The 55900-nt window shown below is 71.3% G+C and carries 54 protein-coding genes and 1 tRNA gene (1 of these 55 cut by a window edge); 23 read left to right on the plus strand and 32 right to left on the minus strand.

Translation table 11 applies throughout. The annotated features are described in order from the left end of the window. The 6 genes from IEZ01_RS10800 to IEZ01_RS10825 form a co-directional block, all read right to left on the minus strand. Positions 1-640: bifunctional DNA primase/polymerase (locus IEZ01_RS10800; RefSeq protein WP_189201337.1), on the minus strand; the 640-nt coding region annotated here is incomplete at its 3' end. A gap of 358 nt (positions 641-998) precedes the next feature. Further along, positions 999-1352, minus strand: a complete 354-nt coding sequence (locus IEZ01_RS10805; RefSeq protein WP_189201339.1) for a DUF8844 domain-containing protein — start codon at positions 1350-1352, stop codon at positions 999-1001. Between the two features lie 78 nt (positions 1353-1430). Further along, positions 1431-2759: an AAA domain-containing protein gene (locus IEZ01_RS10810; protein WP_189201341.1), complete on the minus strand. Its 1329-nt coding sequence runs from the start codon at positions 2757-2759 to the stop codon at positions 1431-1433. Next, positions 2756-4345 carry a hypothetical protein gene (locus tag IEZ01_RS10815; protein WP_189201343.1) on the minus strand — a complete coding sequence of 530 codons (1590 nt, stop codon included), beginning with the start codon at positions 4343-4345 and terminating at the stop codon, positions 2756-2758. Before IEZ01_RS10815 ends, IEZ01_RS10810 begins: the two co-directional genes overlap by 4 nt. Further along, the gene (locus IEZ01_RS10820) at positions 4336-5502 is read right to left on the minus strand and encodes a hypothetical protein (protein WP_040875135.1); all 1167 of its coding nucleotides are present in this window, start codon (positions 5500-5502) and stop codon (positions 4336-4338) included. The genes IEZ01_RS10815 and IEZ01_RS10820 overlap by 10 nt, the downstream gene beginning before the upstream one ends. Beyond that, positions 5396-6328, minus strand: a complete 933-nt coding sequence (locus IEZ01_RS10825) for a phosphatase PAP2 family protein (protein ID WP_028797568.1) — start codon at positions 6326-6328, stop codon at positions 5396-5398. Before IEZ01_RS10825 ends, IEZ01_RS10820 begins: the two co-directional genes overlap by 107 nt. Positions 6329-6474: 146 nt before the next feature. Here IEZ01_RS10825 and IEZ01_RS10830 point away from each other — a divergent pair, with 146 nt between their 5' ends. Continuing rightward, positions 6475-7068 carry a histidine phosphatase family protein gene (locus tag IEZ01_RS10830; protein ID WP_019886612.1) on the plus strand — a complete coding sequence of 198 codons (594 nt, stop codon included), beginning with the start codon at positions 6475-6477 and terminating at the stop codon, positions 7066-7068. Positions 7069-7122: 54 nt separating this feature from the next. Here IEZ01_RS10830 and IEZ01_RS10835 read toward each other — a convergent pair whose 3' ends face one another. Further along, on the minus strand, positions 7123-8460 hold the full coding sequence (locus IEZ01_RS10835) for an NsdA family TPR-like regulatory protein (protein WP_028797567.1): 1338 nt from the start codon (positions 8458-8460) through the stop codon (positions 7123-7125). A 236-nt stretch (positions 8461-8696) separates the two neighbouring features. On the opposite strand from IEZ01_RS10835, the gene IEZ01_RS10840 reads away from it, so the two are divergent. Both IEZ01_RS10840 and IEZ01_RS10845 read left to right on the plus strand, forming a co-directional pair. After that, positions 8697-9155 (plus strand): hypothetical protein, encoded by a 459-nt coding sequence (locus IEZ01_RS10840; protein WP_028797566.1) that lies wholly within the window; start codon positions 8697-8699, stop codon positions 9153-9155. 92 nt (positions 9156-9247) lie between these two features. Further along, positions 9248-10114 (plus strand): spermidine synthase, encoded by an 867-nt coding sequence (locus tag IEZ01_RS10845; protein WP_028797565.1) that lies wholly within the window; start codon positions 9248-9250, stop codon positions 10112-10114. A gap of 19 nt (positions 10115-10133) precedes the next feature. On the opposite strand, the gene IEZ01_RS10850 is transcribed toward IEZ01_RS10845, so the two are convergent. Beyond that, positions 10134-10691, minus strand: coding sequence for a hypothetical protein (locus tag IEZ01_RS10850; protein WP_189201345.1), 558 nt, complete (start codon positions 10689-10691; stop codon positions 10134-10136). A gap of 79 nt (positions 10692-10770) precedes the next feature. Between IEZ01_RS10850 and IEZ01_RS10855 the strand changes: the two genes are divergently transcribed. The 3 genes from IEZ01_RS10855 to IEZ01_RS10865 all read left to right on the plus strand — a co-directional run bounded on the left by IEZ01_RS10855 (position 10771) and on the right by IEZ01_RS10865 (position 14611). Then, on the plus strand, positions 10771-11460 hold the full coding sequence (locus tag IEZ01_RS10855; protein ID WP_189201347.1) for a response regulator transcription factor: 690 nt from the start codon (positions 10771-10773) through the stop codon (positions 11458-11460). 85 nt (positions 11461-11545) lie between these two features. Beyond that, the gene (locus IEZ01_RS10860) at positions 11546-12928 is read left to right on the plus strand and encodes a sensor histidine kinase (protein WP_189201349.1); all 1383 of its coding nucleotides are present in this window, start codon (positions 11546-11548) and stop codon (positions 12926-12928) included. A 198-nt stretch (positions 12929-13126) separates the two neighbouring features. Continuing rightward, complete coding sequence (locus tag IEZ01_RS10865; RefSeq protein ID WP_189201351.1) at positions 13127-14611, plus strand: cellulose binding domain-containing protein; 1485 nt, start codon at positions 13127-13129, stop codon at positions 14609-14611. A gap of 89 nt (positions 14612-14700) precedes the next feature. Here IEZ01_RS10865 and IEZ01_RS10870 read toward each other — a convergent pair whose 3' ends face one another. Both IEZ01_RS10870 and IEZ01_RS10875 read right to left on the minus strand, forming a co-directional pair. Then, complete coding sequence (locus IEZ01_RS10870) at positions 14701-15450, minus strand: alpha/beta fold hydrolase (protein ID WP_019886602.1); 750 nt, start codon at positions 15448-15450, stop codon at positions 14701-14703. Between the two features lie 932 nt (positions 15451-16382). Beyond that, positions 16383-16841: an ATP-binding protein gene (locus IEZ01_RS10875; protein ID WP_308427163.1), complete on the minus strand. Its 459-nt coding sequence runs from the start codon at positions 16839-16841 to the stop codon at positions 16383-16385. A gap of 485 nt (positions 16842-17326) precedes the next feature. On the opposite strand from IEZ01_RS10875, the gene IEZ01_RS10880 reads away from it, so the two are divergent. Together IEZ01_RS10880 and IEZ01_RS10885 are read left to right on the plus strand one after the other, a co-directional pair. Beyond that, a complete protein-coding gene (locus IEZ01_RS10880; protein WP_506417159.1) occupies positions 17327-18328 on the plus strand; it encodes an NsdA family TPR-like regulatory protein in 1002 nt (333 codons plus the stop codon). After that, a complete protein-coding gene (locus IEZ01_RS10885) occupies positions 18313-18852 on the plus strand; it encodes a GNAT family N-acetyltransferase (RefSeq protein WP_040875134.1) in 540 nt (179 codons plus the stop codon). The genes IEZ01_RS10880 and IEZ01_RS10885 overlap by 16 nt, the downstream gene beginning before the upstream one ends. A 136-nt stretch (positions 18853-18988) precedes the next feature. Here the strand turns inward: IEZ01_RS10885 and IEZ01_RS10890 are convergent. The 4 genes from IEZ01_RS10890 to IEZ01_RS10905 all read right to left on the minus strand — a co-directional run bounded on the left by IEZ01_RS10890 (position 18989) and on the right by IEZ01_RS10905 (position 21710). Beyond that, positions 18989-19061: transfer RNA gene (locus IEZ01_RS10890), tRNA-His, on the minus strand. 126 nt (positions 19062-19187) lie between these two features. After that, the gene (gene orn / locus IEZ01_RS10895) at positions 19188-19790 is read right to left on the minus strand and encodes an oligoribonuclease (RefSeq protein ID WP_028797561.1); all 603 of its coding nucleotides are present in this window, start codon (positions 19788-19790) and stop codon (positions 19188-19190) included. Positions 19791-19866: 76 nt separating this feature from the next. After that, positions 19867-21051, minus strand: a complete 1185-nt coding sequence (locus IEZ01_RS10900; protein ID WP_028797560.1) for a helix-turn-helix domain-containing protein — start codon at positions 21049-21051, stop codon at positions 19867-19869. A gap of 377 nt (positions 21052-21428) precedes the next feature. Further along, positions 21429-21710, minus strand: coding sequence for a hypothetical protein (locus IEZ01_RS10905; protein ID WP_189201355.1), 282 nt, complete (start codon positions 21708-21710; stop codon positions 21429-21431). 394 nt (positions 21711-22104) lie between these two features. Between IEZ01_RS10905 and IEZ01_RS10910 the strand changes: the two genes are divergently transcribed. Beyond that, entirely contained in the window at positions 22105-22626 is a 522-nt protein-coding gene (locus tag IEZ01_RS10910; RefSeq protein ID WP_019886594.1) for a universal stress protein, read from the plus strand. 260 nt (positions 22627-22886) lie between these two features. After that, positions 22887-23450, plus strand: a complete 564-nt coding sequence (locus tag IEZ01_RS10915; protein WP_019886593.1) for a GPR1/FUN34/YaaH family transporter — start codon at positions 22887-22889, stop codon at positions 23448-23450. 230 nt (positions 23451-23680) lie between these two features. Here IEZ01_RS10915 and glmS read toward each other — a convergent pair whose 3' ends face one another. The 3 genes from glmS to IEZ01_RS10930 form a co-directional block, all read right to left on the minus strand. Next, positions 23681-25498: a glutamine--fructose-6-phosphate transaminase (isomerizing) gene (gene glmS, locus IEZ01_RS10920; protein WP_019886592.1), complete on the minus strand. Its 1818-nt coding sequence runs from the start codon at positions 25496-25498 to the stop codon at positions 23681-23683. A gap of 50 nt (positions 25499-25548) precedes the next feature. Further along, positions 25549-25824, minus strand: a complete 276-nt coding sequence (locus IEZ01_RS10925; RefSeq protein ID WP_019886591.1) for a hypothetical protein — start codon at positions 25822-25824, stop codon at positions 25549-25551. Between the two features lie 99 nt (positions 25825-25923). Then, on the minus strand, positions 25924-26799 hold the full coding sequence (locus tag IEZ01_RS10930) for a DUF4429 domain-containing protein (RefSeq protein ID WP_189201357.1): 876 nt from the start codon (positions 26797-26799) through the stop codon (positions 25924-25926). A gap of 155 nt (positions 26800-26954) precedes the next feature. Here IEZ01_RS10930 and IEZ01_RS10935 point away from each other — a divergent pair, with 155 nt between their 5' ends. Both IEZ01_RS10935 and IEZ01_RS10940 read left to right on the plus strand, forming a co-directional pair. Further along, positions 26955-28568, plus strand: coding sequence for a beta-N-acetylhexosaminidase (locus IEZ01_RS10935; RefSeq protein ID WP_189201359.1), 1614 nt, complete (start codon positions 26955-26957; stop codon positions 28566-28568). A 64-nt stretch (positions 28569-28632) separates the two neighbouring features. After that, positions 28633-29601: a hypothetical protein gene (locus IEZ01_RS10940; RefSeq protein ID WP_189201361.1), complete on the plus strand. Its 969-nt coding sequence runs from the start codon at positions 28633-28635 to the stop codon at positions 29599-29601. Here IEZ01_RS10940 and IEZ01_RS10945 read toward each other — a convergent pair. The 7 genes from IEZ01_RS10945 to IEZ01_RS10975 form a co-directional block, all read right to left on the minus strand. Beyond that, entirely contained in the window at positions 29594-30211 is a 618-nt protein-coding gene (locus tag IEZ01_RS10945) for a hypothetical protein (RefSeq protein ID WP_189201363.1), read from the minus strand. The genes IEZ01_RS10940 and IEZ01_RS10945 overlap by 8 nt on opposite strands. Positions 30212-30444: 233 nt before the next feature. After that, complete coding sequence (locus IEZ01_RS10950; RefSeq protein ID WP_189201365.1) at positions 30445-32220, minus strand: IucA/IucC family protein; 1776 nt, start codon at positions 32218-32220, stop codon at positions 30445-30447. Continuing rightward, positions 32217-32747, minus strand: coding sequence for a GNAT family N-acetyltransferase (locus IEZ01_RS10955; RefSeq protein WP_189201367.1), 531 nt, complete (start codon positions 32745-32747; stop codon positions 32217-32219). Before IEZ01_RS10955 ends, IEZ01_RS10950 begins: the two co-directional genes overlap by 4 nt. After that, positions 32744-34006 (minus strand): lysine N(6)-hydroxylase/L-ornithine N(5)-oxygenase family protein, encoded by a 1263-nt coding sequence (locus IEZ01_RS10960; RefSeq protein WP_189201453.1) that lies wholly within the window; start codon positions 34004-34006, stop codon positions 32744-32746. The genes IEZ01_RS10955 and IEZ01_RS10960 overlap by 4 nt, the downstream gene beginning before the upstream one ends. Position 34007: 1 nt before the next feature. Continuing rightward, positions 34008-35447, minus strand: a complete 1440-nt coding sequence (locus tag IEZ01_RS10965) for a pyridoxal phosphate-dependent decarboxylase family protein (RefSeq protein WP_189201369.1) — start codon at positions 35445-35447, stop codon at positions 34008-34010. Positions 35448-35595: 148 nt separating this feature from the next. After that, a complete protein-coding gene (locus tag IEZ01_RS10970) occupies positions 35596-36435 on the minus strand; it encodes a siderophore-interacting protein (protein WP_189201372.1) in 840 nt (279 codons plus the stop codon). Positions 36436-36439: 4 nt separating this feature from the next. Continuing rightward, complete coding sequence (locus tag IEZ01_RS10975) at positions 36440-37480, minus strand: ABC transporter substrate-binding protein (RefSeq protein WP_019886580.1); 1041 nt, start codon at positions 37478-37480, stop codon at positions 36440-36442. A gap of 453 nt (positions 37481-37933) precedes the next feature. Between IEZ01_RS10975 and IEZ01_RS10980 the strand changes: the two genes are divergently transcribed. From IEZ01_RS10980 to IEZ01_RS11015, 8 genes are all read left to right on the plus strand, one after another. Further along, positions 37934-38659, plus strand: coding sequence for a hypothetical protein (locus IEZ01_RS10980; RefSeq protein ID WP_189201374.1), 726 nt, complete (start codon positions 37934-37936; stop codon positions 38657-38659). A gap of 116 nt (positions 38660-38775) precedes the next feature. Beyond that, positions 38776-39267, plus strand: a complete 492-nt coding sequence (locus tag IEZ01_RS10985; RefSeq protein WP_040875133.1) for a hypothetical protein — start codon at positions 38776-38778, stop codon at positions 39265-39267. A gap of 115 nt (positions 39268-39382) precedes the next feature. Continuing rightward, positions 39383-39610 (plus strand): hypothetical protein, encoded by a 228-nt coding sequence (locus tag IEZ01_RS10990; protein WP_229832854.1) that lies wholly within the window; start codon positions 39383-39385, stop codon positions 39608-39610. 23 nt (positions 39611-39633) lie between these two features. Further along, the gene (locus IEZ01_RS10995) at positions 39634-40305 is read left to right on the plus strand and encodes an ABC transporter ATP-binding protein (RefSeq protein WP_019886574.1); all 672 of its coding nucleotides are present in this window, start codon (positions 39634-39636) and stop codon (positions 40303-40305) included. Beyond that, positions 40302-41564, plus strand: coding sequence for an ABC transporter permease (locus tag IEZ01_RS11000; protein WP_229832856.1), 1263 nt, complete (start codon positions 40302-40304; stop codon positions 41562-41564). Before IEZ01_RS10995 ends, IEZ01_RS11000 begins: the two co-directional genes overlap by 4 nt. Continuing rightward, entirely contained in the window at positions 41464-42231 is a 768-nt protein-coding gene (locus tag IEZ01_RS11005; protein WP_189201376.1) for a hypothetical protein, read from the plus strand. Before IEZ01_RS11000 ends, IEZ01_RS11005 begins: the two co-directional genes overlap by 101 nt. Positions 42232-42262: 31 nt before the next feature. Continuing rightward, complete coding sequence (locus IEZ01_RS11010; protein ID WP_189201378.1) at positions 42263-42754, plus strand: hypothetical protein; 492 nt, start codon at positions 42263-42265, stop codon at positions 42752-42754. Then, positions 42751-43446 carry a M15 family metallopeptidase domain-containing protein gene (locus tag IEZ01_RS11015; RefSeq protein WP_019886566.1) on the plus strand — a complete coding sequence of 232 codons (696 nt, stop codon included), beginning with the start codon at positions 42751-42753 and terminating at the stop codon, positions 43444-43446. The genes IEZ01_RS11010 and IEZ01_RS11015 overlap by 4 nt, the downstream gene beginning before the upstream one ends. A gap of 64 nt (positions 43447-43510) precedes the next feature. Here the strand turns inward: IEZ01_RS11015 and IEZ01_RS11020 are convergent, their stop codons facing one another. Genes IEZ01_RS11020 through IEZ01_RS11035 form a run of 4 tightly spaced genes read right to left on the minus strand, consistent with a single transcriptional unit; the run spans position 43511 to position 49261 of the window. After that, entirely contained in the window at positions 43511-44671 is a 1161-nt protein-coding gene (locus IEZ01_RS11020) for an acyl-CoA dehydrogenase family protein (RefSeq protein ID WP_189201380.1), read from the minus strand. Positions 44672-44676: 5 nt separating this feature from the next. Continuing rightward, positions 44677-45606, minus strand: coding sequence for a hydroxymethylglutaryl-CoA lyase (locus IEZ01_RS11025; protein ID WP_229832859.1), 930 nt, complete (start codon positions 45604-45606; stop codon positions 44677-44679). Continuing rightward, on the minus strand, positions 45603-47636 hold the full coding sequence (locus IEZ01_RS11030; protein WP_189201382.1) for an ATP-binding protein: 2034 nt from the start codon (positions 47634-47636) through the stop codon (positions 45603-45605). Before IEZ01_RS11030 ends, IEZ01_RS11025 begins: the two co-directional genes overlap by 4 nt. An 8-nt stretch (positions 47637-47644) precedes the next feature. Beyond that, on the minus strand, positions 47645-49261 hold the full coding sequence (locus IEZ01_RS11035; protein ID WP_019886560.1) for a carboxyl transferase domain-containing protein: 1617 nt from the start codon (positions 49259-49261) through the stop codon (positions 47645-47647). 86 nt (positions 49262-49347) lie between these two features. Between IEZ01_RS11035 and IEZ01_RS11040 the strand changes: the two genes are divergently transcribed. Continuing rightward, positions 49348-49926, plus strand: a complete 579-nt coding sequence (locus IEZ01_RS11040; RefSeq protein ID WP_019886559.1) for an SACE_7040 family transcriptional regulator — start codon at positions 49348-49350, stop codon at positions 49924-49926. A 203-nt stretch (positions 49927-50129) separates the two neighbouring features. Beyond that, entirely contained in the window at positions 50130-50909 is a 780-nt protein-coding gene (locus tag IEZ01_RS11045; RefSeq protein WP_028797555.1) for a phosphatase, read from the plus strand. On the opposite strand, the gene IEZ01_RS11050 is transcribed toward IEZ01_RS11045, so the two are convergent. From IEZ01_RS11050 to IEZ01_RS11065, 4 genes are all read right to left on the minus strand, one after another. After that, a complete protein-coding gene (locus tag IEZ01_RS11050) occupies positions 50879-51835 on the minus strand; it encodes a cation diffusion facilitator family transporter (protein ID WP_229832861.1) in 957 nt (318 codons plus the stop codon). The genes IEZ01_RS11045 and IEZ01_RS11050 overlap by 31 nt on opposite strands. Before the next feature lie 35 nt (positions 51836-51870). Beyond that, entirely contained in the window at positions 51871-52731 is an 861-nt protein-coding gene (locus tag IEZ01_RS11055; RefSeq protein ID WP_019886556.1) for an acyl-CoA thioesterase, read from the minus strand. 5 nt (positions 52732-52736) lie between these two features. After that, on the minus strand, positions 52737-53894 hold the full coding sequence (locus IEZ01_RS11060) for an acyl-CoA dehydrogenase family protein (RefSeq protein WP_019886555.1): 1158 nt from the start codon (positions 53892-53894) through the stop codon (positions 52737-52739). Between the two features lie 95 nt (positions 53895-53989). Then, positions 53990-55528: a PucR family transcriptional regulator gene (locus IEZ01_RS11065; protein ID WP_189201384.1), complete on the minus strand. Its 1539-nt coding sequence runs from the start codon at positions 55526-55528 to the stop codon at positions 53990-53992. A 167-nt stretch (positions 55529-55695) separates the two neighbouring features. Here IEZ01_RS11065 and speB point away from each other — a divergent pair, with 167 nt between their 5' ends. Continuing rightward, positions 55696-55900, plus strand: partial view of an agmatinase gene (speB, locus tag IEZ01_RS11070; RefSeq protein ID WP_019886553.1) — the beginning only. The gene runs 785 nt beyond the window's last position; only the first 205 of its 990 coding nucleotides appear in the window; it begins with the start codon at positions 55696-55698; the stop codon falls past the right edge of the window.

Genomic DNA, 55900 nt, shown 5'->3' on the forward strand with positions numbered 1-55900 from the left:
CGTAGACATTAGCATCCTGATCCGGCGGAGGAAAAATCGATATCCGCACGTCGGCGGCGGAGGCCGAGCGGGCGGCCCGGACGCAGGCCCAGAGCATCACCTCGGGGCCGGGCAGCCAGGGGTGCCGGGTGTCGGGCGCGACCAGCCAGCGCGGCCCGGTCGGCGTCGCGGGGGGCGTCAGCGGCGGGATGGTCACCGCGTCCCCGGTCCCATGGCAGAGCAGGGGCGGTACGGCGTCGTGCGCCTCCTCCCAGTCGAGCAGGGACGGTAACCGGTGGGCCGTGCCGGGGGCGGCGAACAGCAGCGTCCTTCCGCGGTGGACGGCGACCGGCCCGGAGCCGGGGCCCTGGGACCAGAGCCGGTCCAGCATCCGCCGCCCGAAGATCGACGGCACGTTCACCACGTCGAAGGCGGTCCCGCAGGGCAGCACGGCGGGCGCGGTGGGCCGGGCCTCCCAGAGGGCGAGCATGGAGCGCGGATAGGCCGCGGCGGAGGCGAGCCAGTCGGCCCCCGCGGCGGTCACATGCGCGGTGTGGTGCTCGTCCGCGTCGCGCAGGAGGGCGAAGATGTCCCGCCGTCGCTCGTCGGTGTCGCCGTGGGCGGGGCTCAGGGGGGATTCGTCTCGCAGCCATGCGGTCATGGCGCCTACATCTACTCGGAGTGTCCGTTCCGTTTCCGAGGGTTGCCGGAAATCCGGACACGGCGGGGCGGGAAGGGGTATCTTGCGCCTCGGCATATGCCAGGGACGCTCGCGGTGACGCGGGGGTCGCGTGGGACGGGTGGGGTAGTACGGCTCGGTCGTACGGTCGTACCGGACCGGGCTGTACGCGCGGCGGGCCGACGGGCGGACGGTGCGGGCCGGACGTACCCGACTGTGCTGTACGGGCGGTACACGGTCGGGCCGGCGTGCGGGCGGGGCGTGCGGGTGGGGCGTGCGGAGGGTGCGGGCGGCGGGCCGGGCCCGCTCGGGGCGCCGGCCCGGTTTGGACGTGGCCGGCTCAGACGTCGTAGACGCGGCCGTTGTTCCGCAGCAGGTCCTCGCCGAACTCGATCATCTTCCGGGCGTAGTCCTCGGTCCACTCCGCCCGCTCGGCGATGTCCGCCGGGGTCAGCCGGTCGAACCGGCGCGGATCGCCCAGCTGGGCCGCCGCGATCGCCTGGAACTCGATCGCCCGGTCGGTCGCCGACCGGAAGGCGAGCGTGAGCTCGGTGGCCCTGGCCAGCAGCTCCCGGGGATCTTCGATGGACTCCAGGTCGAAGAAGTGCTCGGGGTCGGCGGCGGCCTCGGCAGGCTCGAAGATCAGCGGCGCGGGCTTGAGCCGTCGCCGCTCGCTCCGCTCGGGTTCCGCCATGTCCAGCCCCTCCTCGCGCGTGGTGGCCCGCGTTTTCGGACCACCTTCCATTCTCCCTTGCCCCGCAAGGGCGTCTCCTCAGGGCGCCCAGGCCACGCGGTGTTCCGCCAGGTGCGAGAGCACCGCGTGGTTCGCCTCCCACCCATCGGGGAACTTCACGGTCACGCCCAGCTGGACCGGCTCCGTCGAGGGGTGCTCGTCCAGGAGGTCCGCGACGCCCGCGCGGCAGACCACGATGCAGGCGTGCCGGTGCCGGGAGGCCAGGACGCACAGGCGGCCCGTCTCCAGGTGGAACGCGGTCGCGTCCGGGCGGCCCGACAGGGGGTGCAGGACCACCGTCACGTCGTACTCCCGGCCCTGGAGGCGGTTCGCCGTGTCCACCGTCACGCCCGTCACGGCGAGCTCCGCCAGCGCCGCCCGGACCGCCGCGGCCTGGTCGCGGTGCGCGGTGCCGACCGCGATCCGGTCCGGGGTGAGCGGGACCGGCGCGTCCGACCGCTCGCTCACCGCGGCCCCGCCGCGGTCCAAGAGCCGCCGGACCACCAGCGCGACCGCCCGTACCGCCTCCGGGTCCGTACGCGGCGTGTGGCGTGCGGGCAGCTCCAGGAGGCCCCAGCCCGACTCGGCCGCCTCGTCCAGGACACGGTCCGGGCCCGAGCCGTCCGACGGCACCCCGAAGGAGAGCCGTCGTTCCCCGGGGCCCGTACCGCTGCGGAAGGGCGTGTACGGATAGAACGCGTCGGAGACCAGCGGCGCCGCCGACGCCGGCAGCCGCCAGGACACCGGCAGCCGGTGCTGCGGCAGCTCGGGGTTGTGCGCGAGCAGCGTGGAGACCGCGCTGGCCGACGGGTCGTACGACAGCCCCGCCCACTGTTCGGCGCCCACCACCGAGAACGGGTCCAGCTGTCCGGGATCGCCCACGAACAGTGCACGCTCGAACAGCCCCGCCACCGCGAGCAGCGCGTCCGAGCGCATTTGGTAGGCCTCGTCCACGATGGCGTGCGCCCAGGGCTCGACGTTCTTCACGTGCGCCCACTTCGCGGCCGTGGAGACCACCACCGGCAGCCCGGCGAGATCGCCCGCCTTCGACGACGTCCGGACCTGCTCCAGCTCGTCGAGCGCCTTGTCGTACGGATCCGAGTCGCTGCTGTGCAGCCGCCCGACCTGGAGCTCCGGCTCCTTCTCCGCGAGCCGCAGCACGAGGTCGTCCACCTGCGCGTTGGTCTGCGCGACCACCATGAGGGGGCGCCCCGCACCGGCCAGTTCGATCGCGGCCCGCACCACCAGCGTCGACTTGCCGGCGCCCGGTGGCGAGTCCACGACGACGCCCCGCGCCTGCCCGTGCAGGGTGTCGGCGAGGATGTTCCGGGTCGCCCGCGCCGCCTCCGCCGCGGGGTCGAAGCTCACAGCAGGTCCTCCGAGGTGACGGGGTCAGGGGTTTCGGCGGTGTCGGCGTGCGGAGGTCCGCCGTGCGTCCACGGCGTCTCCTCGGGGTCGGGCAGCTTCGGGCCGCCGCGCTGATCGTGTTCGAACAGTGTCCAGGCGATCCGCTCGCCCTTCTCCGGAACGGACCCCTCGGCAGGGTCCTTCGCCCGCCCCATCCGGTCGAGCACCCGCAGCACCAGCGAACCGTCCTCTTCCCCGCGGACGAACTCCGCCGTCTGCGGCTTGCCGTCCAGCGAGCGGAAGACCTTCGCCCGCTCCGCCAGATGGGGCAGATCGTCCGTACGGACGGTCAGCAAAGGACGCGGCGAGGGTCGCTTCGACTCCGACCACGCCATCGTCACCTCCACCACCTCCGCCACGAACGCCTCACCGGAGAGCCGGCGCCCGGCGAGCACCAGCGGATCGTCCAGCGCCTCCTGGGCCTCCAGTTGGGCCTGTGCCGTCTCCCGGGCCGCCAGCTTCTGTGCCGCGGTCACCGCGTCGTCGCGGCGCGGCTGCGGCGGCTCACCCGCCCGCACCCGGTCCCGGTGCCCGGTGAAGGACCAGCGGTCCCGGGTCCATCGGTCGGCCACCCGCGCCCCGGCGGGCAGTCCACGCAGCAGCTCCACCGACCGCCACACCGCGTCCCACGTGGGCTTCATCTGTGCGAGGAGCAGCCGCCGGATCTCCCGCTCGGCCCGGTGCAGTTCGGCCAGCCGCTCGTCGGCCGCCTCGCCGTCCTCGGCCGCGGCCAGCTCCAGCCGGGCCCGGTCGTACCGCTCGATCGCGGGCGCCAGCACGCGGTTGTCGAACGCCGGGTCGGTCGCCGGGCCGGCCGGCGGGCACAGCAGCTGACCGTCCCGGTCCCGCCCCAGCTCGGCCCGGAGCGCCGCCTCCGCCCCCGACTCTCCGTCCGGGGCATCGATCCAGGCCAGCAGCGCGCCCAGGTGCTGGTCCTCCAGCGAGGACTGCCCGGTCGCCCAGTGCCGGTTCAGCAGATCCGTCGCCGACAGCAGCAACGACGAGCCGGGCACCCTCGCCCGCTCCCCGAAGTGCGTCAGCCACCGCCCCAGCAGCGGCACCCGCGGCGGAGCCGGGTACGGCGTCTGCGGGTCCTGCTCGGCGGTCCGCCGGAACCGCATCGACCGCCCGAGCAGCCGTACGTACTCGATGCCCGCCCGGCTCGGAACGATCAACTGCGGTGCGTCGGCGCAGAGTTCGACCTCTACCTTGATCTTCTTGCCGGTCTCCGGGTCCGTCTCGGACTTCTCGGCGGCCTCCACCTCGTCGCCGAACCCGTCGACGTACGGCAGCACCGCCTCGGCCAGATCGGCGAGGAACGCGAACCGCAGATCCCGGTCGCGGGGCTGCGCCACCACTAGCAGCCGGGGCTCCTCGGGATCCGTCCCGACCAGCGCCCCCAGCGGCGCCCCCGCCTCACCGGCGGTCGTCAGCGGTACGAGCACCATGGGGCGCGCCGACAGATGGCGGTGCCGGACCGTGGCCAGCGGCTGGGCGCGCCCGGACTCGACCGCCTCGAGCCGCGCCAGGGTGGAGATCAGCGACATACGGCCGCCTCCCGCTCGGCCAGGGCCTGCGCCCGCAGCGCCGCCGCCCGCCGCAGCGCCGCCACGGCCGGGTCGTCCGGATCGCCCGCCTCGCCGCGCGCCGCCGCGAGCACCGCGTCCACCGTCGTCAGACCGCCCAGCTCGCCCCGGACCGACCGGCCGAGCGCCTCGACCGCCCCCGCCTCCCGCGCCCGCTCCCGGCAGTGGAAGGCCAGCTCACAGGCGGACAGGCACTCCGGGGCGTAGGCGTGCGGAACGGCGTCGACCGCGGCCCGCAGCTCGTCCGCCGAGCAGGCCTCCACGTCGAACGTCATGCCCTCCGGCAGCGCGGCCGCGATCTCCTCGACCCGGGTCAGCCGCGCCAGCTGCCGCCGGGTCACCGAGAGCTGCTTGCGTACGTCGACGGCCGACGCCGTCGGCAGGTTGGAGAAGTCCTTCGGGCACACCAGCAGCACCGAGTGCGCCACCCGCGCGCCCTCCGTGACCGCCGCGACCCGCTCAAGCGCCAGGACGTACACGGCGGCCTGGCGCGCGGCCGCCCCGACCTTCGAGGCGTCCGCCGCGCCGTCGATCATCGGGAACGACTTGATCTCGACGACCGTCCACCGCCCGTCGGGGTGCACGACCACCGCGTCCGGCTCCAGATACGCCGGTGAGCCGGCCACCTCCAGCGCCAGCATCGGATGGTCCAGCAGCGTCCACCCGCCGGCTCGGGTCGCCTCCCGCAGCGCCAGCGCCGTACGCGCCGCGCGGCCCGCGGGCCCGGCCGCCGCCAGGTCCGGTACGGACACCTCGTGCGGCTCCTCGGGGCCGAGCAGCCGCAGCAGCTCCCGGCCGCCGTCCGCCTTGACCCGGGCCTCGAAGGCGTGGCCCCTCATGAACGCGAACTGGGACTGCCCGAACGCCGCCGGCGTACCGAGCGCGGTGGCCAGGACCGTCTTGTCCACCCCGGCGCCGTCGAGGAGCGCCCGCCGCCGGCAGCCGGGGTTCGCGGCAAGAGCCGCGAGCGCCCGCGCGTCCAGCGGATGCGGCGCGGCCGGACCGCGCAGCTCAGCGAGGCTTCCCCGCACCGGCCGCTGCGCCGGAGCCGGGGATGCCCCCTGCCGGAGTGTCGTCTGCGGAGTCGGGAGAGGTCCGCTGTCCAGGGATTCGCTCACCCGCGGAAGTCTCGCATCCGCCACTGACAATCGGGGACTTCACCGGAGCGGACGTTCCGGTCAGCAGCTCCCTCACCCGGTCCGTCAGCCGCATCGAAGGCCTGGTCAGCACCAGCCCGAGCCCCATCACGGCGGCCCCCGCCACCGCGTCCAGGAAGTAGTGGTTGGCCGTGCCCATGACGACGATCACGGTCAGCAGCGGGTAGGCCACCCCGAGGGCCTTCAGCAGCGGCGAGCGCCCGTACTTCCACAGCATCACCCCGCACCACAGCGCCCAGCCGACGTGGAGGCTGGGCATCGCCGCGTACTGGTTGGTCATGCCGCCCATGCCTCGCGGCGCGCTCGCCTCGCCGCCCCACCAGCCGTACGCGCTGAACTGCGCCATGGTGTCGACGAAGCCGTGGCCGGCGTCGAGCAGCCGGGGCGGGCAGGTCGGCAGCAGCGTGAAGCCGACCAGGCCGCAGAGGGTGGAGACCATCAGCCAGGTGCGGGCGGCCCGGTAGCGGGCGGGGCGGCGGCGGAAGAGCCAGACCAGGATCGCCGGGGTGACCAGGTAGTGCAGCGAGGCGTAGGCGAAGTCGGCGGGTATGCCGATCGCCGGGGTGCTCGTGAAGAGACGATTCAGCGGATGCTCGGCGTTGAGATGGAGGCTCTGCTCGAGACGCAGGATGGCCAGACCGTTGTCCACGGCCGTGGACACGTCGCCGCGGGCCAGCAGCCGGCCGCAGGAGTACGCCACGTACACCACGGCGATCAGGGCGAGCTCGGTCCACCAGCGCGGCCGCGGGCGCCCGGGTCCTGGAGCGGTGGCAGCAGGCTGTGGCATCCGGGCGTTCCCCCACATGTGACGCTGGTGATGACTGGCCCCTAGAGGGACGTCGATATCGCCGTGCGGGTTGCCCCGTCGTTGGCCCCAGTTCACGTGCGAGATGATGAGTGGGCACCGACTGTGAACCTTCAGGGAGAGCCTCCATGGCACCGCGCATCCTGCTCGCCCGGCACGGCCAGACCGAATGGTCGCTCCTCGGCCGGCACACCGGCAGGACCGACATCCAGCTCCTCGACGAGGGCCGCCGCGGCGCCAAGCTCCTCGGGGAGCGGCTGCACCGGGCGCCCTGGAACGGTCTCGCCGACGCCGAGATCCGCACCAGCCCCCTCTCACGCGCGCGTGAGACCTGCGAACTGGCCGGATTCGGCGACCGCGCCCAGGAGTGGGACACCCTCATGGAGTGGGACTACGGCGCGTACGAGGGCATGACCCCGGCCGAGATCCACGCCGTCCGCCCCGGCTGGGTGGTCTGGCGCGACGGCGTCCCCGAGGGCGAGACCCGGGCCGAGGTGTCGGCCCGCGCGGACGAGGTCGTCGAATGGGCCCGCTCGGCCGACCGCGACGTCCTCGTCTTCGCCCACGGCCACATCCTGCGCTCCATCGGCGCCCGCTGGCTCGGCGAGGACGTCTCCTTCGGTGCCCGGATCTACCTGAGCCCGACGAGCCTGTCGGTCCTCGGCTGGGCGTACGGCGCCCCGGCGATCCAGCGCTGGAACGACACCGGCCACCTCGACTAGCCCCGCCAGCCGGGCGCAGCGGAACGTTTGGCCACGACGATCAGCGGCGGCCGGTCAGACGTACGCGCCCCGGCGGGCCAGCAGCTCCGGCACCCCGGGGGCGTCGCGGCGTGCGGAGAGCACCTCGGCGGTCTGCGCCAGCAGACTGCGGATGCGGTTCGACTGGACGTCGTCGAGGACGTCCAGGACCTGCAGGGCCGCCTCCGCGGCCTCCTCGGGGCGCCCGCCGCGGGCCAGATCCGCGGCCAGCTGCGCCCGGTACAGCGCGAGGTTCCGCGCGAAGTGGGGACTCTGCAGGACCGTCGCCCGGTGCGCGTGCCGCGCCGCCCGGCCCCACTCGCCCAGCGCCGACCAGCACTGCGCCTCCAGGGCCTCCAGCTCCGGTTCGCCGAAGAACGACATCCACTCAGGGTCGGTGGCCGAGGGGCCCTGGCCGAACAGGCTGTGCGCCCGCCCCAACGCCTGCTCGCAGCCGCCGCGGTCACCGAGCCCCGCCCACGCCCCGGCCTCCCGCAGGGCCAGCAGCGACCGCAGCCGGGCTGACGGCACATGCCGCGCGGCCCGCTGCCCGGCCTGCGCGGCGCGGACCGCCTCGCGGTACCGGCCCGCGTCCCTGGCCAGGAACGACGTGTTGCAGAAAGCATGCGCCTCAAGGCCCGGATCCCCCGCCACGCGCGCGGTGGCCAGCGCCTCCGCGTAGTGCGAGCGGGCATCGTCCAGCCGCCCTGAGTCATGGGCCAGCCAGCCCACGGAGATGGCCAGTTCACCCGCGCCCGCGTGCAGCCGGTCGGCGGTCGAGCCGCGCGCCGTGGTGCCGGCGTCCAGCAGTGCGTACGCGGCCCGCAGCGGCTCGGCCGCCCTGCGGTAGAGACCGTCCGCGCCATGCCGGTCGTCGAGCAACCGGATCTGCCGTACGGCCTCCTCGACCGCGGTCACCTCCGCCTCGCCGATCCGGCGCTGGCTCGGGATCCGCGGGATGGCCTGGGCCGGGACGGACCCCAGCCCCAGCGAGACGGCCGCCACCGTGGCGCCACCGCTCGTCATGAATGCGCGACGCAGCACGTCGCTCTCCTCATCGTTCCGGATCAAAGTGGGTGGCGCGGGCGCACCGGCCGTGGTGCGCGCACTGCGGCCGCGTACGGTCTCCCGCGCCGAGAAGCCCAGGTCCGCGAGGGTCAGACCGGGGAACATGTGCAGGAACACCCGCTCGTACGCGTAGTTGGGGCAGCGGATCTCGCCCGCCTCCACCCGCCCGACGTACCGGGCGTCGCAGGCCACCTGCTCGCCGATCTCCCGGGCGGCCCGGCGGACCATGGCGGCGAACTCCCCCGGCGAGTGCTGCCCGCGCAGTCTGCGGAAGGCGTGATTGGGAACTGCCCGTGACATCGCCATGGCCGAGCCCTCTCGTGTGCTGCCGTTGTTCCGGCGGGGATGAACGTACCTGCTGTGACCAGGTGCTCACGCATTGTTTGGCTACAAACGGGATATCTCACCCGCGATCTGCCATGAACTGCCATCCTTTGCGGCGGCGTGCCGCCGTAGCCGTTGACGCGCGAGGGCGTTGAACCATGCGGAGAGACGGAACGTGTCTCCACTGGCGAGGAGGGGATCCCTTGTTGGAGGTCGGCATGGAGACCAGCCCGCGGATCGAGGGCGGATCGCGTACGACGGCGCAGCACTGGCCCACCCCGGACGCCAGCGCCCCTCCCGGAGAGTCCCCCGACGGTGTTGTGGAGCCCTGCGACCTGGTGACCGTGCCCGCCCGGCAGGGCCTGGAGGCCGTCGACATCCTCCGCCGCGGCGGCGCCCCCGCCGTCGGACCGGTCCTCCATGACGGCACCTGCGACACCCTCGGCTTTCTGGTGCCGCCCGGCACGGCCGAGGCCTGGGACGTGCCCGGCAGCGCCTGCACCCAGACCGCGGGGGGCGGCCTGCGGATCCCCGGGGTGCACACCGAGCCCCCGGTCTCCGGCACGGGCTGGCTCCTGCCGCCCGACGCCACCGGCCCGGTCACCGACCCGGTCGTCCTGCGCGAGGCCCTGGGGGAGGCGGCCCGCATGATCGAGGCCGCCGACAACTGCCGCTGACCGACAACTGCCGCTGACCGGCAAAAGCCGTCGGCCGACGACTGCCGCCGCCGACCGAAGTCGGCCGGACGGCGCTGACCGATAATGGGCGGGTGGCAAGGAACAAGCAGCGTGCACGGGCGACGGCCGTGGCGGCGGTGGTCGAGACCGTGGACGGCGGGCTCGCCGAACTCATACCCGACCGGGAGCGGGCCCGCGGCTGGACCCTGCTGATAGACGGCGCCCCGCAGTCCCACGTCGACCTGGACGACCCGGCCCATCTGGACTTCGCCTACCAGCGCCGGCTCGGCCACATCGCCGACCTCGTCGCACCCGCCGGGCGGCCCCTGCACGTCGTCCACCTCGGCGGCGGAGCCTTCACCCTCGCCCGCTACATCGCCGCCACCCGCCCGCGCTCCACCCAGCAGATCGTCGAGGTGGACGCGCCCCTGGTCCAGCTGGTCCGCCGGGAACTGCCGCTGGACTCCGCCGCCCGCGTCCGGGTCCGTTCGGGCGACGCACGCGAGGGCCTCGGCCGGATCCCGGACGGCTGGGCGGACCTGATCATCGCGGACGTGTTCAGCGGGGCCCGTACCCCGGCCCATCTGACCAGTACGGAGTTCCTCGCCGAGGTCCGCCGTGTCCTGGGGCCCGGCGGCCACTACGCCGCGAACCTCGCCGACGGTCCGCCTCTGGCCCATCTGCGGGGCCAGATCGCCACCGCGGCCACCGTCTTCCCCGAACTTGCCCTCGCCGCCGACCCGGCGGTGCTGCGCGGCCGGCGCTTCGGCAACGCGGTCCTGCTCGCCTCCGAGCTGCCGCTGCCCGTCGCCGAACTCACCCGCCGGGTCGCGAGCGACCCGCACGCGGGCCGGGTCGAACACGGCCGGTCGCTGAAGGACTTCACGGGCGGCGCGGCCGTCGTCACCGACGCGAGCGCCAAGCCCTCGCCCGTACCGCCCCCGTCAGCCTTCGGCTGACCCCCCGGGCCGGCCGCCGTCAGCGCTCGTCGATCTCGACCCGTGGCGCGGTGTCATGCCAGACGCAGAACACCGAGATCTCCCGGCCGCCCTGGGTGAAGGTCACCCGGATCCACGTCGGCTGCTTCCAGAGCTGCATCTGCCAGCCCGACGCGGGCGTCGCCGAGACCAGTTCGGCCGAGTCGGGGCCGATGTCGAAGACGACCCGGCCGCCCGCGACGGACGTGCTCTTGATCTTCCCCTGGTGGGACGGCGGTGTGGCCGGGGTGTCCTGGGAGGCGGACGGCGTACGGGACGGCGCCGGCCTGCGGCTGGGGCCCGGAGCGGTCCCCGGTGAGCCGGAAGGCGACGTGGAGGCGGAGGGCCCGGCGCTCCCGGGGCCGTCCGGGGTGGCGGACGAGGAGCCGCCGGTGGCCGGGACGAGCGGGGTGTCCGCCGTGATGGGGAGCGCGCGCGGAGGGTCGTACGCGGTGCCGGCCATCACCGTGTGCACACCCCACCACGACAGCGTGACCGCCGCGCCCGTGGCGAGCGACCACGCCAAGACGTGAAGAAGTCCTCTACGCATCCGGGCCATACTGCACCACCCGTCACAGTGGTGACCCACGGGGTTCCCACGGGCCGCGCCGTCCCCCGAATGGCGTACGGTGCCGCCCATGGCAAGTGTGCTCGTGGTCGAGGACGACCAGTTCGTGCGCTCCGCCCTCATCCGGCACCTGACCGAGGCCTCCCACACCGTACGGAGCGTCGGCACGGCCCTGGAGGCGCTGCGCGAAGTGGCCCATTTCCGCTTCGACGTGGTCATTCTCGACCTCGGACTGCCCGATCTGGACGGGTCCGAGGCGCTCAAGATGCTGCGCGGCATCACCGACGTGCCGGTGATCATCGCGACGGCCCGGGACGACGAGACGGAGATCGTGCGGCTCCTCAACGACGGCGCCGACGACTACCTCACCAAGCCGTTCTCCGTGGAACACCTCTCCGCGCGGATGACGGCCGTGCTGCGGCGCTCCCGGGCGAGCACCGGGGACGCGCCGCCGTCGCGGGTCATCCAGGTCGGCGGGCTCTCCATCGACCCGCTGCGGCGCCAGGCCGAGCTGGACGGCGCCCAGCTGGACCTCACCCGCCGGGAGTTCGACCTGCTCGCCTTCCTGGCCGGCCGACCCGGGGTGGTCGTCCCCCGCAAGGAACTGCTCGCCGAGGTGTGGCAGCAGTCGTACGGCGACGACCAGACCATCGACGTCCATCTGTCCTGGTTGCGCCGGAAATTGGGGGAGACCGCCGCCAAACCCCGCTATCTGCACACCCTTCGGGGTGTCGGGGTGAAGCTGGAGCCGCCGCGATGAGCGTCGCACGCGCGGCCGCCGGGCCGCGGACGACCGCGATGCCCGCACCTCCGCGCCGCGTGGGCGGAGAAGCGGAGAGACAGAGATGAGGTGGGCGCTGGTCAAGGTGTCCCTCGCCGTCACCGTGATGGTCGTGGTCGCCTTCGCCGTGCCGCTGGGCCTCGTCATCAAGGAGATGGCCCGCGACCGGGCCTTCTCCAACGCCGAGCGGCAGGCCGCCGCCATCGGGCCCAGCCTCTCCATCACCACCGACCGCGCCCAGCTGGACCGGGCCGTCGCCTCCACCCAGGCGGGAGCGGCGGGCCGGATGGCCGTCCACATTCCGGCTGCCGAGGGCGACGGCGGCCGGGCGCTCGAGATTGGCACGGGCCGGGCCGCGGCCAAGGACCTGGAGACCGTACGGGCCACCCCGCGCGCCTCGATCACCGATGTCGAGGGCGGCTCCGCGCTGCTCCAGCCGATCGCGCTGAGCAGCGGGCAGATCGCGATCGTCGAGGTCTTCGTACCGGAGGGCGAGGTCTCCAACGGCGTCGCCACCGCCTGGCTGGTCCTCTCCGGCGTCGGCGCCGCCCTGATCGTCGGTTCGGTCGCGGTCGCCGACCGGCTCGGCGTACGGATGGTGCGCCCCGCCCAGCGGCTGGCGCGGGCCGCCCACGACCTGGGCGAGGGCAAGCTCGGCGCACGCGTGCCCGAGGAGGGCCCGCCCGAACTGCGGTCGGCCGCCGTCGCCTTCAACTCGATGGCCGACCAGGTCGTCCAGCTCCTCGCCAACGAGCGGGAGCTGGCCGCCGACCTCTCGCACCGGCTGCGTACCCCGCTGACCGTGCTGCGCCTGAACGCCGCCTCGCTCGGTGAGGGGCCGGCCGCCGACCAGACCCGGGCCGCGGTGGAGCAGCTGGAGCGCGAGGTCGACACAATCATCCGTACGGCCCGTGAGGCCAAACCGCAGACCCAGGCGACCGGTCCCGGCGCGGGCTGCGACGCATCGGAGGTCGTACGGGAACGGATGGACTTCTGGTCGGCGCTCGCGGAGGACGAGGGCCGGAAGGTGCGGGTCGCCGGCATCGACCGGCCCGTACGCATCCCGGTCGCCCGGCCCGAACTGGTCGCCGCGCTCGATGCGTTGCTCGGCAACGTCTTCCGGCACACGCCCGAGGGCACCGCCTTCTCCGTCGACGTGCACAACGGCGACGACGCCGTCATCGTCCTCGTCTCGGACGCGGGGCCCGGTATCGCGGATCCGGCTGCGGCGCTGGCCCGGGGCAACAGCGGTGCGCGGGACGGGTCGACGGGGCTGGGCCTGGACATCGTGCGCCGGGTCGCGGAGTCGACCGGCGGGGACGTGCGGATCGGGCACTCGGTGCTGGGCGGCACGGAGGTCCGGATCTGGATCGGGCTCGACGGGCGGCGGGCCGGCGCCGGCGCGGGGCGGCGCGGGCACCGGGTGGGACGGCGCAAGCGGAGCTGATGGCCGAGGGCCCCGATGGCCCCTGCCCCCGGGGCAGGAGAGGTCTGAACCTTTAGCCCTCCCGATGGCTTCCTTAAGCGGATCCTAAGCTTCCCAACGCCCGCCCCGTTCAAGACCTTTGTCCGTTTCGGGCCCGCTAGCGTGCTGCCGCACCCCCACCCCCGTAAGGCAGCACAGGCAGCAGAGGCAGGCACGCGAATGGGCACCAGTGCGCCCCGGCGCAAGGCGAGCGGCAGGACGAAGGCGGTCGGCGCGGTCGTGGCGGCCGCGGTGATCGGCGGCGCGGCGTTCGCGTTCGGCGGCACCGCGCAGGCCGCCGCGGTCGGCGCCGTCTACACCAAGACCAGCTCGTGGACCGGCGGCTACACCGGCCAGTACGTCGTGACGAACAAGACGGACAAGGCCCAGTCGGACTGGACGCTGGAGTTCGACCTGCCCGCCGGGACGACCATCGGTTCCCTCTGGAACGGCGACCACACGGTCTCCGGGCGGCACGTCACGGTCAAGCCCGCGAGCTGGAACAAGCAGCTGGCGCCCGGCGCCTCGGTCACCGTCGGCTTCGTGACCTCCGCGAGCGGCACGGCCGGCGACCCGACCGGCTGCCTCATCAACAAGGCCACCTGCTCGGTCGACGGGGGTGCGACGCCGCAGCCCAGCGGCCGCCCCACGCAGCCGCCGTCGCCGACCTCGGCCCCCACCGGCACGCCGACGGCCAAGCCGACGGTGAAGCCCACCCCGACCGCCACTCCCTCCCCCACAGCCACGACCACCACGCCGCCGCCGTCCACCGGTGCCGCGCGGTACGCCCCGTACATCGACACCTCGCTGTACCCGGCGTACGACATGGTCGCCACCGCCGACGCCACCGGGGTCAAGGAGTTCAACCTCGCCTTCATCACCTCCGGCGGCGCCTGCGCCCCGCTCTGGGGCGGGGTAACCGACCTGGCGAGCGACAAGGTCGCGGCGCAGATCGGTGCCCTGCGGGCCAAGGGCGGTGACGTACGGGTCTCCTTCGGCGGCGCGGCCGGTCATGAGCTGGCGCTGAACTGCGCGTCCGCCGGTGAACTGGCCAAGGCGTACGGCAAGGTCGTCGACCAGTACAAGCTCACCAAGGTCGACTTCGACATCGAGGGCGCCGCCCTGCCGGACACCGCCGCCAACACCCGCCGCGCCCAGGCGATCGCCCAGCTCCAGAAGTCCCACCCGGGGCTCAACGTCTCCTTCACCCTGCCGGTGATGCCCGAGGGCCTGACCCAGCCGGGCGTGGACCTGCTCGCCGACGCCAGGAAGAACGGCGTCCGGATCGACGCCGTCAACATCATGGCGATGGACTACGGGCCGGCGTACAGCGGCGACATGGGGACGTACGCCATCCAGGCCGCGACCGCCACGCAGGCGCGGATCAAGGGCGTGCTCGGGCTGTCGGACGCGGCCGCGTGGAAGACCGTGGCCGTCACCCCGATGATCGGTGTCAACGACGTCACGACCGAGATCTTCAAGGTCGAGGACGCGACCCAGCTGGTGGAGTTCGCCCGGCAGAAGGGGCTCGGCTGGCTGTCGATGTGGTCCTCGACCCGTGACAAGCAGTGCGCCGCGGGCGCCGTGAACCGGGCCGAGCCGACGTGCAGTTCGATCCTCCAGCAGCCGCTGGCCTTCACCAAGGCGTTCGCCGCCTACAAGTAGGCATCTGAACCACAGTGCCCCCCACCCGCATGCCCCGGCCGGGCTTCCCCTCTCCGGCCGGGGCATGCCCCTGTCCTTGCGGCCCCGGGTCAGGCCGCCACCTCGTCGAGGAAGGTGGTGATGAGCGCGGCCCAGGCGTCCGGCGTCTCGACGACCGGCAGATGGCCGGTGGCCAGTTCGGCCACGCGCGCGTGGGGGAGCCGGGCGGCCAGGTCCCGCTGGAGGTGCGGCGGGACGAGCCGGTCCTCGGTTGTGACGATCACCAGGGTGGGCACCTCGAGCCCGGCCAGGTCCTCGCGTACGTCGGCCCGGACCACCAGGTCGGCGTGGTCGGCGCTGCCGGGCGGCGTGGTCTCGCCGGTCGCCCGCACGGCGGCCGTCAGCTCCTCGTCCGACAGCGCGTTCAGAGCGCCGGGGCTGAGGCAGACCGGGAGCATCAGACGGCCCAGGAGCTCGTACTGACCGGTGGCGTGCAGCTCCCGCCAGAGGATCGCGGTCTGGCGCGTGGCGTGGTCGGCGTACGCGAATCCGGCGGTGAGGACGAGCGCGGTGACCCGCCCGGGGTGGCGGGCGGCGGCGCGGACGGCGACGGCGGTGCCGAGGGAGTAGCCGCACAGCGCGAACCGGTCGAGGCCGGCCGCGTCCGCCTCGGCGATCAACCGGTCGGCAAGGTCGTCCAGTTCGAGAGGCGCGTCGGAGCGGGGCGTGTCTCCGGCGCCCGGGTAGTCGGCGCCGAGGACGCGGCGGCCGGTGGAGAGCGCGCCGAGGACCGGCCCGAAGTTCGCGGCGATGCCGCCGCCCGCGCCATGGGCGAGCAGGAGGGCGGGTGTGGTGGTCATGGATTCCCCGAGGTTCTGTAGTGGGCGTTACGGAATGACCGTATCAGATTCTCTAACGTCCATTACGGAATTCGGGGGAGCGTCGAAACCTGGCCGGGGCGGCCCGCTCTGGCACCTTGTCTACGCTGTGCGAATGCCCGCCCGGACGGCGGTGCGTCCAGGCTTTCTCCAGGGCTGGAGCCAGAGCGGGGGTATTGGGGCCCCGGCCGACCTCGGGGGCGCCAGCCGGGGCGGTCAGTGGGCCGACATTCAGGGGCCTGTCAACGCCCAGGTCGGGCCGTGCGGCCACCAGCGTCGTGACGGAGCTGTTGCTCTTCTTGCACCGGTGCTTAGGCGTGGCCATGGGAGGTCCCTTCCGGTCAGTTCACGAGGCAAGTGCCGGTCCACAGTCGGCCGATCGCCGACGTGCGCGCGAGGTAGGCGTTCCTCTCGGTCCAGGAGGGACGGGCGGGCAGCGGATCGAGGCCGAGGGAGATGCGGACCCGCCGGGAGCACAGGCGATGGCCTGCCAATCCGGGCTGGGCCAGGGGATGCGCATGAGATGGTCGGTGTGGCCGTAATCGAGGGCAACGAGCATCGTGGACATGTAGACGTGCCATCCCGCGTACGTCGACGGTTCCGTCGCCGGCGTGAGGTGGAGCCCGTGCGCCAGGGCGAGCAGCGCTGGGAGCATCCGGTCGTGCGACACTCCCGGCCGGAGCGGATCGAGGGTGATGAGCATGCAGCTTCGTGGTACGAGTGTGGTGTCAACCCACGTCGAGACCGCGAGGCGCTCAAGGGTCAGTTCGTCCAGGAGACGGACTGAGTGACGCGTGGTCACGTGGGCCTCCTTCCACGGCAGGAGTGCGCGTAGGGGTGTCAGTTCGGGGTCTTCAGCTCTGTCGCTGCGGCAGGCGTCGAGGAGGAGCACGGGGCGGGTGGTGGGGGAACGCTCATGTGTCCGCCTTGAGTACCGCCCACACGGTCTTGCCGTTCGTTTGGCGGGTGACGCCCCAGGAGGTGGCGAGCGCTTCGACCAGGAACAGGCCTCGTCCGGACTCGTCGCTGTCGCCCGCACGGCGTTTCACGCTGCGGTCTTTGTAGCTGTCCAGGACCTCCACTCGGACCGTGTCCGGGGCGGGGCGCTCGACCGTGAGGCGGCAGCGGGCCGGGAACTCCGGGTCGCTACTGGCGGCGTGCTTGACGGCGTTGGTCACCAGCTCGCTCGCGATCAGTGTGAGGTCTTCGGTCAGCTCCTCGGGCAGGCCCCAGCACTGCGCGGTGGTCCGCGTGGCCATCCGGGCCAGGGCCGCACTCGGTGGCAGGCATGACAGACCCACGGTGTATCCGGCGTGGCCAGGGGAGCAGGGCGCCAACTGGGATGCTGCGGGTCGTGCGGCTGTCATCGTCATCGTCGCGGCCTCATCGCTCGCGGTCGGGTGGGAGACCCCGGCTGCGCCGATAGGGAGAGGGGGCAGCAGGGGTCGTACACATCACCTAACTGCCCGTCACCGCCCGTCGGCCATGACGAAGTTCGGCGAAGCGCTCGCAGCGAGACTGACGAATTGACCCTCCCTTTACTTTCCGTGATGGCGTGTGCGCTCTACCGTGATCGCATGGCGGAGACCAAGAACGAGGCCCTGGCCGCCTGGATGAACGATCACCAGATGTCGGCCGCTGAGTTGGCCAAGGCTGTTAACCACGCCATCCGGGACCTCACGGGCAAGGCCGGTAGCACTTCGGAGAGAACCGCATTCAGGTGGCTGTCCGGCGAGAACCAGTGGCCTCAAGGGCGCCAGCGACGAGCCTTGGAGACGGTGACCGGCCGCACGGCCGGCGACCTAGGGTTCGTGCCTCGGGGTATCGGAGGACCGCCCCATCGCAGGAGGACCTCTCAGTGCACCGCCGTCGGTTCGTCGGCGCGGCCACCGGCACTGCCGTCGCCGTATCCGTACCTTTGATAGTCGCTCCCTCCCGTCCCAGTCGCGTCGGAACCGCCGATGTGATCCGGCTCCGGGACCATGTTGAGACCCTCGTCGCCATGGACGCCGAACGCGGCGGGCACGGCGCCCTGGAACAGGCCGCCCTCGCCGGGGCCTCAGAAGCCCTCGACCTCCAGAAGCGATCCACGACCCAGCGCGTACGGCAACGGCTATTCGCCCTCGCCTCGGACTTCACTGCGACTGCCGCATGGTCACTGATTGATGCCGGACGGCTCGACAGTGCCGGCAGGCATCTCGACCGTGCTCTGACCCTCGCAGGCCTGGCGCAGGACCCCGAGACGACCATGCAAGTCTGGAATCTGCGAGCGATGCTCGCCCGGCAGGGCAAGCGTTACGCGGAAGCGGTGGCCGCCGCACAGGCTGCGCGGGCTACTGCCGCCGCACGGCGTAGTCCACTGCACGCCTCACTCGCGCACGGCCGGACCGCTATCGGACTCGCCTATCAGGGTGACCAGCGTGGCGCCCTGCGGTCCCTGGGGCGCGCCGAGGAGACTTTGAGCAGGGCTGACGTGACGGCGCCGCGACCGTCCTGGATCGCTTTCTACGGACCGGCTGAGCTGTACTCCCTGACGGCGATCGTCCGCGACGTGGTCGGCAATCCCGCAGAAGCAGAGGCGGCCGCGTACCGGGCGCTGGCCGCTCTCCCCGCCTCCTTCCGCCGCAACCGCGCGCACACCACCGCGCGCCTGGCGCTCGCACAGCTACACCAAGGCGAGGTTGAACAGGCGTGCGTCACCAGCGGCGAAGTCTTCACGATCATGAATGGGGCGCCGCTATCCGGCCGGACGCGGCAGATGCTCGGCGACTTCCAACGCGACCTGATCACCTTGGCGCCGTCCGCCCGTATCGCGCACGAGTGGATGGACCGCTACCGGACCGAATGGAGCACTCTGTGAGCACGGCAACCCTTGAACTACGACACTTCGGCCATGACGATCTCCCGAAGATCCGGCAGACGCTGCTGGACGTGCACGCGGACGCCTACGCGGACGCAATGGATGACGAGTTCACGCAGCGGTTCCCCTGGTTCGTCGACCACTGGGGCGGCAACGCAGGCTTCGCGTGCGTCATCGGCTACGACCAGAGTAAGCCTGTCGGGTTTGCGTACGGGGCCCCGGCGGCTCCGGGCCGCGAGTGGTGGCGCGAGCACGTGAGCGAACCGCCACCGGATGACTCCACCTTCTCCGTCTCCGAGCTGATGGTCCGGCCTAGGTGGCGCAAGACCGGCGCCGGCGAGCGGCTGCACCGAGCACTGATCGAGGCACGCCCCGAGGCCCTGGCCGTACTCCTCGTCGACCCTGACCACCCGAAGGTGCAGATGTTGTACGAGGCGTGGGGATACCGGAAGGTTGGAAACCGGCAGCCGTTCCCCGACTCGCCGAACTTCGCGGTCATGATCCGTCAGCTGAAAGCGTCTTGATCGCCCGAGGGTATGGGGGACTGCGGTGGCGATCGCGTGTAGGGCCTGCTCGCGGCCTGTGTTCCCGTCGTGATCCCGAGATACGGGAACGATCAAGGGCTGACCTGTCTTCACAGGTCAGCCCTTGATCGTTCAGGGTGAGTAACGGGACTCGAACCCGCGACATCCTGGACCACAACCAGGTGCTCTACCAGCTGAGCTATACCCACCACGACCGGCGGTTTCCCCGAAGGTTTTCCCGACCGGCCGAGAAAAAGTGTACAGGGTCCGAGAGGGTGCTCGCGCCCGCATTGATGCGGGGCGTACGCGGACGCGAGCGGGGCCTCATGCGGAGGTCACTCCGAGGCCAGGACGTGCTTGGCCGCGATGGCCTTCGCGGTGTCGGAGTCGGGGCCGGGCTGGGGGACGAAGATCGCCTCCCGGTAGTAGCGCAGCTCGGCGATGGACTCGCGGATGTCGGCGAGCGCCCGGTGGTTGCCGTTCTTCTCCGGACTGTTGAAATACGCCCTCGGGTACCAGCGGCGGGCCAGCTCCTTGACCGAGGAGACATCGACGATCCGGTAGTGGAGGTACATCTCCAGGGCCGACATGTCACGCGCGAGGAAGCCGCGGTCGGTGGAGACCGAGTTCCCGCACAGCGGTGCCCGGCCGGGTTCCTTGACGTGCTCGCGTACGTACGCGAGTACCTGGGCCTCGGCGTCGGCGAGGGTGGTGCCGTTCGCGAGCTCGTCGAGGAGGCCGGAGGCGGTGTGCATCTGGCGCACCACGTCGGGCATCGTCTCCAGGGCCCGCTCGGGCGGGCGGATCACGATGTCCACCCCTTCGCCGAGCACGTTCAGTTCCGAGTCGGTGACCAGCGCGGCCACCTCGATGAGTGCGTCGTCCGTCAGCGAGAGCCCGGTCATCTCGCAGTCGATCCACACCATGCGATCGTTCATGCGTCCTACCTTAGGCCGACCGGCGACCAGGGGCGTCGCCCCGATCGCCGGTCGGTTCAGTGGGTGCCGGTGCCCGCTAGGGCGCGCCGCGCTGGCCGGGGAACCCGGCCCGTCCCGAGACGTACGCCTCAGGGTGCGGCTTGCCCAGCTCCAGCGGGGCTCCCGCGCCCGCCGGCGCACGCCGCGCCATCGACGACACCTGGGGAGGGATGACCGGCTCGCTGAGCACGGCCACGGTCGGCTCGCCCTGCGGACGGCGGGCCCGGTAGGCGGCCCGGTACGCCGCCGGGGACGAGCCCAGCTGGCGCCGGAAGTGCCCGCGAAGGGCGACCGGGGAGCGGAACCCGCAGCGGCCGGCGACCTCGTCGACGGAGTAGTCGGAGGTCTCCAGCAGGCGCTGCGCCTGCAGCACCCGCTGGGTGATCAGCCACTGGAGCGGCGCGGACCCCGTCAGCGAACGGAAACGTCGGTCGAACGTCCGTCGTGACATGTACGCGCGCGCTGCCAGGGTCTCCACGTCGAACTGCTCGTGGAGGTGCTCCAGCGCCCAGGCGACGACCTCGGCCAGCGGGTCGGCGCCGATCTCCTCCGGTAAAGATCGATCGAGATAGCGCTCCTGACCGCCACTGCGCCGCGGCGGGACGACCAGCCGGCGCGCCAGGGCGCCCGCGGCCTCCGTGCCGTGGTCCGTCCGCACGATGTGCAGACAGAGATCGATTCCGGCCGCGGTGCCGGCGGAGGTCAGTACGTCGCCGTCGTCGACGAAGAGCTCCCGCGGGTCCACATGGACCGACGGATAGCGCTTGGCGAGCGTCGGCGCGTACATCCAGTGGGTGGTCGCCGGGCGGCCGTCGAGCAGACCGGCGGCGGCGAGCACGAACGCCCCGGTGCACAGCCCGACGATCCGGGCGCCCTCCTCATGGGCCCGGCGCAGCGCGTCGAGCGCCTCCGGCGGTGGCGGCGAGGTGATCGACCGCCACGCCGGCACGACGACGGTGCCGGCCCTGCCTATGGCCTCCAGGCCGTACGGCGCGGTGAGTTCGAGCCCCCCTGTGGTCCGCAGTGGGCCCTCTTCACCGGCGCACACCAGCAGCCGGTAGCGCGGAACTCCCGCGTCCTGTCGGTCGATTCCGAACACCGAGAGCGGAATGGAGCTCTCGAAGATGGGGCCGCCGCTGAACAGCAGCACTGCGACGACTTCGCGACGGCGGCGCCCGGACAATTTACGGGCTGCCTCCGGTGCGGCGGAGTCTTGGCTCATGACGCTAAGCCCCCCTCGGTGTTCGCGTCTCCCTGGTCCTGTCGCTCCTGCACGTTTCCCCTCGGTTTTGCACGAGACCCCAGTCTTCGATACCCATGATCGAATCTACTGCGTCCTATGGCGCCGGCGTGACAAGTTCTGCATCCGGCACATTGTCGACAAGGCAACTTGGCGCGAAGCATTCGATCACGAAGCGTTCCACTCGCGGGGCGCCCAGGGAAGTGGGCGTTTCGTGCATGGCCCGTCCCCGTAGGGTGCAAAACCGCGCGCCGAGGCTTTCTTGCCTGGTGACACGGGGGTTGACAGGGCATATTGGCAAGGACTCGCCGATGGCGGGAAGTTGGCTGAAAACATATGGGTCCGTGTGTGCGAGTTCGTCAGTCCCGGACCGTACGGGAGTGCCTGCCGCGGGGGCCGGCGGCCTCCTCCGCCCGTAGCCGGGCCGCGCCCCGCTCCGAGCGGCGCAGCAGGATCCGGCAGGCGGCGGTGACGGCGGCGAGCCCGAGCGCGGTCACCGCCGCGCCGCCGACCGAGGTGCCGTAGACGACGAGGGCGACCGGGACCACCCCGCAGCTGAAGGCGGCCCAGCGCACGACATCGCCCGCCGACTCGGACGCGGCGTACGCGGACGGGGGGCGGGCGGTCGATGATGCGGGCATGGAACAGCTCCTTCGCAACGGTGCGCGCACGGATGCATGGACCCATGGGCAACGAGGGGCGAAACGTTCCGGTCACTGACCTCTGGGGCCTTTGGCCAGGGCTGCGAGGAATGTCGGGGATTTTCAGCTTCTCGGTACCGTACCCGGGTCCGGGACCCCTGGGGCCACCCGTGGGGGGCCCTTATGAACCCGTACGGACGCCTGTAGGGCGCAACCGGCATTGCCAAGCGGGACGGGCTCGTGCATGCTCCCTTGAACGCCCTGTGCGGGCGAGGAGTGGCGCCGTACCCTTGGGGGTATGGGGTTGGGAAGATGATTCCCGGACACAGCTCCGCCGCTCGTCGTTCCTTGTTCCTTCGTTCCCTCCCACGAGGACCTCTTCGCCGAGACACCGATGGCCGGTCACGAATTCCACGAACCCGCGGACCGCAAGCAGGTCGCCGACTCCACGGTCGACCCCCTCGCGGCGGAACAGACGCGTCACCCCTGCGACCCCGCCTTCATGCACGGCGTCGTCGTCGGCTTCGACGGCTCCACGTCCAGTGAGCGCGCGCTGGCGTACGCCATCGGCATGGCCCGCCGGTCCGGTTCGGGCCTGATCATCGTGCACGTCGCCAACCGGCTGCCCACCACGGTCTGGGCCGGGTGCGAGCCGCCGGTCTTCGTCGACGTTCCCGATCACCGCACCGAGGTGCTCGGCCTCGAACTGGCCTGCGCCGACTATCTCTCCGAGGTGCCCTGGATCCTCGTCGAGCGCGGTGGGGACATCTGCCACGAGCTGGAGGAGGTCGGCCGGGAGTACTCCGCCGACGCGATCGTGGTGGGCTCCACGCACGGCATCGTCGGCCGGATCTTCGGCTCGGTGGCCGGCCGTCTCGCCAAGCGGGCCAAGCGGCCCGTCGTCGTCATTCCGTAGCTCCCGGGCGGGCGCGCCCGAAGCCCTCGTCGCGCCCTTCCGTGACGCACTTCCGCGACCCCCTCGTAGCCCCTTCGTAGCCCTTCCGTTGTCCGTCCCGGGTTTGGAATCCCGCGAGGCGACGCACCGTCATATTCCTTGCTGCGGCGGGAAATTGACTGGCTGAAACAGGTGGATTGTGTGCTTGTGAAGGGTACATAAAGGTTGCTGGAGACAGCACGACGTGAAGCGGCACCACTGGCAGACGAAGGGAGCCCGCCGTGGACAAAGACGTCTCTGCGGGGAGCACCACCTCCACCCTCGGCAATCTCGCACTCGGACTGACACTGCTGGCGTTCGGCATCGGCGGCACCGGTGTCCTCGACGGCGTCGGGGCCGGGGACGCGGCGGCCCTCGCGACCTGGGTCGGCGGGGTCGCGCTGTTCATGGCCGGACTCCTGGAGTTCCGCGCGGGCAACGGCGGCTCGGGCACGGCCTTCGCCGGTCTCGGCGCCTTCTGGTTCACCTGGGGCACCTCGGCCGGTACGGAAGCCTCGGCCGGCGCCACCGGAATGTTCCTGCTGCTGTGGGCGCTGCTCGCGCTCACGCTGACCGCCGCCGCCAAGGGCAGCGGACTGTTCGGGCAGGGCGTGTACGGGCTGCTGTTCGTCGCGCTGCTGCTGGACGGCGTCGGGTCGCTCGCCGAGAACGGCGGACTGGCCAAGGCGGGCGGCTGGGTCGCCGCCGTGGCGGGCCTCGCGGCCTGGTACGGCGCGACGGCGGCGGTCGCCAAGTGGCCGATGTCCCTGAGCCGGGCCGGCCGGGGAGCGGCGGCCACGGGCTGACCGGTCGCCGTCCGGAGGAACCACGGAGGCCGGCGCGATTGGGCGGCGCCGGCCGCACGGAAAAGCGGTCCCTGTGCGTAGGTGGCACGCACAGGGACCGCTTGTGTGTCCCGCCGGGTCCTCCGGGGACAGGCCGGAGGACGCGCGGACCGTCCGGGGACAGGCCGGAGGGGCCGCCCGGCTCCCCGGGGACAGGCCGGGGAGCCGCCGGTGGTCGGTCGGGGCCGGACCTACTCGACCGTGACGGACTTCGCCAGGTTGCGCGGCTTGTCGATGTCCCGGCCCAGGGCCAGCGCGGTGTGGTACGCCAGCAGCTGGAGCGGGATGCCCATCAGGATCGGGTCCAGCTCGTCCTCGTTCTTCGGGACGATGATGGTGTGGTCGGCCTTCTCCTGGGCCTGGTGCGCGACGGCGAGGATCCGGCCGCTGCGGGCCTTGATCTCCTCCATGGCGGCGCGGTTCTTCTCCAGCAGGCCGTCGCTGGGGACGATCGCCACGGTCGGCATGGCCGGCTCGATCAGCGCCAGCGGGCCGTGCTTGAGCTCGGAGGCGGGGTAGGCCTCGGCGTGGATGTAGGAGATCTCCTTCAGCTTGAGGGAGGCCTCCAGCGCCACCGGGTAGCCCCGGACGCGGCCGATGAACATCATCGACTTGGCGTCGGCGTACTCGGCCGCCAGCTTCTTGATGTCCTCCTCGCCCTCGAGGATCTCCTGAATCTGCTCGGGCAGCTTGCGCAGGCCCTCGATGATCCGCTTGCCGTCGGCGACGGACAGGTCGCGGATGCGGCCCAGGTGCAGGGCGAGCAGCGCGAACGCCACGACCGTGTTGGTGAAGCACTTGGTGGAGACGACGCAGACCTCGGGGCCGGCGTGCACGTAGACACCGCCGTCGGCCTCACGGGCGATCGCGGAGCCGACCACGTTCACCACGCCGAGGACGCGCGCGCCCTTGCGCTTGAGCTCCTGGACGGCGGCCAGGACGTCGTACGTCTCACCGGACTGGGAGACGGCGATGTAGAGGGTGTCGGGGTCCACGACCGGGTTGCGGTAGCGGAACTCGGAGGCCGGCTCGGCGTCGGCGGGGATCCGGGCCAGGCCCTCGATGAGCGAGGCGCCGATCATGCCCGCGTGGTACGAGGTGCCGCAGCCGAGGATCTTGACCCGGCGGATGCCGCGGGCCTCGCGGGCGTCCAGGTTGAGACCGCCCAGGTGCACGGTGGAGAACTTCTCGTCGATGCGGCCGCGCAGGACGCGGTCCACCGCGTCGGCCTGCTCCGAGATCTCCTTGTGCATGTACGTGTCGTGGCCACCCATGTCGTAGGAGGCGGCCTCCCACTCCACGGTCTCCGGGGTGGCGGTGGTGCGCGTACCGGAGGTGGTGTAGGTGCGGAAGTCGTCGGCCTTGAGGGTGGCCATCTCGCCGTCGTCGAGGGTGACGACCTGGCGGGTGTGGGAGATCAGCGCGGCGACGTCGGAGGCGACGAACATCTCCTTCTCGCCGATGCCGAGGACGACCGGGGAGCCGTTGCGGGCCACCACGATGCGGTCGTTGAAGTCGGCGTGCATGACGGCGATGCCGTACGTGCCCTCGATCAGCTTGAGGGCGTCGCGGACCTTCTCCTCAAGGGTCTCGGCCTGGGAGCGCGCGATGAGGTGGGTGATGACCTCGGTGTCCGTCTCGGAGGCGAAGACGACCCCGTCGGCCTCCAGCTTGGCGCGCAGCTCGGCGGCGTTGTCGACGATGCCGTTGTGGACGACGGCGACCTTGTTCTCGGGGTCGAGGTGCGGGTGCGAGTTGATGTCGCTCGGGGCGCCGTGCGTGGCCCAGCGGGTGTGGGCGATGCCGGTGGTGCCGGCGAAGCGCTTGGGGACGCGGGCCTCGAGTTCGCGGACGCGGCCCTTGGCCTTGACCATCTTCAGCGCCGCGGCCTTCGGGCTGTTGACCACGATGCCCGCGGAGTCGTACCCGCGGTACTCGAGGCGCTGCAGGCCCTCCAGGAGCAGCGGAGCCACATCACGCTTGCCGATATAACCGACGATTCCGCACATAAAGTCTGAACCCCTCCATCAACGATCAGGTGTGTGCCCGGCGGGCCGTATCAGCCGTAGACGATGCGGCGCAGCTGCCGGAGCGAGAGCTCCGGTGGCGCCACGGCGCGGTGCGGCAGTTCCGCCGCGATGCGCTCGAAGATCTCGGAGTTCACCGCGCCGCCGGACTGCAGTTCGCGGTGGCGGCGGCGGACGAACTCCTCGGTCGTCTCGTCGAAGTACGCCAGCACGTCGAGCACCACCCGGGCGGCCTCACCACGCGGCAGCGCGGTGCTGCGCACCAGGTGGTCGATGAGGTCGTCGTGTGACGAGCGGCGTTCGAGCACCCGTAGATATTGCGGGCTACCGACCGTACAACGCAAGAATCCTGCCCGGATTCGGGCAGGACCCCTCGTGATCACGGATTGTTGTGGTGTGGATACGCCTCAGAGGCGCTTGAGGACGGCCTGCTTCGCCGTGGCGAACTCCTCGTCGGTCAGTATTCCGGCGCCGTGGAGCTCGCCGAGCTCCCGCAGCCGGCGCAGCAGCGCGTCATGGTCCGCGCCGTCGGCGGCCGGGGCGGCCGGCACCGCAGGGAGGGCGGGGATGTCTGCCGGTGTGGCGCGCGGGTGCGGCATCCGGGCCACCACTGCGGCGGCGACCAGCGCCATCAGCGGATCCTTGCGGAAGCCCCACAGCTCGACGGCGTGCGGGTCGTACTTCGCCGGGGGAGTGGCGGTGGCCTTGGCGACCCGGAAGCGGAGGTAGCCGTTCTCCAGGCCCGCGGCGGGCAGCCACTCCACGGCGTCCACATCGGCGAGGGCGATCGTGCGGGCACCCCCGGCCGACTTCGACTCCTCGGTCTTCCAGTTCCACTCCAGGCGGATCCGCTCACCGTCGAAGGTGACCGTGCCGTCCCCGGCGCCGATGGTGATGGGCAGGGCGGGGCCGGGAAGCAGATAGTGGTCGGCCGGGCCGGCCGCCACCTGGTCGAGCAGCAGGGCGTTGCGGACCTCGTCCACGAAGTACTCGGCGACGCCGGAGCGGTCGTTCGCCACGGAGAGCTGGTACGGGTCCGAGCCGTCCTCCAGCTTGCCGCCGGTTATCTGCATCAGAGGGTCGGCGCCGTCGCGCAGCCGCAGCCGCAGTCGCCCCGCCTTCTTGCCCGCCTCGAAGGAGATTCCGGCCAACGCCGCGAGGGGGACCGCCACTTCACCGAGCGTCCTGCGGAGCAGGCTGACCCCCTTGTCGCTGCCGGGCACGATCCGCACCGTGTCCCCGTCGAAGGTCCAGGTCCCGTCCTTCTGGATGATTTCCGCCATGGGTGGATTGTTCCATCGCGAGATCAGGAAGCGGAGAAGAGGCCCTAGCGGAATTGGTCTACACCTTGACCGGGCCGGAGGCACGCGGTACGCATGGTGACCGTTCGGTTGCCCGCACCACAGTCGCGAACCCCCGTCGAAAGGGACCCAGCCCTGTGAGACAGCACAGAACGTTCCCCCGGCTCTTCGGCTCCCTGCTCCTCGTCGTGGCGGCCGGCGTCGCCGGAGTGGGAGCCGCCCCGGGCGGTGGCGGCGCCGCACCCCAAGCCGAGCCCGCCCTCCGCCCCCTCGGCCAGATCGTGCCCGTGCCCGCCGCCGTCCGCCCCGGCGGCGAACCGTACGCCCTCACTCCGTCGACCCGGATCCGCGTCGACGACGACAGCCGGGAGTCGCGTGCCATCGGCGGCTATCTCGCCCAGCTGCTGAGGCCCTCCACCGGTTACGCCCTGCCGGTCACCGACGACGACGGCCGCGGCGGGATCCGGCTGCGGCTGAGCCCCCGGGAGAAGGCGCTCGGCGAGGAGGGCTACCGCCTGGAGTCCCGCCCCGGCGGGGTGACCATCACGGCGCACCGGCCCGCCGGGCTCTTCCACGGCGTCCAGACCCTGCGCCAGCAGCTGCCCGCGGCAGTCGAGAAGAAGAGCCGCCAGCCGGGGCCCTGGCAGATCGCGGGCGGCACCATCACCGACGTACCGCGCTACGGCTACCGCGGCGCGATGCTCGACGTCTCCCGGCACTTCTTCACCGTCGACCAGGTCAAGCGCTACATCGACCAGCTGGCCCTCTACAAGATCAACAAGCTGCATCTGCATCTCTCCGACGACCAGGGCTGGCGCATCGCCATCGACTCCTGGCCCCGGCTCGCCACCTACGGCGGCTCCACCCAGGTCGGGGGCGGCCCCGGCGGCCACTACACCAAGGACCAGTACAAGGAGATCGTCCGGTACGCCGCCTCCCGGTACCTGGAGGTGGTCCCCGAGATCGACCTGCCCGGCCACACCAACGCCGCGCTCGCCTCGTACGCCGAGCTGAACTGCGACGGCGTCGCCCCGCCGCTCTACACCGGCACCGACGTCGGCTTCAGCTCCCTGTGCGTGCCCAAGGCGGTCACGTACGACTTCGTCGACGACGTCATCCGCGAGCTGGCCGCGCTGACTCCGGGGAAATACCTCCACATCGGCGGCGACGAGGCCCACTCCACCAGCCATGAGGACTACGTCGCCTTCATGGACCGGGTCCAGCCGATCGTCGCCAAGTACGGCAAGACCGTCGTCGGCTGGCACCAGCTGGCCGGGGCGACCCCGGCCAAGGGCGCCCTCGTCCAGTACTGGGGCCTGGACCGTACGAGCGACGCGGAGAAGGCGGAGGTCGCCCAGGCCGCGCGGAACGGCGCCGGGCTGGTCCTGTCACCCGCCGACCGGATCTACCTCGACATGAAGTACGACCGGAACACCAAGCTCGGCCTGGCCTGGGCCGGCTACGTCGAGGTCCAGCGCTCCTACGACTGGGACCCGGGCGCCTACCTGCCCGGCGCGCCCGCCTCCGCGGTCCGCGGTGTTGAGGCGCCGCTGTGGACCGAGACCATCTCCGAGACCGCGCACATCGACCAGATGGCCTTCCCGCGCCTGCCGGGTGTCGCGGAACTCGGCTGGTCGCCGGCCGCCACCCACGACTGGGAGACGTACAAGCTGCGGCTCGCCGCGCAGGGACCCCGGATGACGGCGCTCGGCATCGACTACTACCGCTCGCCGCAGGTGCCCTGGCCGTAGACGGAGGTCAGCCGACTGGCGGGCTCTGAGTGCGTGTCGGCCTCGCGGCACGGAGACTGACGGCATGTCCGTGCCGCGAGGGGAGCCGCCGCCCCGGCCCGTCCCCGAGCCCGCCCCGGAGCCCGAGCCCCGGTCGGCGCCCCCGCCGCCGACGGGGACGTTCTTCGACAAGGCGGCGTACGTGGTGGCGCCGGGGACCGCCGTCATCGGCCTGCTGTACTACTTCGGCAGCGTGTACACCGACTCCTACTACGCCGGCTTCGGTGTGCCGTCGGCCGACCTCCAGCTCTCCGTCCAGGCCTACCTGGCCAAGGGCCCTGACGCGGTCTTCGGCCCCGTGTGGTTCCTGCTGGTCTGCGGGCTGGTCGTGCTGCTGGTGCTCGGCCGGATCGGCCACGTGCTGGCCCGTTCCGGGAACGAGCTTCGGCGCCGCGCGGTGAGCCGGTGGTTCCTGGCGGTCGGCATCCTCATGGTGCTGCTGGGATTTCCGCTCTACTTCGGAGAGGCCTCCCTGCTCCTCCCCGCGAGCTGGTGGGGGACCCGGATCGTCCCCTCGTTCGTGGTGGCGCTGGGCGCGACACTGGCGTTCTTCGCGGTGCAGCAGCGTCTTCAGCGGAGCGCGGAGAACCAGGAGCGTCACGACGAGACCGCCGACCGGATGTGGTCGGCGGGCGGCGCGCTGCTGATCGGGCTGCTGGCCCTGAGCCTGTTCTTCGGCATGACCCGGTACGTGGACATGCAGGGGGGCAGTCACGCCTGGGACGAAATCCAAGGGGGCCATGAGGGGAGCCTGCCGGTGGTGGTCTATTCGCGTATCCCGATCGTCCACCACGCGGACGGCATCAAGCATGAGGACATGGGCATCGGCAAGGGCCCGTACCGGCACCAGTACCGCGGATTCCGCCTGCTTGTGAAGTCTCCGTCCCGCTTCTACCTGGTCACCCATGCCTCGCGGGTCATGGGCTACCCTCTGGCGGTCGTGCTGCCCGACAACGACACCGTCCGCGTGGAGCTGACCTCGCCCGTCAGCTGAGGTAAGGCTCGGGCTCCGTGGTTTCGACGTCCGGCGTCTCGGTCTCGGTCGGCCCGGTGGGGTCCGTGGTCCCCGGCGTCGGTGACGAGGTGTCCGTGGCGTCGTCTCCGACCGCCTCCCCCGAGTAGGGCACGGTGATCGTTTCCCCGTCCGAGGTCTCGATGGTCACCACTCCGGAGTAGGGCCCCGCCACGTACGCCGTGTGCCCGACGGTCATCTCACATTCCTCGCCGGCAGGCAGCGGATCGGGGCAGTTACCGCGACTCGCGAACGTCTGCCCCTTGCCGGGTTCGTCGGGCTTCGCCTGCGGATCCCCCATGCTCACGTCTCCGTCGGTGTCATTGCGGAACTTCAGCTTCCCGCCCGTCCGCTCGTTCACCTTGGCCGTCGGCACGCGCACCGGGGCGGCCTGACCGCCGCCGCCCTTCCCCGGGAAAATGGTCCCCAGCGTGTCGCCCCTGGCCGGATCGGTCTCCGTGTCCGTCGTCTCCGGGGTCGCCGTCGTGCGGTTCGGTTCCGGGCCGTCGCCCCCGCCTCCGCAGGCGGCCGACGCCGCGAGGGTCACGACCATGGCCGCTCCGGCCAGTCCACGGGAGATTCGAATCATCACGGCGTCAGCACCTCCGCTCCCGGCCGGAGGACCCGGCCGTGGCCAACCTTCCACAGACACGATGGGTTATCGATCCGATTCGAGTCGTGACACAGGGTGATCGCCTGAATGGACCCCGGGGCGTACCTACGGGATGCGTGAGGGCGGGCGCACCCCCGAGGACCGTCTCGGGAAGGTGCGCCCGCCCTGGCTGCTGCCGGCCGACGAGGGCCTGGTGACGTCGGCCGGCGGTCTCAGCGGCGCGCGAAGCGCGCGATCGGGTTCACCAGGTCGCCTACGAGCTGGAGCGCGCCGGAGGGGTCGGCCAGGTCCACCATCTGCTTGTTGTTGCGCAGCTGGAGGCGGTTGAGGCAGGAGAGCGCGAACTCCTCGGTGAACATGTCGTACTGCCTGAACTTCTCCGCGAGCTCCGGCTTCGCGTCCTGGTAGGCGGTGACGCACTCGGCGACCGTCTGCCAGAAGCCGTCCTCGTCGAGGGTGCCCTCGGCGGCGAGCGTCGCCGCCAGGAAGCGGAAGAAGCAGTCGAAGACGTCCGTGAAGATCGACAGCAGCTTCATGTGCTCGGGGACCTCGGCGCGGATCCGCTCCACGGCCGGCGGGAGGACCGCGTCCGGGTCCATGACGCAGATCTCCTCGGCAATGTCCTTGAAGATCGCCCGGGAGACGGCACCCGTCTCGTCGAGGACCAGGATCACGTTCTCGCCGTGCGGCATGTAGACCAGGTCGTACGCGTAGAAGCTGTGCAGCAGCGGCAGCAGGTACGCGTCCAGGTACTGCCGCAGCCAGGTCCTGGCCGGCAGACCGGACTGCCGGATCAGCGCGGCGGCGAAGGACGCGCCCTCGTGGTCGACATGGAGCATCGAGGCCATGGTGGCGAGCCGCTCGCCGCCCTGGAGCGTGGGCACCGGGCTCTCGCGCCAGAGCGCGGCGAGCATCTTGCGGTACGGCGAGAAGCGGTCGGTGGCGGCCTCGTACTCGAGGTGGCGGTAGCCGATCGCCGCCCGCTCGCGGATGATCGAGAAGCGGGCGGCCGCGAAGAAGCCGTCGGCCTCGATGAGGCCGGCCAGCCAGTCGTTGATGGCCGGGGTCGCCTCCATGTATGCGGCCGAGAGCCCCCGCATGAAGCCCATGTTCAGGACGGACATGGCCGTCTTGACGTAGTGCTTGGCCGGGTCGCTCGTGTTGAAGAACGTACGGATCGACTGCTGGGCCAGGTAGTCGTCCTCGCCCTCGCCCAGATAGACCAGGCGCTCCTGGGCGATCTCGGCGGCGAAGGTGACGGACAGCTTGTTCCACCACTGCCAGGGGTGGGCCGGCATCAGGAGGTAGTCGGCGAAGTCCAGGCCCCGCTCGGCCAGTGTCGCGGCGAAGCCGTCCACCGTCTTGTCGCCGAGCTCGGCACGGATGAAGGAGTCGTACGCGAGGTCCGAGCCGGCCGTGAACGTGGCGCGGTCGCGCCGGGCGGCCAGCCAGATCAGCCGGATCCCGGTCGCGGCCTCGGGGGCGTAGGCGTGGTACTCGTCGATGCCGAAGCCGAGCCGGCCGTTGTTGGCGACGAAGCAGGGGTGGCCCTCGGTCATCCCGGTCTCGATCGCCTGGAAGTCCGCCTTCGCCAGCTCGGCGGCGGTGATCCGCGGCTTGGTGGACTTGTAGGCCGTGCCGGAGAGGGTGGAGGAGATCTCCTCCAGGTAGACCGGCAGGATCTCGTCGCTCAGGCCGAGCGTGCCGCGCAGCTCGGTGATGAACTGAAGAGCGTCCAGGGGGAGCCGCTCGCCGTCCCGCAGGCGGGTGATGGACTCGGCGTGGACCTGCCAGTGGTCCAGGGCGTACCGGTCGGCGGTGAAGCCGTACGCGGTGGTGCCGTCGTCGCTCAGGACCTGGTAGCGGCCCTCGCCGAGGGACTCGGGGGCGAGCAGTCGCTCATGGGCGAACTCGGCGAGTCCCTTGCGGATGAGGGCGCGGTTGGCGTCGGCCCAGCGTTCGGGGGTGAGGTGGGAGACGGGGTTCACCGGGCACCTCCGACGGCTGCCTCGAACTGGGCGCGGGTGCAGAAGCTCAGCAGTGCCTTCTTCTCCGGCTTCTGGATCTCCCGCTCGGGGACGAAGCCGACGGCTTCGTTGAGCGCGTGGACCGCGGAGTTGCGGACGTCCGGCTCGACGACGACCCGGGCGGTCGCCGGGTCGTCGAAGAGCTCGGTCATCACGGCGGTGATGACCTTGCGGGTGAAGCCGTGCACGGGGGTGTCGGTGGGCGCGACGAGGAAGTGCATGCCGACATCGCCCGGCTGCGGCTCGTACAGCCCCACCAGCTCCAGCCGGGAGGGGTCGTAGCGCTCCATCAGGACGGCGGGCTCGTCGTCCACCAGGCCGATGAAGGCCTGGTGATGCGGGTTCGCGGCGAACGCCATGTACTCGCGCTCGACGTCCTCCAGTTTCGCGTCCTGCATCATCCAGAAGGCGGCCTTGGGGTGCGTCACCCAGGGGTGGATCAGCTCGGCGTCCGCGAGCGGTTCGAGGGGGCGGAAGCGGATGCTCATACGGCGAACTCCTGGAACGCGATGGTCTTCTCCACCGGGTAGTACGCGCTGCCCAGCAGCTCGCCGATGATGTAGGCGTTGCGGTACGCGCCCATGCCCAGGTCGGGCGAGGTGATGGAGTGCGTGTGGACACCGGCGTTCTGCAGGAAGATTCCCCGGCCGGTGTGGTCGATCGAGTAGTTGCGGGCGACGTCGAAGCGGCCCTGGCCGTCCCAGCGGATGCGGTCGCGGACCGGCTCCAGGAAGGCGGGGGTGGCGTACTTGTAGCCGGTGGCGAGGATCAGGCCCTCGGTCTCGATCGTGAAGTCCTTCTCCTGCTCCTCCTGGCGCAGCCCCAGGGTGTACGTGCCGTGCTCGTACGAGGCCGTGTGCAGGGCGGAGTTGGTCAGCAGCCGGGTCTGGACCGGGCCGCCGAGGTTCTTCTGGTAGAGCAGGTCGAAGATGGCGTCGATCAGCTCGCCGTCGATGCCCTTGAAGAGGTTCTTCTGCTGGGACTCCAGGCGGTAGCGGGTGGCCTCGGGCAGCGCGTGGAAGTAGTCCACGTACTCGGGCGAGGTCATCTCCAGGGTCAGCTTGGTGTACTCCAGCGGGAAGAACCGCGGGGAGCGGGTGACCCAGTTCAGCCGGTAGCCGTGCACGTCGATCTCGGAGAGGAGGTCGTAGTAGATCTCCGCCGCGCTCTGGCCGCTGCCGACCAGGGTGATCGACTTCTTGCGCTGGAGGGCTTCCTTGGACTGGAGGTAGCGGGAGTTGTGGATGAAGTCGCCACCGAGGTCCTGGCAGGAGTCAGGGATGTACGGCGGGGTGCCGGTGCCCAGCACCAGACGCCGGGACCGGAACGTTTCCCCGCCGTCGGTGTGGACGGTGTAGAGCTCGTCCCGCTCGTCGTACGCCACCTTCGTCACGGTGGTGGAGAAGCGGATGCTGCTCAGCTTGGCGGCGGCCCAGCGGCAGTAGTCGTTGTACTCGGTCCGCAGCGGGTAGAAGTTCTCGCGGATGTAGAACGAGTAGAGCCGGCCCTTCTCCTTCAGGTAGTTCAGGAAGGAGTACGGCGACGTCGGGTCGGCGAGGGTGACCAGGTCCGACATGAACGGCGTCTGGAGGTGGGCGCCTTCGAGGAACATGCCCGAGTGCCATTCGAAGTCCGGCTTGGACTCGATGAACAGGCCGTCGAGCTCGTCGATCGGCTCGGTCAGGCAGGCCAGGCCGAGATTGAACGGACCGAGCCCGATGCCGATGAAATCGTGGATGTGAGCCATCTCAGGCGTGGACAAGGTTCTCTCCCAGGTACTGCTCGGCGTGGCCGGCTATCAGATCGAGGACCGCGGCGATGTCGTGCACGGTCGTCTCGGGGTTGAGCAAGGTGAACTTGAGGTACTGGCGGCCGTCGACCTTCGTCCCGGCGACCACGGCCTCGCCGGAGGCGAAGAGGGCCTTGCGGGCGTAGAGGTTGGCGCGGTCGATCTCGGCGGGCGAGGTGACGGCGGTGGGGATGTAGCGGAAGACCAGGGTGGACAGCTGCGGCTGGACCACGACGTCGTAGCGCGGGTCGGCGGCGAGGACGTCCCAGCCGGCCGCGGCCAGGTCGCAGACCTCGTCGAAGAGGCCGCCGACACCGTCGGCGCCCATCACTCGCAGCGTCATCCACAGCTTGAGGGCGTCGAAGCGGCGGGTGGTCTGGAGGGACTTGTCGACCTGGTTGGGGATCCTCTCCTCGACCGTGCGCCGGGGGTTGAGGTAGTCCGCGTGGTACGTCGCGTGGCGCAGGGTGGCCCGGTCGCGGACCAGCAGGGCGGAGGAGCTGACCGGCTGGAAGAACGACTTGTGGAAGTCGACCGTGACCGAGTCGGCCCGCTCGATGCCGTCCAGGAGGTGGCGGCGGGTGGGGGAGGCGAGCAGACCGCAGCCGTAGGCGGCGTCGACGTGCATCCAGGCGCCGTACTCGTCGGCCAGCGCGGCGATCTCGGGCAGCGGGTCGATGGAGCCGAAGTCGGTGGTGCCGGCGGTGGCGACGATCGCCATCGGGACCAGGCCCTCGGCGCGGCAGCGCTCCAGCTCGGCGGCGAGGACGACGGACTGCATCTTCTTGTCGCGGCCGCACGGGATGGACACGACGGCGCTGCTGCCGAGGCCGAGCAGGGTGGCCGACTTCTGGACGCTGAAGTGGCTGCACTCGGAGGAGAAGATTCGCAGACGCGACAGATCGTCGGTCTTTGCCTCCTCGCGGGCCAGCAGCAGCGCCTGGAGGTTGGACTGCGTCCCGCCGCTGGTGAACACGCCGTCGGCGGCCGGGCCGAGGCCGATACGGCCGGTGGTCCAGTCGATCAGCTTGCGCTCGATGAGGGTGGCGCCGGCGCTCTGGTCCCAGGTGTCCAGGGAGGAGTTGACGGCGGAGAGGACGGCCTCGCCGAGCACGGCCGGGATGACGACCGGGCAGTTGAGGTGGCCCAGGTAGCGGGGGTGGTGGAAGTAGACGGCGTCGCGCAGGTAGACCTGCTCCAGCTCGTCGAGGACGGCGGAGGCGTCGCCGAGCGGCTTGTCGAGGTCGACGGCGTCGACGGCCGGGGCCAGCTCGTCGGGGCTGATGCCGGTGAACGGCCGTCGGGTCGCGGCGAGTTTGTTCGCCACCCGCTCGACTCCTTCGGTGACGGAGCGCCGGTAGCTCTCCGCCGTGGTGTCGTTGAGCAGGTGCGAGCGCATGGGCTGGGCCTCCCGGGACGGGGATGTGTCGTGCCCTCAGGACAGGAAAAAGGGGGGCGAGGGGCGACGGTGTGAAGATAGGTTAGCCTAACCTAACTTCACTCGCAAACGCTCTCGCCCCCCTCGGGACGCGGGAGTTACCTCGGGACTACGACTCGTCCTCGGGCGTCTCGCGCAGAGCGTCCTCGCTCAGCCCCAGACGCCAGTAGCCGACGAACGTCACCCGACGGCGGTCGAGACCGCGCTCGCCCACGAAATGACGGCGCAGGGCCTTCACCGAGCCCGACTCGCCCGCGATCCAGACGTACGGCGCCGTGCCGGGCAGCTCGGCGGCGCGCACCGCGTCCACGGCCGACGGCGCCCCCTCCTCCCGTACGAGCCAGGTGACGGTGGCGTCCGCCTCGGTGGCGAGCTCCATGCGGTCCTCGGAGAAGGGCACTTCGAGGAAGACCTGGGCGCGCGTCTCGGCCGGCAGCCACTCCAGGATCGCGGAGGCGGCGGGCAGCGCCGTCTCGTCGGCCCAGATAACCACCGAGTCGGCGTCCTGCGGCAGCTGGAAGCGCACACCGGTGTTCTGCGCGACCGCCGGGCCGAGCACGACGACCCGGTCACCGGCCGACGCCTGCTGCGCCCAGCGGCAGGCGGGCCCGCCGTCCTCGTGCAGCGCGAAGTCGATGTCGACCTCGTCGGGGTTCCGGCGCTGCTCCCGCACGGTGTACGAGCGCATCACGGCCCGCTCGTCGTCCGGCATGGCACGCCAGGCGCCCAGCACGCCGTACATGTCGTCGTAGTCGATCGGCGGCAGCACCGGCTCGGGCTGGCCCGGGTGCGGCAGGAAGAGCGACAGGCTCTGGTCGCGGCCCCCGGAGGTGAAGTCCTTGAGGGACTCCCCGGTGAAGGTGACGCGGACCAGCGACGGCCCGAGCCGCCTTGTCCGGTCGACCTGCAGGGCGAAGAAGCGGAACGGGACGGTCTCGGCGGTCGTCATCGGGTCAGGCCACCTTCTTGGCGGTCTCGATCGCCTTGGCGAGGTCCTCGAGGACCACGGCGCACTTGTCGTACGAGTAGATGGGCTCGGTCACGCGCGGGACGACCTGGCCGGCCTTGACGGCGGGCAGCTGGGCCCAGGTGGGCTTGGAGCCCAGATCCTTGGGCTGGACGGCGACGCTGCGGTTGTCCATCATGATGATGTCCGCCGGGTACTTGTCGAGGTTCTCCCAGCTCAGCTCCTCGAAGTAGCCCTGCGCGTTCACCTTCGGCTGGACGAACTTCACACCGAGCTCGGCGAAGTACTTGGTGTCCGCGGACATCTTGTCGAGGGAGACGTAGAAGAGCTGCGGGCTGGCCGAGCCGATCATGACCTTGATCTCCGGCTTCGACTTCGCGGCGGCCCGCAGGCGCGCGGCGGCCTTCTCGAAGCGCGCCTTGGCGTCCGTCACCTTCTTGGCCTTCAGGTCCGCGCCCAGGGACGCGGCGAGCTCGGCGTGGCGCTCAAGGGCCTTGGGGATGGTGGCCTGGGAGACCTCGATGCCGACGCTCGGCGCGAGCTTGAGGATCTTGTCGGCGGAGGCGTCCGGCACGTACCAGAGCTTGTTGGGCTCCCAGATCGCGGAGATCAGAAGCTCGGGCTCGAGCTTCACGTACTCCTCGATGTTGAACTGGCCGTGGACGTTGCCCAGGATCTTGACCTTCTTGACGTCGAGGTCACCAGCCTGGATATCGGGCTTCTCGGCGCCGGTCTTCGGGTCCTTGGCGATCGTGGGGCCGAAGACGCCCTTGACCTCGATGCCGTAGTCGTGGAGCGCGGCGGCGGTACCGGTGAAGGCGACGATGTTCTTCGGGACCGACGTGGTCTCGACGGTCTTGCCGCGGTCGTCCTTGAACTTCCAGGGGCCGGACTTCTCACCCGCCGCGCCCGAGCCCTTCTTGCCGCCTGTGCCGCCACAGGCGGTCAGCGCCGCGCCGAGCCCGAGGGCGCCGGCGGCGGCGAGGATGCCGCGGCGGGTGAGAGAGGAAGCGGGGGAGTGCGACATGGGACGGTCTGCTTTCGTGAGTTCCAGCCAGGTGTACGGATCATTGGTGAGGTTAGCCTAACCTCAGATCCTCTCCCTCACGTGCTGGCGGACTTAGCGGAACAGCCGCTTGGGGGGGGCGTTCCGCCCAGTCGATACCGACCTGTGATCAAAAGGTCCCGGGTGAAGTGATCCAATTGCCCGCGTTGGGGCCGCGGGGGGCGGTCGCCGCCGGAGGGGCCCCCTGCCGCCCGTTGCATCGCAGACCGATGAGTTGCAGTTCATGGGGGAATGGGTTCGTTGCACGCCTCTCTTTCGAGAGTTTCACTCTGCAGGTCCGCGGTCTTCGTGGTGGCCATCTCCGTCGGTGTGATTTCCTGTACCGGTGGGGGTACTGACGCGCCGTCATCGGATGGCAGTTCTGCGGCCGCCGGTAACGGGCCGACCAATTGGACCCTTCCGCTCCAGGCGTACATGCCGGACCAGGGTCAGCAGGAATTGATACGGGACGCCCGGGAATCCCTCGTCGCCTCCTGCATGAAGCGCCATGGATTCGCGTACAAGCCCGCGCAGAAACTGCCTCAGTACGGACCGAAGTCCCTGACCGACCTCCGATACGGCATCCATGACGCCACGGTGGCCGCACGGTACGGGTACAAGCCCGCGGTCGATCTGGCCGCGGTCGCGGAGCAGGAGCGCAGGGCGATGCAGAGCAGCGTGCTCCCGCCCGAGCAGGAAGCCGTGCTGACCGGTCAGGCCGGAGCGAAGGCGGCGCCTCCCGGAGGCTGCCTCGGCGAGGCGCACCGCAAGATCGTCGGAACTGGCGAGGCGGAGTCCACCTTGCCGCAGGACCTGGCCAACCAGGCTTATATCAAGTCCAAGGAGAGCGCCGCCGTAAGGAAGGCCTTCAGTGGCTGGTCGGCCTGCATGAAGTCCCAGGGCTACCAGTACGCCGAGCCGATGGACGCGGTCAACGACCGCCGGTTCGCGAGCAGGAAGGCCGGTCCCCTGGAGCTGGCGACGGCGAAGGCCGACATCGGCTGCCGCGAGCAGAATTCCGTGATCAAGGCCTGGTACGCGGCCGAGGCCGAACTCCAGAAGGGCGCTGTCGAGCGCAACGCCGAACGTCTGCGGACGGTCAAGTCCGACCTCGCGCAGGCCGTCAAGAACGCTGCTCGGGTGCTGGGCAAGAGCGGCTGACGATACCGCCGCCCGTTCGGGCGTGTGGAGTTTTTTCCGATGTGGCCAGGGGGTAATTCGGCAGCCCCTGGCGCCGGTTGACCATTTCTTGCTGCCGAATTACAGGGGGGAATCCCATGAAGAAGCGTACGGTTTTGCGGGGTGCCCTGATCGCCTCCGTGTGTGCTGGCGCACTGCTGTCGTCGACGATGACGGCCAACGCCTACAACTGGCAGGAGGACTCCAACTACGGGTCTCCCTCCGCATGTTCGGGCACCGAATTCAAGTTCACCTTCTACTTCAACTCGAACCAGCAGGGTGCTCGCCGGAACCTCGGCTACAACCACGCCAACCTCGCCGCGACGGACATGTACCACGTACCCGGCACCGCGGACCCGGACCTTGAGTACCCGCTGAAGTTCTGCCCCGGCACGGGCAACGGCGCCGGCCAGGGCCTCAAGAACAACGCGGCCTCGGTCGTCAACCGGCACACCTCGTACGGCGGTTACGTCTACTACAGCAGCTGGTGGCAGGGCGCCTTCGACGCGGTGGCCCCGGCTGTTCCACTGCCGCGCTCGCGCAACTTGGCGAACACGTACAACGAGAACGCCTCTTTCAAGTGGCAGTAAAGCTCCACCGCTGAACGACGGTCGCCCCGCCCCGCCGGCACGGCATCTCGGCACACGCATGCCGTGCCGAGCGGGCGAGGCCGCGTCCACCGGTGTGGAGACCGTGTCCGTACCCGTGTCAGCCGTGTTCGCCGGAGCGGACGGCAGGACGTCGGTCATGGTCCTCGGAGCGGGCGGCGCCCAGACCCGTATCGAGGTCACCACCGGTGCCACCGGCGACGGCTATGTGGAGATCCGCCCCCGCACCGCCGGTCAGGTGACCGAGGGCACCCGGGTGATCACCGGCGTACGGACCGACGCCTCGCTCGCCGGGCAATCCGGCACGGGGGAGAGCGCCCCGTGACACCCGAACGCGGGAGACCTCCCGTGGTGGAACTGCGCGGAGCGGGTCTCACCTATCCCGGCCCGCCCCCGGTGAGGGCACTCGCCGCCTGCGACCTGACCGTGGATCAGGGCGAGTTCGTGACTGTCGTGGGCCCGTCCGGAGCGGGAAAGTCGACCTTCCTAAACATCGTCGGACTGCTCGACGCCCCGACCGAAGGGGTCTGCCTCCTCGACGGCATCGACACCGGTGCGCTGAAGGACCGGGAGCGGACCTCGCTGCGCGGTCGGCGGATCGGCTTCGTCTTCCAGTCGTTCCACCTGCTGCCCCACCGCGCGGCATGGGAGAACGTCGCTCTCGGCCTGCTCTACCGGGGCGTCGGCCACGACGAACGCAGGGAGCTGGCTCGCGAGACGCTGGTGCGCGTCGGGCTCGGCCACCGGCTCGACGCGCTGCCGAGCACGCTCTCGGGCGGTGAGCGGCAGCGGGTGGCCGTCGCCCGGGCACTCGTCGGCGACCCCTCGCTGCTGCTCTGCGACGAACCCACCGGGAGCCTGGACTCGGCCACTGCCGCGTCGATCCTGGATCTCCTGGCGGAACTCCACAGGGGTGGAATGACCCTCATGGTCATCACCCACGACCCGGCCGTCGCCGCGCGCGGTAGCCGGACAGTGGCCATCCACGACGGCGTCATGTCCGAACTGGAGCCGGTATGAAGCCGCTCCGCCGCGCCCCGGGCCGGCGCCGGCCGGATCTGGACGACGACCGACCCGTGGTCCTCTCCCAGCTGCGCTGGCGGGACCTGCTCTCCGAAGCCCTCGCGGGTACCCTCCAGCGGCCGGCCCGCTCTGCGCTCACCTCGCTCGGCACCGTACTCGGCGTGGGCACGTTCGTAGCGATCCTCGGGCTGACGGCGACGGCCTCGTCCCAGATCGACGACCGCTTCAACGCGCTCAGCGCGACCGAGGTCACTGTCGAGGACATCGCCCGCGAGCATGACGAGTTCCTGGAGCTGTCCTTCCCCGCCGATGCCGACGCACGGGTGGGTCGCCTCAACGGCGTACGCCACGCGGGCGTGTTCTGGTCCGTCCGGCTGGACGAAGACACGACCGTACGGTCCGCGCCCGTCGGTGCCTCTGGCGACGGTCGTCAGATCCAGGTGGTGGCGGCCTCGTCCGGTGTCCTGCGCGCCGCGGTGCCGACGCTCACCGAGGGACGGATCTTCGACGCCTGGCACGACACGGCCCACCAGCGCGTCGCCGTCATCGGTGCCGGGGTGGCCGCCCGGCTCGGCATCACCACGCTGGAGGCACGCCCCGCCGTCTTCATCGGCGACGAGGCGTTCACAGTGATCGGGATCGTCGGAGACGTCCGGCGCAAGGCCGACCTGCTGCTCTCCGTCGTCGTTCCCCGCACAACCGCGCAGCAGGTGTGGGGAGCCCCGGACGGCGGTGCCAAGATGCTGATCGAGACCCAGGCGGGCGCCGCGGCCCAGGTTGCCTCCGAGGCGGCAGTGGCCCTCGACCCGGCGCACCCGCAGTACTTCAAGGCCGTACCGCCGCTCGACCCCAAGGAGCTGCGGACCGAGGTCACCGGTGATCTCGATCAGCTCTTCCTGCTCCTCGCCGCCATCTGCCTGTTCATCGGCACTGTCGGCATCGCCAACACGACGCTGGTGGCCGTGCTCGAGCGCACCGGCGAGATCGGGCTGCGCCGGGCGCTCGGAGCCCACGGCAGGCACATCACCGCGCAGTTCCTGGCCGAGTCGGGCGCGCTCGGCACCCTCGGCGGACAGCGACGAGGCCTCCGCCTCCGTCAACGCACCGGGCTCGCCCATCGATGCGTTCCTTTCCTTCGTCGCCCAGATTCAGAGCATGGCCTACCTGCACGGCGGCAAGGACCAGGACGAGCTGGTCATGGAGTACTTCCGCGCGAGGGAATACAACAACGAGCAGTGGAAGCAACTGATCGGTGAGGCGAGCCCGAGCTTCGTCAATTACGTCGCCGGCCGGAACGTCACCCGGATGAACCACTTCGTCGACCCGTCCACCGGCCTCCAGCCGGGCACGGCGCACCTGTTCGCGGCGGCCAACGGTCACCTCGTCAAGGGCAACCCCGGCGGGACGGACGTCAACCGCGGCGACGTCGCGGGCTGGGGCGGCGACATCATCACCTTCTACGCGGAGTGGCGCCGGGACTCCGATGCCAACGCCTCCGGGTACACCTTCGTCAAGAACCGCCTCGGAAAGATCAACGTCGTCTCGACGTTCGGTCTCGCGGACCTCATCGAAGACGCCGACGGGTTCAACATCGCCATGGCGGTGAAGGGCGGACTGAGCGTCCAGCAGGCCGTCCGGGACTACTACACGACGGGTGAGCTCACCAAGGGCGGTCACCTGCGCCGGTTCCGGAACTACTACAACGACCGGTTCAAGGGCAGCCAGGCGAGCGCCATCGAGATCATCCGCGAGATGCTGACCGACGCGGGCGACGGGATCATCGTGGGCGGACGGCTGTACCTGATCGAAATGCAGATCGACGGCGGCTCAAAGCTCCTTCCCTCGATGCTGCCCTACAACCGGCTGACCGAGTTCTGCAAGGGATTCGCCGAGCTGCTCCAGGAGAAGGCCGGCCAGGAGTAGGCCCGTACGCCCAAGATGGCCGCCGCGCGGTGTGCGCGGAGCCCGTAAGGAGAAGCCCATCCTCATTCTGTCCGCTCTACTGAGCCTTCCCGCCGTCGTGTTCCTCGCCGTCAAGGTCGTTCACCTGGCGGTGACTCGTCGGCCTGCCATGGCGCGGAGTGCCGGCGGCGCATGGGCCGAAGGAGCCTGGCTGTGCCTCGCCGTGGCCGTCCTCACCTACACCCTGGGCGGTCTCAGCGGATTCGACACCCGCCCCGCACGGGCCTGCGCGGAGGAGCGAACAGGGCGGGCCGACCCACAGGCCCACAGGGACATCGAGCAGGCGGACGTTGTCGTCACCTCGGAGTCCTTCCCGCTGTCCCACCTCTGCACCTGGCCGGACGGAACGCGCGTAGAACTCGTTCCGGGCTGGGCCAACCCCCTGCTGATCGCCTCCCTGGTCGGCGCCGTCGTGTGCGCGGGCACCGCGGTCCGTGCCGGAGCCAAGGCAAGACCACCTCATCCACCGAAGGATCAATCATGAAAGAAACCCTCACCTCGCACCCCAACCGTCGTTCGGTGCTGACGACCGGTCTGGGAGTGGCGGGTGGTGTCGCGCTGTGGGCCGGCGGCGCTGCCGTAGCCGCACCGGCGTCCGCCGCGCCGAAGGACAGGCAATGGCGGAAGAACAGGTCGGCGAACGGCTGGCCGGTCCTGGAGGCCGCCACGACGTACGGCGTCGAGGGCAGCCCCGTGGACGTGGCTCTCGCGCCGGGTGCCGCGGCCACCGTGCTGCTGTACGTGGCGCGGCGCTTCCATTACGAAGTGGCCGCGCTGAAGGCCGGCGAGATCACGGGCCACACACGTCGCACGGCAGTCACCGCGGCCTATGAGTCGAACCACCTCTCCGGGACCGCTATAGCAATCAAGCCGGGGGCGTATCCGACCGGAGCGGGCGGCTGTCTGTTCCCTCACGAGCTCGCGGTGGTACGCGACATCCTCACAGAGTGCGAGGGTGTCGTGCGCTGGGGAGGCGACGACAGGCGGAGCCCGAAGGAGGGGCACTTCCAGATCGACGTCGCGCCCGGCTCCGCGGCGCTGCACGGCGTGGCCCGGAAGATCGGTGGCTGGGAGGAGCAGCCCGACCAGGGGGCAGGGGTCCCCACCGATGTGTTCGACCGCGGACGCCGCTCGGCGGCCAAGCGCCTGGCCGACCGGCAGCGGGCGACGTCCTGACGCGCTGAGACGCCGGGGCGCGGGTCGGGGGATACGCCCCCCGACCCGCGCCCCGGACCCAGGCTCAGGCCGTGAAGCCCAACTCCCTGGCGATCAGCATCCGCTGGACCTCGCTGGTCCCCTCGCCGATCTCCAGGATCTTGGAGTCCCGCCACATGCGGGCCACGGGATACTCGTTCATGAAGCCGTAGCCGCCGTGGATCTGGGTGGCCTCGCGGGCGTTGTCGACGGCCACCGTCGAGGAGTACAGCTTCGCCAGCGCCGCCTCCTTCTTGAACGGCTCACCCAGCACCAGCCGGGACGCCGCGTCCCGCCAGCCCACCCGGGCCATGTGCGCGCGCATCTCCATGTCGGCGATCTTGAACTGGATGGCCTGGTTGTCGCCGATCGGCCGGCCGAAGGCGTGGCGCTCCTTCGCGTACTTCACCGACTCGTCCACACAGCCTTGCGCGAGCCCGGTCGCCAGCGCCGAGATCGCGATCCGCCCCTCGTCGAGGATCCGCAGGAACTGGGCGTACCCGCGGCCCTCCTCGCCGAGCAGGTTCGCCAGCGGCACCCGCACGTCGTCGAAGGCCAGCTCACGCGTGTCGGAGGCGTTCCACCCCACCTTGGAGTAGGGCGCCGCGACCGTGAACCCGGGGGTCCCGGACGGCACGATGATCGAGGAGATCAGCGGGCGGCCGTCCGGCTTGCGGCCGGTCACGGCCGTGACCGTGACCAGACCCGTGATGTCCGTACCGGAGTTGGTGATGAAGCACTTCGAGCCGTTGATGACCCACTCGCCGGTCGCCTCGTCGCGGACCGCCGTCGTCTTCGTGCCGCCCGCGTCCGAGCCGCCCTCCGGCTCGGTCAGCCCGAAGGCGCCCAGGATCTCGCCCGAGCACATCCGGGGCAGCCACTCGCGCTTCTGCTCCTCGGTACCGAAGCGGTAGACCGGCATCGCGCCGAGCGAGACACCCGCCTCCAGCGTGATGGCGACGGAGGAGTCGACCCGGGCCAGCTCCTCCAGGGCGATCCCCAGGGCGAGGTAGTCGCCGCCCATGCCGCCGTACTCCTCCGGGAACGGCAGCCCGAACAGGCCCATACGGCCCATCTCCCGGACGATCTCGTACGGGAACTCATGGCGTTCGTAGTAGTCGCCGATCTTCGGCGCGACCACGTCGTGGGCGAACTCCTCGACGGTGCGGCGCAGTTCCTCGTGCTCAGGGGCGAGACGGTGATCCATCGTGTTCAGTCCTTGTGGGAGAGGGCGCGGACGGTACGGGACGGGCTGGGGCGGCCCAGCTGTTCGGCCAGCCACACGCTTGTGGCGGTCAGCAGGCCGAGGTCGACGCCGGTTTTGATGCCGAGGCCCTGGAGCATCCACACGAGGTCCTCGGTGGCGAGGTTCCCCGTCGCGCTCTTCGCGTACGGGCAGCCTCCGAGGCCGCCCGCGGAGGCGTCCACCGTCGTCACGCCGTGCTGGAGCGCGGCGAGCGTGTTGGACAGGGCCTGGCCGTACGTGTCGTGGAAGTGCACGGCGAGCCGGGAGGTGGGCACCCCGGCCTCGTTCAACGCGGTGAGCAGCCGCCCGACATGGCCGGGAGTGGCGACCCCGATCGTGTCGCCGAGGCTCAGCTCGTCGCAGCCCATGTCGGCGAGCGCCTTGGTCACCCGGACCACCTGCTCGACGGGGACCGGGCCCTCCCAGGGGTCGCCGAAACACATCGACAGATAGCCCCGGACGCCCACGCCCTGCTCTATGGCGCGGGTGACGACCGGCTCGAACATGGCCAGCGCCTCGTCGACCGTCCGGTTGAGATTGGCCTTGGCGAAGGACTCCGTGGCGCTCGCGAACACGGCGACCTCACGGGCGCCGAGGGCCAGCGCCCGGTCCAGGCCGCGCTCGTTGGGCACGAGCACCGGCAGCCGCACACCGGTCTCGCGGACCAGCGGGAACAGCTGCTCGGCGTCGGCGAGCTGAGGCACCCACTTCGGGTGCACGAAGCTCGTCGCCTCGATCGTGGAGAGCCCCGCCCCGGCCAGGCGCCGGATGAACTCGGCCTTGACCTCCGTCGGGACGACGGCCTTCTCGTTCTGCAGCCCGTCGCGGGCCCCGACCTCGTGGATCCGGACGCGGGCGGGCAGTCCCTCGGCGGGGACGGTCATGGGCAGGGTCACTGCTGCTCCTCCCTCGGCGTCACCACGGCCAGGATCTGGTCCATGGCGACGGTGGAACCGGGCGTCACGTCCAGCTCGGTGACCGTGCCGGCGTGCGGGGCGGAGATGACGTGCTCCATCTTCATCGCCTCCACCACCAGCAGGCTCTGCCCGGCGTCGACCTCGTCCCCGACGGCCACCTTCACGACGGTGACGGTGCCGGGCATGGGCGCGGCCAGCGTGTCGGCCCCGGCGTGCGCGGCCCCGGAGAGCGAGGCCTCGACGGGGTCGTGGTCCAGGACGTGCCAGGTGTCGGCGTCCCGGCCGAGCCATACCCCCTCCGGGGAGGCGGTATGGGTGAAGCGGTGGGTCACCCCTTCCAGTTCGACCGTGAGGGTGTCCGCGGTGAGCTCGACGAGCCGGACCTCCGCGCGCGGCTCGGGGGCCGCGCCCTCGGACTCCGACGGGGCGGCCGGGGCGAGCAGGAGCTCGTACGACGCGCCGCGCGCGCGGGTGCGCAGCCCCACCGGGTCCTGGCCCGGGACCCGGAAGTGGTGGACCGTCCAGGCGGGGGTGCCGCCCAGGCGCCAGCCGTCGGCGGCCCCGAAGGGATCGGTCCAGTAGCCGGGGGCCTCCGCCGCCGGAGGGGTCTTCAGCAGCGCCGCCGCCGCGTACACCTCCGCAGGGACCCCGGCGGGCAGGAGGGAGTCGAGCTCCCGCTCGACGAGACCGGTGTCGAGGTCGCCGGACACGACCTGAGGGTGCGACAGCAGGCGCCGCAGGAAGCCCGCGTTCGTCTGGACGCCCAGGATCACCGTCTCCGCCAGCGCCCCGCGCAGCACCCGGAGGGCCGCCGCACGGTCGGGGCCGTAGGCGATGACCTTCGACAGCATCGGGTCGTACGTGCTTCCGACCGGCACCCCGGCCAGCAGGCCGGAGTCGGTCCGGACGGAGCCGGAGGAAGGCTCCGACAGTGCCAGGACCGTACCGCCCGAGGGCAGGAAGCCCCGCGAGGGGTCCTCCGCGCAGATCCGCGCCTCGACCGCGTGGCCCGTCAGCGTGATGCCGTCCTGGCCGAAGGGCAGCGCCTCGCCGGAGGCGACCCGCAGCTGCCACTCCACCAGGTCCAGGCCCGTGATCAGCTCCGTGACCGGGTGCTCGACCTGGAGGCGGGTGTTCATCTCCATGAAGTAGTACGAGGACGGGTCGCCACCCGGGACGATGAACTCGACCGTGCCCGCGCCCACATAGCCGCACGAGCGTGCCGCGTTCACCGCGGCCTCGCCCATCGCCGCCCGGATCCCGGGCGTCAGCAGGACCGAGGGCGCCTCCTCGATGATCTTCTGGTGGCGGCGCTGCAGCGAGCACTCGCGCTCGCCGAGGTGGACCACGTTTCCATGGCCGTCCGCGAGGACCTGGATCTCGATGTGGCGGGGCCGGTCGATCCACCGCTCCACGAGCAGCGTGTCGTCGCCGAACGACGCCCGCGCCTCGCGCCGCGCCGCCGCGATCTCCTCCATGAGGGCCGACTCCACGCGGGTGAGCCGCATGCCCTTGCCGCCGCCGCCCGCCGAGGGCTTCAGCAGCACCGGCATCCCGATCTCGCGCGCCGCCTCGGCCAGCTGGTCGTCGGTCAGGCCGGAGCCCGAAGAGCCGGGCACGACCGGCACTCCGGCCGCCTTGACCGTCTCCTTGGCCCGGATCTTGTCGCCCATCAGCGAGATCGCCGAAGCGGGCGGCCCGATGAACGCGAGCCCCGCCTCCGCACAGGCCTGCGCGAAGCCGGCGTTCTCTGCCAGGAAGCCGTATCCGGGGTGGACCGCCTGCGCGCCGGTCCGGGCCGCCGCCTCCAGCAGCCGCTCCACCGAGAGGTAGCTCTCGGCGGCGGGCGCCGGGCCGATCCGTACGGCCGTGTCCGCCTCCCGCACGTGCCGGGCGTCGGCGTCCGCGTCGCTGAAGACGGCCACCGAACGCACGCCCAGCGCGCGCAGGGTGCGGATGACCCGGACCGCGATCTCGCCTCGGTTGGCCACCAGAACGGTGTCGAACATGGACTCCCTCACATCCGGAAGACGCCGAACTGGGGGTCACCCAGGGGCGCGTTGGCACAGGCGGTCAGGGCCAGACCCAGCACCTGCCGGGTCTCCAGAGGGTCGATGACCCCGTCGTCCCACAGCCGGGCGGTCGCGTAATAGGCGTTGCCCTGCTGCTCGTACTGCGCGCGGATCGGGTCCTTGAAGGACTCTTCCTCCTCCGCGGGCCAGCTCTCGCCGCGCGCCTCCAGCTGATCGCGCTTGACCGTCGCGAGGACCGAGGCGGCCTGCTCGCCGCCCATCACGGAGATCTTGGCGTTGGGCCACATCCACAGGAAGCGGGGGGAGTAGGCCCGGCCGCACATCGAGTAGTTGCCGGCGCCGTACGAACCGCCCACCACCACCGTCAGCTTGGGCACGCGCGTGCACGCCACGGCGGTCACCATCTTGGCGCCGTGCTTGGCGATGCCGCCCGCCTCGTAGTCCCGGCCGACCATGAAGCCGGAGATGTTCTGCAGGAAGAGCAGCGGGATGCCCCGCTGGTCGCACAGCTCGATGAAGTGCGCGCCCTTCTGGGCGGACTCGGAGAACAGGATGCCGTTGTTGGCGACGATCCCGACCGGGTGGCCGTGGATCCGGGCGAAGCCCGTGACCAGAGTCTGGCCGTACTCCGCCTTGAACTCCTGGAAGCGGGAGCCGTCCGTGATCCGGGCGATGACCTCCCGGACGTCGTACGGAGTACGGGAGTCCACCGGCACCGCGCCGTACAGCCCCGCGGGGTCGACCTTCGGCTCCTCGACCGGCTCCACCGACCAGGGCAGCTCCCCGCGCGCGGGAAGCGTCGCCACGATGTTCCGCACGATCCGCAGGGCGTGGGCGTCGTCCTCGGCGAGATGGTCGGTGACCCCGGACGTACGGGAGTGGACCTCGCCGCCGCCCAGCTCCTCGGCGGTGACGACCTCGCCGGTGGCCGCCTTCACCAGCGGCGGGCCGCCGAGGAAGATCGTGCCCTGATTGCGCACGATCACGGCCTCGTCGCTCATCGCCGGGACGTACGCGCCGCCGGCCGTGCAGGAGCCGAGGACCGCCGCGATCTGCGGGATGCCCGCCCCGGACATCCTCGCCTGGTTGTAGAAGATCCGGCCGAAGTGCTCCCGGTCGGGGAAGACCTCGTCCTGCATCGGCAGGAACGCGCCGCCGGAGTCCACGAGATAGACGCAGGGGAGGCGGTTCTCCAGCGCCACCTCCTGGGCCCGCAGGTGCTTCTTGACCGTCATTGGGTAGTACGTGCCGCCCTTGACGGTGGCGTCGTTGGCGACGACCACCACCTCGCGGCCGCTGACCCGCCCGATGCCGGCGATCACCCCGGCGGCCGGGGCCTGGCCGTCGTACATCCCCTCCGCGGCGAGCGGCGCCAGCTCCAGGAAGGGGGAGCCCGGGTCGAGGAGCGTGTCCACGCGGTCGCGAGGCAGCAGCTTGCCGCGGGCGGTGTGCCGGGCGCGGGCCTTCTCGCCACCGCCGAGGCGGGCGGCGGCGAGCTTGCCGCGCAGCGTCTCGGTGAGGTCCTGGTGCGCCGCCTCGTTGGCCTGCCAGGCCTCGGAGGCGGGGTCCGCCGCGCTCGCAAGGACAGGTGCCTGCCGCATGGCCTGAGCTCCGTTCTTGTTAATGAGCGTTAACGTCATTTCGTTCAGGTTAACGACCGCTAACCGCGTTGTCTAGAATCTCTTCCATGAGCACCCGCACCGACGCCCCCACCCGCCGCGAACAGATCCTCAAGGAGGCCGCGCGCCTCTTCGCCGAGCGCGGCTTCCACGGCGTCGGCGTCGACGAGATAGGGGCGGCGGTCGGTATCAGCGGCCCCGGCCTGTACCGCCACTTCCCCGGCAAGGACGCGATGCTCGCCGAGCTGCTCGTCGGCATCAGCGAACGCCTCCTCGACGGCGGCCGGCGCCGCGCCGAGGAGGCCGCCGGGGACCCCCGGGCCGTCCTCGCCTCCCTGATCGACGGGCACATCGACTTCGCCCTCGACGACCGGCCGCTGATCACCCTCCACGACCGCGAGCTGGACCGGCTCCGCGACGCCGACCGCAAGCGGGTGCGGCAGCTCCAGCGGCAGTACGTGGAGCTGTGGGTGGTGGTCGTGCGCGAGCTGTACCCCGTACCCACCGAGGCGGAGGCGCGAGCGGCGGTACACGCCGTCTTCGGCCTGCTGAACTCCACACCCCACCTGGGCCCCGGAGCGGGCCGCACGGTCACTGAAGGGGTGCTCCAGCGGCTCGCACACGGCGCGTTCGGCGCGCTCGCCTGATCCGGGGCTCGGTTCACCTCCGGGCGCCTTTCAGCGTGCGCCGACGGTCGATCGTGCTCGGTCCCTCGTCCCTCGGGACCTCCGCGCGTTCTCCCTTTCGGCGCCCGCGGCGCCCTTCGGCTCACTCGCCGGGCATAAGTGCCTTCCGTCCGCCCCCCGAAACGATTGCCCACAACCGCATGGCCCCCGGCAGAATGGGGGCCATGCCGATACCCAGCCGCGCCGCCCTCGTCGAGCACCTCGTCCGTACGCGTATCGCCGGCGACGTCGCCACCCCCCGGGACAACAACCTCTCCCACTACCGCAAGCTCGCCAACGGCGACCGCCACTACTGGCTGGGTCTGGAGCTCGGTGACCGCTGGACCGACGAGCAGGACGTGCTCGCGGTCATGGCCGAGCGGTGCGGGGTGAACGACGACCCCGCGCACCGGGCGGGGCAGGACACCATCGACCCCGAGCTCACCGTCGACGCCCTGGACCGGGTGGCCGCCCGGCTCCGCAAGGCCGCCGCGGGGCGCCAGCGGGTGCTCTTCGCTACCGGGCACCCCGGCTCGCTGATCGACGTGCACAGCCGCACCGCCGCCGCGCTGCGGGCCGCCGGCTGCGAGATCGTACGGATCCCCGGCGGGCTCGTCGCCGACGAGGGGTACGTCGTCCAGTTCGCCGACGTCGCGCTGTTCGAGCGGGGAGCCAGCCTCTGGCACACCCATTCGCCCGAGCCGATGAACGCCATCCTGGACGCCATGGAGGCCGAGGGCAGCCCGCTGCCCGACCTGGTCGTCGCCGACCACGGCTGGGCCGGGCGCGCCGGACAGCGCGGCATCGACGCCGTCGGGTACGCGGACTGCAACGACCCGGCGCTCTTCATCGGCGAGGCCGAAGGAACCCTCCAGGTGACGATTCCGCTGGACGACCATGTCGTGGATCCGCGCTACTACGAGCCGATGACCGACTACCTGCTGGACGCGGCCGGGCTGCTCTGACCCCGGCCGCCCAGCCCCGGCGTCGGATCCAGATAGACCCTCCGCACTGCCGGGAAACGTTCGCGCAGCTGTTCGTCCGCCTCCTCGCACGCCCACTCCACCTGCTCGGCCGAGGCCACGTCCCGGAAGTCGACCTTCGCCGCGACGAGGACCTCGTCCGGGCCCTGGATCAGCGTCGTCAGCTCCAGGACGTCCGTGATGTGCGGCACGGACAGGATCTCCTCGACCATCGCCGCCCGCATCGGCTCCGGTACCGGGCGGCCGATCAGGAGCTGCGCGTTCGACCGGCCCAGCACCCACGCCACGTACACCAGCAGCACACCGATCAGGATCGACGCGACGCCGTCCCAGACGCCCGAGCCGGTGATCTGGGCACCGGCGAGGCCGCCGGCGGCCAGCATCAGGCCCGCCAGGGCCGCCGAGTCCTCCATGACGACGGCCTTGACCGCCGTGTCCGGGGTCAGTCGCAGATAGTGGCCGACCGGGGCGTCGAACCGCGCGGCGTCGGCGCGGATCTGACGGATGCCGGTCCGCAGCGAATAGCCCTCAAGGACGAAGGCGACGGCGAGCACGAGATACGCCACGAGCGGGTCGCCGGGCTCCTCGCCCCGCACGAGGGTGTGGACTCCTTCGTAGACGGAGAAGACCGCGCCGCCGACGAAGGTGGCGACCGACGCCAGCAGCGCCCACAGGTAGCGCTCACCGCCGTAACCCAGCGGATGCCGCGTGTCGGCCGGCTTCGCGCCGCGCTTGAGGGAGGTGAGCAGCAGCACCTCGGTGATGGTGTCGGCGACCGAGTGCGCCGCCTCCGAGAGCATCGCGCTCGATCCGCTGACGACGCCCGCGACGGCTTTGGCGGTGGCGATCCCGAGGTTCGCCACCGCCGCCACGATCACCGTGAAGGTGCTTTCTCCGCTCTCCGCCATGTATCGGACGGTATGTCCGATCGGAGTGGTGCGCATCAGTGCGGGACGCGCACGACCCCTTCCTGGATGACGGAGATGGCCAGCTGCCCGTCCTGGGTGTAGATACGGGCCTGGCCGAGCCCCCGTCCACCGGAGGTGGAGGGGGATTCCTGGTCGTACAGCAGCCATTCGTCCGCGCGGAACGGCCGGTGGAACCACATGGCGTGGTCCAGCGACGCGCCGACCACGTCCCCGACGGCCCAGCCGCCCCGGCCGTGGGCCAGCAGCACCGAGTCCAGCAGCGTCATGTCGGAGACATAGGTGGCCAGGCAGACGTGGAGCAAGGGATCGTCGGCCAGCTTGCCGTTGGTGCGGAACCACACCTGGGAGCGTGGCTCGCGCGGCTCCCCGACGCTGCCCCACGGCGGCACCTCGGCGTACCGCAGGTCCACCGCCGCCCGTGCCTCGACCAGCCGCTCGGCGACCTCGGCCGGCAGGTGGCGCGGCAGCATCTCGGCGGCCGTCGGCAGCGACTCCGGGTCCGGCGCCCCGGGCATCGCCGCCTGGTGCTCCAGCCCCTCCTCGTACGCCTGGAAGGACGCGGAGAGGTGGAAGATCGGCTGGCCGTGCTGGACGGCGACCACCCGGCGGGTGGTGAAGGAGCGGCCGTCGCGGATCCGGTCGACCGTGTACACGATCGGCGCGCCCGGGTCCCCCGCACGCAGGAAGTACGCGTGCAGGGAGTGGGCGAGCCGGTCCGAGGGCACGGTCCGCCCGGCCGCCACCAGTGCCTGGGCGGCCACCTGGCCGCCGAAGACGCGGGGAACGACGGACGAGCGGGACCGCCCCCGGAAGATGTCCCGCTCGATCCGCTCGAGGTCGAGCAGATCGAGCAGGGAGTCGAGCGCCTCGGTCACAGGGCCTACAGGCCCATCGACTTGGCGATGATCGTCTTCATGATCTCGCTGGTGCCGCCGTAGATGCGGTTGACGCGGTTGTCGGCGTACAGGCGCGCGATCGGGTACTCGTTCATGTAGCCGTAGCCGCCGTGCAGCTGGAGGCAGCGGTCGATGACGCGGTGGGCGACCTCGGTGCAGAAGAGCTTGGCGCTGGCGGCCTCGGCCGGGGTCAGCTCGCCCGCGTCCAGGGCCTCCAGGGCGCGGTCCGCGACGGCCTCGGCGGCGTCGACCTCGGCCTGGCAGGCGGCCAGCTCGAACTTGGTGTTCTGGAAGTGCGCGACCGGCTTGCCGAAGACCGTGCGCTCGGTGACGTACTGCTGGGCGAACCGGACGGCGGCCTTGGCCTGCGCGTAGGCGCCGAAGGCGATGCCCCAGCGCTCGGAGGCCAGGTTGTGGCCCAGGTAGTAGAAGCCCTTGCCCTCCTCGCCCAGCAGGTCCTCGACCGGGACCTTGACGTCGACGAAGGCCAGCTCCGCGGTGTCGGAGGTGCGCAGGCCGAGCTTGTCGAGCTTGCGGCCGATGGAGTAGCCCTCGGACTTGGTGTCCACGGCGAACAGCGAGATGCCGAAGCGGCGGTCCTGCTCGCTCGGGGCGGAGGTGCGGGCGCAGACGATCACGCGGTCGGCGTGGACGCCACCGGTGATGAAGGTCTTGGCGCCGTTGAGGACGTAGTGGGTGCCGTCGTCGGAGAGCTTGGCGGTGGTCTTCATGCCCGCGACGTCGGAGCCGGTGCCCGGCTCGGTCATCGCCAGCGCCCACATCTCCTCGCCGCTGACGAAGTTCGGCAGGTAGCGCTTCTTCTGCTCGTCGGTGGCGAGCATCTTGATGTACGGCAGGGCGAGCAGGACGTGCACGCCGGAGCCGCCGAAGTTGACGCCCGCGCGGGAGGTCTCCTCGTAGAGGACGGCCTCGAACTTGTGGGTGTCCAGGCCGGCGCCGCCGAACTCCTCGGGGACGTTGATGCCGAAGACACCCAGCTCGCCGAGCTTGTTGTAGAAGTCGCGCGGCGCCTGGCCGGCCGCGAACCACTCGTCGTAGACCGGGACGACCTCGGCCTCGATGAAGGCGCGGATGGTCTCCCGGAACGCCTCGTGGTCCTCGTTGAATACGGTACGGCGCACGAGCCGCCTCCTTCGGGTGTCCTGTCTCACAGCTGTCTAAGCGCTTGCTCAGTTGACAGAACAAGTTACCCACGAGTCAATCGGCCTGTCCAGAGTCAATCGGCATGGCCGGAGTCACTCGGCCGGTGCGGGGCCGACCGGTCTGCGGGGGCTCGGTCGGCCCGCGCGGCATCGGCCGGCAGCCACCGCAGCGCGAACCACAGCTCCATCCGTACGTCCGCGTCGTCCAGGTCCCGCCCCAGCACCGCCGCGCACCGGGCGATCCGCTGCCGGACCGTGTTGCGGTGCACGCCCAGGGCGGTGGCCGTCCGGTCCCAGCTGCCGTGCAGCGAGAGCCAGGTGCGCAGGGTCTCGGTGAGCGGCTCCGTCAGCGGCTCCAGGAGCGTACGGGCGTAGGCGGCGCCCTCGTCCGGACCGACCAGGCCCGCGATCCCCGCCTCGCGGTGGCGGGCCAGCGGGACGTGCGTGGCCTCCGCGCGGCGGACCGCGCGGGCCGCCTGGAGATCGGCCGCCGCGAGCCGGTCCGCCGTCGCCGGGGCGCTCACGCCGATGACCCAGCCGGGGTGCGGGGCCACCTCGCGGCCCGCCGGCAGCAGAGCCCGTACGCCGTCGTCGCGCACATCCCTCAGCGGGGTCCCCAGGGGCGGCGGAGTGCCCTCACCGCGCGCGTGGACCACGATCCACCGCTCCTCGCCCAGGAGCGGGGCCACCTCGGCGGGGGCCGCGCCCAGCAGGAGCCGGACCAGTGCGGCCGACCGGGCTGCCTCGTCGGCCCCCTGGTGCGGGGCCGTGAGCAGGGAGAGCAGGACGACCGCGACCCCGGCGATCGTGTGGTCACCGGGCTCGCGGCCCGCGGCGGCCAGGCCCAGCGTCAGCCGTCCCTCGCCCCCGAGCGCGTACGCCGCGAGACGGGCGCCGCCCGCGGTGTCGGTGGCGGAGGACGGGCGGGCCGACGCGGCCGCTCCGGCCGCCGGGCCGTTGTCGTCGGCGGTTTCCATCGAGCTTCCGGCGCCCTTGGGGTGCAGCACCTCCAGCAGCCGCGCCAGAGCCGCCCGGGCCTCCGGCTCCACGGGGCGGCCGGCCGCGGCGTACTCCGTGCCGTCCGGCTCGTACAGCGCCGCTCGCCCGCCCAGCCGCGCGGCGAGCGCCTTCAGCACCGCCGGGACCGGATCCGGCCGGGCCGCCGCCGTCGCCAGGGAGCGCTGCGCCTCGGTCACCCGGCGCAGCTCGTAGTGGCGGGCCTGGGCCATCAGCCGCCACACCGCCCGCGCCACCGCCGTGAACGGCGTCTTCGGCGGCACCTCCAGCAGCGTCAGACCGTGCCGCGCGCAGGCGGCGACCAGCTCCTCGGGCACGGTGTCGTACACCGGCGCGACCCCGAAGCCGAGCGCCGCCGCGCCCGCCGCCACCACCCGCTCGACATAGCGGTCGGCGTCGGTGAGCTGCACCCCGGCCGACATCAGCAGCTCACCGCCGAGCAGATATGGATACGGATCGGCCATCTCGGAGGTGTGCACCCAGTGGATGTCGATGTCGGCCGGGCCCGTGATCAGCCGCAGCCCCAGATCCTCCTGGGCGAGCAGCGCTTCCAGCGGGATGGGCGGCGTCGGAGGGACCGGCGTGCGCTCGGGCATGGACACTCCATCCATCCATCGCATGAACTATGGATGAAACGTACACTTCAGCGCCGCCCGGCGGCCACCTAGGGTCGTGCCGCCGGACGTTCGAGACGACCGCCGAACCAGCTCCCGTCGGCAATTAGACTCAAACAGCAGCGAAACGCAGGAAAGTAGGCATTCACATGAGCAGCAACGAGACGCCGCGCGGCCCCATCGACTCGTCCCGCATCCCGCGGTACGCCGGACCCGCGACGTTCGCGCGGCTGCCGCGCCTCGACGAGGTCGGCACCGCCGATGTCGCCGTCGTCGGCGTGCCCTTCGACTCGGGCGTCTCCTACCGGCCCGGCGCCCGCTTCGGCGGCAACGCCATCCGCGAGGCGTCCCGCC

Source organism: Streptomyces purpureus (assembly GCF_014648195.1).
Classification (GTDB): Bacteria; Actinomycetota; Actinomycetes; order Streptomycetales; family Streptomycetaceae; genus Streptomyces; species Streptomyces purpureus.

Coding starts and splice junctions, on each gene's coding strand:
- IEZ01_RS10805 (WP_189201339.1), bottom strand. CDS start 1,352: ATGGCGGAACCCGAGCGGAGCGAGCGGCGACGGCTCAAGCCCGCGCCG.
- IEZ01_RS10815 (WP_189201343.1), bottom strand. CDS start 4,345: ATGTCGCTGATCTCCACCCTGGCGCGGCTCGAGGCGGTCGAGTCCGGG.
- IEZ01_RS10825 (WP_028797568.1), bottom strand. CDS start 6,328: ATGCCACAGCCTGCTGCCACCGCTCCAGGACCCGGGCGCCCGCGGCCG.
- IEZ01_RS10830 (WP_019886612.1), top strand. CDS start 6,475: ATGGCACCGCGCATCCTGCTCGCCCGGCACGGCCAGACCGAATGGTCG.
- IEZ01_RS10835 (WP_028797567.1), bottom strand. CDS start 8,460: ATGGCGATGTCACGGGCAGTTCCCAATCACGCCTTCCGCAGACTGCGC.
- IEZ01_RS10840 (WP_028797566.1), top strand. CDS start 8,697: ATGGAGACCAGCCCGCGGATCGAGGGCGGATCGCGTACGACGGCGCAG.
- IEZ01_RS10850 (WP_189201345.1), bottom strand. CDS start 10,691: ATGGCCCGGATGCGTAGAGGACTTCTTCACGTCTTGGCGTGGTCGCTC.
- IEZ01_RS10855 (WP_189201347.1), top strand. CDS start 10,771: ATGGCAAGTGTGCTCGTGGTCGAGGACGACCAGTTCGTGCGCTCCGCC.
- IEZ01_RS10860 (WP_189201349.1), top strand. CDS start 11,546: ATGAGGTGGGCGCTGGTCAAGGTGTCCCTCGCCGTCACCGTGATGGTC.
- IEZ01_RS10865 (WP_189201351.1), top strand. CDS start 13,127: ATGGGCACCAGTGCGCCCCGGCGCAAGGCGAGCGGCAGGACGAAGGCG.
- IEZ01_RS10870 (WP_019886602.1), bottom strand. CDS start 15,450: ATGACCACCACACCCGCCCTCCTGCTCGCCCATGGCGCGGGCGGCGGC.
- IEZ01_RS10875 (WP_308427163.1), bottom strand. CDS start 16,841: ATGACGATGACAGCCGCACGACCCGCAGCATCCCAGTTGGCGCCCTGC.
- IEZ01_RS10885 (WP_040875134.1), top strand. CDS start 18,313: ATGGAGCACTCTGTGAGCACGGCAACCCTTGAACTACGACACTTCGGC.
- orn (WP_028797561.1), bottom strand. CDS start 19,790: ATGAACGATCGCATGGTGTGGATCGACTGCGAGATGACCGGGCTCTCG.
- IEZ01_RS10900 (WP_028797560.1), bottom strand. CDS start 21,051: ATGAGCCAAGACTCCGCCGCACCGGAGGCAGCCCGTAAATTGTCCGGG.
- IEZ01_RS10905 (WP_189201355.1), bottom strand. CDS start 21,710: ATGCCCGCATCATCGACCGCCCGCCCCCCGTCCGCGTACGCCGCGTCC.
- IEZ01_RS10910 (WP_019886594.1), top strand. CDS start 22,105: ATGGCCGGTCACGAATTCCACGAACCCGCGGACCGCAAGCAGGTCGCC.
- glmS (WP_019886592.1), bottom strand. CDS start 25,498: ATGTGCGGAATCGTCGGTTATATCGGCAAGCGTGATGTGGCTCCGCTG.
- IEZ01_RS10930 (WP_189201357.1), bottom strand. CDS start 26,799: ATGGCGGAAATCATCCAGAAGGACGGGACCTGGACCTTCGACGGGGAC.
- IEZ01_RS10940 (WP_189201361.1), top strand. CDS start 28,633: ATGTCCGTGCCGCGAGGGGAGCCGCCGCCCCGGCCCGTCCCCGAGCCC.
- IEZ01_RS10955 (WP_189201367.1), bottom strand. CDS start 32,747: ATGAGCATCCGCTTCCGCCCCCTCGAACCGCTCGCGGACGCCGAGCTG.
- IEZ01_RS10960 (WP_189201453.1), bottom strand. CDS start 34,006: ATGGCTCACATCCACGATTTCATCGGCATCGGGCTCGGTCCGTTCAAT.
- IEZ01_RS10965 (WP_189201369.1), bottom strand. CDS start 35,447: ATGCGCTCGCACCTGCTCAACGACACCACGGCGGAGAGCTACCGGCGC.
- IEZ01_RS10970 (WP_189201372.1), bottom strand. CDS start 36,435: ATGACGACCGCCGAGACCGTCCCGTTCCGCTTCTTCGCCCTGCAGGTC.
- IEZ01_RS10975 (WP_019886580.1), bottom strand. CDS start 37,480: ATGTCGCACTCCCCCGCTTCCTCTCTCACCCGCCGCGGCATCCTCGCC.
- IEZ01_RS10980 (WP_189201374.1), top strand. CDS start 37,934: ATGCCGGACCAGGGTCAGCAGGAATTGATACGGGACGCCCGGGAATCC.
- IEZ01_RS10985 (WP_040875133.1), top strand. CDS start 38,776: ATGAAGAAGCGTACGGTTTTGCGGGGTGCCCTGATCGCCTCCGTGTGT.
- IEZ01_RS11000 (WP_229832856.1), top strand. CDS start 40,302: ATGAAGCCGCTCCGCCGCGCCCCGGGCCGGCGCCGGCCGGATCTGGAC.
- IEZ01_RS11005 (WP_189201376.1), top strand. CDS start 41,464: ATGGCCTACCTGCACGGCGGCAAGGACCAGGACGAGCTGGTCATGGAG.
- IEZ01_RS11015 (WP_019886566.1), top strand. CDS start 42,751: ATGAAAGAAACCCTCACCTCGCACCCCAACCGTCGTTCGGTGCTGACG.
- IEZ01_RS11020 (WP_189201380.1), bottom strand. CDS start 44,671: ATGGATCACCGTCTCGCCCCTGAGCACGAGGAACTGCGCCGCACCGTC.
- IEZ01_RS11030 (WP_189201382.1), bottom strand. CDS start 47,636: ATGTTCGACACCGTTCTGGTGGCCAACCGAGGCGAGATCGCGGTCCGG.
- IEZ01_RS11035 (WP_019886560.1), bottom strand. CDS start 49,261: ATGCGGCAGGCACCTGTCCTTGCGAGCGCGGCGGACCCCGCCTCCGAG.
- IEZ01_RS11040 (WP_019886559.1), top strand. CDS start 49,348: ATGAGCACCCGCACCGACGCCCCCACCCGCCGCGAACAGATCCTCAAG.
- IEZ01_RS11045 (WP_028797555.1), top strand. CDS start 50,130: ATGCCGATACCCAGCCGCGCCGCCCTCGTCGAGCACCTCGTCCGTACG.
- IEZ01_RS11050 (WP_229832861.1), bottom strand. CDS start 51,835: ATGGCGGAGAGCGGAGAAAGCACCTTCACGGTGATCGTGGCGGCGGTG.
- IEZ01_RS11065 (WP_189201384.1), bottom strand. CDS start 55,528: ATGCCCGAGCGCACGCCGGTCCCTCCGACGCCGCCCATCCCGCTGGAA.